This is a genomic window from Brevibacillus sp. HD3.3A (assembly GCF_013284375.2).
Taxonomy (GTDB): domain Bacteria; phylum Bacillota; class Bacilli; order Brevibacillales; family Brevibacillaceae; genus Brevibacillus; species Brevibacillus parabrevis.
In genome coordinates this window covers 715,344-773,014 of record NZ_CP085874.1, presented here as the reverse complement: position 1 = coordinate 773,014, position 57,671 = coordinate 715,344, and the positions used below count along the sequence as shown (strand labels likewise).

Genomic DNA, 57,671 nt, shown 5'->3' with positions numbered 1-57,671 from the left:
CACGCTGAATCGCCACATCCATCAGCAGATCAAAATGAGCATCGATCACATGTGTCATACGCCGTGTCTCTCTCCTTTTCCCAAAGGCTCTCTCGTGTCTCTACTATTTCAATGCCTCAGGATTGAGCGCTTCCAGCTCAGCCAAGACAAACCGTCCATCTTTGCGAATCAGCCGATCGTCGAACCAAATCTCGCCGCCACCGTACTCGGGACGCTGAATCGAGACCATATCCCAATGAATCGTCGAGTTGTTCCCGTTGGAGGCAGCGCCGTAGCATTGGCCCGGGGTAAAGTGAAAGCTTCCGTCTATTTTTTCATCAAACAAGATGTCGCGCATCGGCTCCCGGATGTAAGGATTGACCCCTAGCGCAAATTCTCCGATGTATCTCGCGCCTTCATCCGTATTCAAAATGTCTGTCAGCCGCTTCGTCTCATTGGCTGTCGCTTGCACGATCTTGCCTTGCGCAAACTCCAGGCGAACATGCTCAAACGTAAAGCCTTGATAAGGAGAAGGCGCATTGAAAGTAATGACGCCGTTCACCGAATCTCGAACCGGGGCTGTGAACACTTCCCCGTCCGGAACGTTTTTGTCGCCAGCACACAGGACAGCAGGTATGCCTTTGATAGAAAAGGCAAGCTCCGTGCCTGGTCCTATTATTTTGACACGGTCTGTTTGTTCCATCAATTCCTTTAGCGGCTGCATCGCCTTCGCCATCCGGGCGTAATCCATCGTGCAAACGTCGAAGTAAAACTGTTCAAAAGCTTCCGTGCTCGTATTCGCCAACTGCGCCATGGCAGGATGCGGATAGCGGAGATACACCCATTTTTTATGGAGCCGCACTTGCCGTACTTGGCTGGCAAAAGTCGCCGCCAGCTTCATCTGTTTCTCAGGCACATCCGCCAGCTCGTTGATGTTGTGACCGCCTTCGATGATGATCACCGCGTCCATCTTTTCCATCTGATACCGATCAATTTCCGCCTCGTCCCTGAACTGCTCGGCAGTCCCGCCTAGCAAAAGTTGGCGTTGCACCGTGCGATCCCGCAAGTTTACAAAAGGATGCCCGCCCGCTTGCTGTACCGCTTTCACCAGTTCCTTGACCATGGACATATCCACTTCAATCGCTTCAATCAGTACGCGGTCTTCCGGCTGTACGCGGGTAGAGTAGTTGACCAGCACATTCGCCAGTCTGGTCAGTCGTGAGTCCAGCATCGTTTCCTGACACCTCCGTCATCTGTAAAATTTTTTTCTTTTGCCTGCCTCATCACCCGTTCCTTTCATAAAGATGACAAGCAACCAGTCGCCCCTCTACCTCTTGTAAAGCAGGGGCGGTCGTCTTGCATATATCCATGCACGCCCAGCAACGCGGATGAAACTTGCAGCCGCTCGGCGGGTTGGACGGCGAAGGCAAATCTCCCTTTAGGAGAATCCGTTCCCTTTTTTCATCGGGATCAGATACCGGAACGGCCGACAGCAGCGATTGCGCATACGGATGCAACGGTTTGGCAAACAGGTCTTCCTTTTTCGCCAACTCGATCACTTCGCCCAAATACATGACGGCCACTCTGTCCGCGATATGCTCGACTACGCTCAAATCGTGCGAGATGAACAAATAAGTGAGCGAAAGCTGCTCCTGCAAGTCTTGCAGCAAATTGAGAATCTGGGATTGAATCGACACATCGAGGGCGGAAACCGGCTCGTCGGCGATGATCAGCTTCGGTCTGAGCATCAGTGCGCGGGCAATTCCGATCCGCTGGCGCTGTCCGCCGGAAAATTCATGCGCATACCGCGCCAGCTGCTTTTTGCTCAAACCGACGAGTTCCATCGTGTCTTCGATCAATGCTTGGCGTAGTTCTTTCGGAATGCCGTGGGCGATCAGCGGCTCGGTCAGGATGCTCTTGATCGTCAGCTTGGGATTGAGCGTATCAAACGGATTTTGAAACACCATCTGCATATTGCGTCTGACCTGGTGCATGTCCGCTTTTTTGAAGGGGCGAATGTCTCTGCCTTGAAACACGATTTCGCCTTCGGTTGGTTCAATCAAGCGCAAAATGCATCTGCCCAGCGTCGATTTGCCGCAGCCCGATTCCCCGACGATTCCCAGCGTCTCCCCTTCCGTCACCGTCAAGTTCACACCGTTTACGGCGTGTACGCAGGTCGGCTGTTGCAGCCACCCTTTTCCGGTGAGAAACCGCTTTTGCAAATTTCTCACTTCCAACAGCGGTGTTTTCATGCATTCACCGCCGTTCCCTTGGTGTGCTCCTGATACAGCCAGCAGCGACAATCGGATGCTTGGTCGACAGCCAAAAGTTGCGGATTTTGCTCCAGGCAAACTGGCATGGCTTTGTCGCACCTGGGAGCGAAGCGGCAGCCTTGCGGGTACTCCTCCGGGGTCGGCACGCTGCCCGCGATGCTGTACAGGCGCTTTTGCCCTTTGGACCGATGCGGGGTCGACTGGATCAGCCCGATCGTGTACGGATGCTTCGGGTTGCGCAGCAACGTACGGACGTCAGCTGATTCGATGACTTGTCCCGCGTACATGACCATCACCCGGTCACACGTCTCTGCCACCACTCCCAAGTCGTGCGTGATCATGATCAAGGACGTGCCCCGCTCCGTACGGACGTTTTGGATCAGCTGCAAAATTTGCGCCTGAATCGTCACATCCAACGCTGTCGTCGGCTCATCCGCGATCAGCAGCTTGGGGTTACAGGCAATCGCCATCGCGATCATGACGCGCTGCCGCATTCCGCCGGACAAGCGATGCGGGTATTCGTGGTAAATTTCATTGGCGCGCGCAATGCCTACCTGTGTCAGCAGCTCGATCACTTTTTCCTTGGACTGGGCACGCTTCATCCCCTCGTGCTTTTCCAGCCCCTCGCTCATTTGTCTGCCGATGGTCAGGACAGGGTTCAGCGATGTCATCGGCTCCTGAAAAATCATCGCCATTTCTTTGCCGCGAATGTTTTGCATCTCGTGTTCGCTGCACGACAATATTTTTTGCCCGTTCAGCAAAATGCTTCCTTCCGTCTTGCCGTTCTTGTCCAAAAGGCGCATCAGGGACAGGGACGCTACGCTTTTGCCGCACCCCGATTCTCCGACGATGCCCAAAGCCTCGCCTTTTCTGACGTACAGCGAAAGATCGTCTACCACTTTGAAAGCCTTTTCATTTTTCGCAAAAGTAGTTGTCAGGCCGGATACCTCCAGCACATGGGTCATTTTGTCTGCACTCCTTTCCAGCTACAGCACTCGCTGCCTTGATTGCTCCGACTCATGCTTTCGGGTCAAAAATGTCGCGCAAAGCATCTCCGAGCATGTAGACGGTAAAAACAACGACGGTAATCGCGATCCCCGGAAAAGTCGCCAGCCACCAGGCTTCCCGCAAGTAATCTTTGCCTTCGTTCAGCATCGTTCCCCACTCCGGGGTAGGCGGCTGTGCCCCAAGTCCGATAAACCCGAGCGCAGATGTGGACAGAATCGCTCCGCCGATGAACATGGTCGTATACACAATCAGCACGTTGGCGATATTCGGAATCAATTGGTTGATGATGATCCACCAGTTTGAGCTGCCGATGGATCTGCTCGCTTCCACGTACCCGGACTCTTTGATGGACAGCGCTGCTCCGCGGACCAAAATCGAAAACCCGGGAATGGAGGCGATTCCGATCGCAATCATGGCATTTTCCTGGCTTGGCCCCAAGGCTGCGACGATTGCCAGAGCGAGCACAATCCCCGGCAAAGCCAGCAGCACGTCCATGATTCGCATGATCAGATTGTCAAAAAATCCTCCGATGTAGGCGCTGGTCACTCCGAGGAGCGTCCCGACCACAAAGGTCATCGCCGACGCCATGACTGCTGCCGTCAGCGTCACCCGCGTGCCGTACAAAAGCCGCGATAAAATGTCTCTGCCGATCGCATCCGTCCCAAGCCAAAACTGTTTCGACGGGCCTTGCATGAAAGCTTCGTAATACGTTTTGGTCGGATCGTGCGGGGCAATCCACGGGCCGATAATCCCGATCACGATAATGCCGAGCATCATCAAAAAGCTGTATTTCGCCTTTTTTCTTTGCATGATTTTGCCGAGCAATTCGAAGCGGGGAAGCTGGCGTTCTTTGCGCCACATGGAGCGAACGGTTACGGCCTTGTTGATCTCGCTCATGTCATGCACCCTCCCTTTTGGCGGAAAAATTGATCCGGGGATCGAGCAGAGCGTACAAGACGTCAATTACAATCACGACAACGACGTAAATCGCTCCGATGAACAATGTCGTTCCCTGGATCATCGGAAAGTCCCGGGAGCTGATCGCCTGGATGGCCAGAGTGCCGATTCCCGGCCAATTGAAAACTTGCTCCACGATGACGGCTCCACCCAACAGGCCCGCAAACTCCAGGCCAATGACGGCGACAATCGGGATCATCACATTGCGAAAAGCGTGGCGGAGCAAAATGATTCGTTCCCCCATGCCTTTTGCCCGGGCGGTTCGGATGTAGTCGTTGGACAAAATTTCTACCATCCCCGCGCGAGTAAGCCTGCTGAGTGCTGTCGCCATCAAGGTGCCGAGCGTGAGGGCAGGCAGCACGATATCCAGCAATCCGGTTCCGCCCGCAATCGGAAACCAGCCTAAATGCACCGAGAAGACGAGGATGACGAGCAACCCCAGCCAAAAACCGGGCAACGCCATGCCCAAGGTGGAAAACATCATGATCATCCCGTCGATAAACGTGTCCTTGAATCTCGCGGCAATCACACCCAGCCCCACTCCGACGATCACGGCAACGCCCAGGCTTGCCACTGCCATTTTCGCCGTTGCCGGAAAGCGTTCGGCGATCTCGGTACTGACCGGCCTGCCCGTTTTGAGCGAAGTGCCCAAGTCTCCTTGAATCAAGCCGGATGCGTAGCTGACATACTGGGAGACGAGCGGCTTGTTCAGCCCAAGCTCTTCGCGCAAGGCTTCGATTTGCTCCACTGTCGCCCGCTGTCCAAGCATAATTCGCACCGGATCGCCCGGGATGAAATGGATGAGCATGAAGGTAAACACCGAAAGTCCAAAAAGAACGACGACGCCAGACATCAATCGTTTGAGAATAAATTGCGTCATGAGGCAGGCACCTGGTTGCAAAGATAGATGAGATAACTGCCGTTTTGCTTGCCGGCAAGCAGTGAGCCAAGCCCGACTTTTTTGCCATGCATTCTGGTGATCGACACGTTCCGCCCCTCCCTGTTTGTTTTTCAGCGACATTTGTCGTTATATAGTCGCTATTCATTTGAGTATCAGTCTATTCGAAATTGATAGAAAGTTCAATATGTGATTTTGATTTTTTCTGATAGTGGTGGGAACTAGGCGGGCAGCCTGTGGGCGGACAAGTATTGCCAATCAGCTTTTTCATCTTCAGGCAAAAAAGAGAAAACCCGCTTTCTCCTGCATGGCAGAAAGCGGGTTTTTATGCGTGATTAGTCCCAATTCGGCAAGTTCACGTCTTCGTCTTTTATCAAAATTTCTTGGTATTTCACGATCTTATTGTTCGCGTCGACCTCGAACAAAATGAACCACATGCCGGGCACTCCGCGGAACTCCCCTGACTCGTGCAGTTGTTTCGCATCATCTGGAACGGCATCGCCAGCTTTGTACTTATCAGTTGGCTGTCTGTCCGACATCGTGTTCAAGTAGCGCACGTTGTTAAAATCAATTGCGGAAGGCAGAACAACTTTGGAGAAGTACTCATCTGACGAAGCTTCCAAATGGGCACCAAGCTCTGGCAAAGGGGTTGGTGTGCCTGGGTCGGTCGGCGTGCCTGGATCAGTCGGCGTTCCCGGATCAGTCGGCGTTCCCGGATCAGTCGGCGTTCCCGGATCAGTCGGCGTTCCCGGATCAGTCGGCGTTCCCGGATCAGTCGGCGTGCCTGGATCGGTCGGCGTTCCCGGATCAGTCGGCGTGCCTGGATCGGTCGGCGTGCCCGGATCAGTCGGCGTGCCCGGATCAGTCGGTGTGCCTGGATCAGTCGGGGTTCCCGGATCGGTTGGCGTGCCTGGATCAGTCGGCGTGCCCGGGTTGGTCGGCGTTCCGGCGTTTTCCACCGTTACGGCCAGATGCTTCTCGCCCGCTTCTTTCGCTTCGAACATCAGCGAATTTGCGGAAATCGCGACATGATAGATGCTGTTCAATTCGAAATCGTCAGCGACTGCCTGTCTGATTTTTTCCGCCACCTGTTCGGCGCTGTCGTTTGCCTGTACGGCAACGGCAAGTTTTTTATCAACTTGGCCGTCCGCAACGTGCAGGATGACCTTCCCTGTAACGGCAGCTCCTGTGGTCACTCTAACCCGGAAGATCGCATTTTCGCCCTTATGCCCGTAATGCCCTTCTCTTACTGTGGTGAACGACCCCCACGTCAAGCCTTCTACAGCCGAGCCGGAGCCATTTTCCACCACGCTCATCAGCACAGTCGCTTCATCGCCAGCGCCTGGCATTTGCTTGATGATGATTCCCGCCGGATCAGAAGACATGATTACTTGGTAGTTGTTTCCTTCCGGGTGATGTTTAAGCGCTGCTGTCAACACGGATGCTACTTCCGAAAGCATTTGCTCTGTATCCCATCCGACATACAGCTTCATGTTCAAAGGTAGTTTGCGATTCAAGTAATCAATCGTGTTTACATCCGTTCCGTTGATCGACATGTTCAGTACGAGCAGTGCGGTTCCCGGGCCGTTGATCGGCTGTCCGTTTGCTCCTGTAACCGTACCGGAAAGCGGCAGGAAGTATTCTCCGAGAACTTCCGTTGTCGCCTCTCCTTCCTGTCTGGTCACCACATCTGACAGAACCACCCCTGTGCTGTCCGCAAGTGCAACCTCTGCGTCTACATGAACCGTTGCTTCAACATGCACAGACTGATTTGCCTTGACCCCTGTCGGCAAGTTCAAAAGACTGCCTGTTACCGTTACATTTTGTGCATTTTTATCTTGTTTTTGGTAATTGACCGATTGCAAATCCCACTTCACGTCAGCCTGAATCGTGCTGTTGTCCGTCAGGTTTACCGTTACATGTGTCGGCAGATTGAAGCCTTTTTCTGTTGCGTTCGTCCCGTTGGCAATGCTGCTGATGGAGACCGAATCGACACTCTCTACATAACGAACTGCTTGAACCGTAACATTTGCCGTCGCAGTCTGATTGTTCTCCGCTACTCCTGGCGGTAGGTTTACCAGCGTACCTGTCACGACTACCGATTGTTCTTGCTCATCTGAATCATTGTAGGTCGATCCCTCTACATCCCATGTTACGTCTACTTTCGCGTTTTTGCCGTCCTGCAAAGTTACATCCACCTGTTTCGGCAAGTAAGCGGCCAAATACGTTTTGCTGATTCCGCCCGGTACATTCGCAACAGTTACAGTCGCTACATTGGTAATCGGCACGGCATCTCCAGTCGCAACGGTAGCCTTCGCTTTCAGTGTGCTGCCTGGAACAATTCCATCCGGAATGTTCGTCAGGTTGCCTTCGACCTCGAATGTCTGCGCTGTTGCTTTGGCAGGATCATAGGTTGTGCTTGCTACGTCCCACTGAACAGGCACTGCTACTTTTTTGCCCCCGGACAACACGACTTCAACGGTTTCCGGCAAGCCCAATGCTTTTGCCGTTTTCGCCGTTCTGCTCAGTACACCTGTGAGTTGGACTGGCGTAATGCTTTCGATTTCCCGTGCGGCATTGACAGAAATTTGGATTTCCGCCTCGACATTTTGGTCGTTCTTGATCCCGCGCGGCAATCCGTAGCGATCTCCCAGACGGCCTTTGATCGTGACAACATGGGCTGCCAGATTTTGTGGATCATAATCGCCTTGCTGCCATGTAACACCCACGTTTTGGGTACTGTTATCACTGAGCGTAACCGTTACTTCATTCGGAAGACCAAGCTGATAGAAGTTAGTTCCGTTTTCAACGTTCGTCTTCATCGGCACGGAAGCTACGCTCATGACTTGCATCGCACCCTCAACCGTGATTTTCGCCTGTGCTTTGAGGTTTTGCGCGTTTTTCACACCTGTTGGCAGCTCTGCGCTCCAAGAACTTCCTCGCAGTGTACCTACGGCTGTAAAGGTCTGTTTGCTGGACAAATCAGGATCGTACGCGCTAAAGTCCCAACGCACATACAATTCTGCTTTTGTTCCATCGCTCAAGGTCACTTCTACCCAGCTCGGAAGCTCGAAGTTATAGGCAGGGGTGTGGTTTTCGTACGATTTTTCCGCAACCTCTGGTACGCTAACAATCGTTTTATCCGTGTTCGGTACTGGCTGTCCTTTGGAAGCTGCATCAATTTTCGCTGTTTGCGCATCAATGCGAGCTTGCCACTCGGCAATGGTTGTGGCTTGCGCCATTGTTTGCTTCGCTGCATCCAATGCTGCTTGCGCTGCCTGTCCGCCATCCTGAACCGCCTTCTGAATGTCTTCCGCGGTAGCGAGTGCGAGCGATTCGTATGCTTCGACTGCCGTTTTCACCAGAGCAAGCTTGTCCAAAGCTGTTTTCAGATCGTTCAGGGAGTGCGCTCCCATTTGGATGCTTCCCAGATCGACATTCGGCGTTGCCGTCAGTTTTTCGATGAGTGCCAGCAGTTCATTTGCGTCTTGGTTTGCAAATGTCAGGCTGCTTGTACCCAGACTCAGCTCTCCCAATGCGCCGCGAATGTCCAGCTTGGCATCTGTTACCGTGCTTCCAACTTCCAGCTTGCCGACTTTCGCCCCAGTATCGAGCTGGACAAACGAGTTGCCGTTGACCACAACATCCCCTGCGATCGTTCCTTGCAGCTTGATCGGTTGCTGCGTGGAACCGGACATGATTTCCAGTCGCTGAACGGAAGAGTTCGGGTCCACTTTCACGCTGCCGCCATCCGGGTCCGTAATCGTGATTTGCTGGATCGCGCTTCCGGCTCCTCGTACATCGAGCGTTCCCACCGCAACGTTTTGCACTTGCACGCCGTTTACTTTGACGTTTTGCAAAATGACCGTAGCATTCTTCGCATCAACAACCAGACTGCCGTTGCTTCCGCCCGTTCCGCGAATATCGAGATTTTGCAGAGTAATGGTGCCTGCTGCGTTCGTGCTGATGCCAATGTTTCCGTTCACTGTAGTCAAACCGCTGTTAGGCCCATATGAACCGAAGCTGGAAAGCTGGAACGATTTGTTGAATGTGCCTGCGGCTTTGTTCGGCGCAAGCTCGCTGTTCGGATCAACCGGGATGGTTGGCGTAGTCGGAGTCGTTGGCGAAATGACCGCATCCAAAAATTGAACTGCAAACGAATCGGTAGTCAAATCACGGGACGCGCCGCTCACTTTTTCTTTCGCTACCGTTACTTTGAGCTGGGAAACGCTATCGCCAGCTGTGTGTCGCTCTGCTTTTCCCGTGAAGCTGATGCGCAGCTTCTGGTCATCTACGCGGACAACATTCGCTTTCAAGCCAGCAGGGAGCTTCGCTACCGTCACATCTTCGTTTGCAATATCTTGTGCAAACGTTCCAGCTGTCAATGTTACTTCCAACTGTTCAGCAATTTGCCCGTCATTGGACGCGGACTCTGTCACGCGAGATTGGCCCAGCACCAGCTGCGGTCTTTTTCCTGCGCTCACTTCAATCGCGATCGTAGCAGAGACTCCCGCGATCGTCGCCGTGACTTCCGTTGTTCCGGCTGCCTTCGCTGTAACGACACCGTTTTCGCTAATCGTCGCTACCGCGTCGTCCGCGATTTTCCAGTTCACGTCGTTTCCGCTCACAACCCGACCCGAACGATCGGTTGCCACAGCCCACAACGCAAGGGAGCGATCCTCGGCATCACTGTCATGCAAAATCGCGTCGTGGCCAAAGTGCATGATTTCTACTTTTTGCGGCTTCGTGCCTGTTCTTGCCACCGTAAATGGCTTCGCGCTGGCCTCGTAATCTTTATAGGTTACAGCCATACCTACTTCCTGATCTCTTTTGGCAGGTTCAATCGGCTCGAATACTAGCGTAGCGGTCTGTGTTTCCTCGTTCCAGTCTACCCGGGAGACGGACACATTTTTCTGTTTCTTGTTAATGGTGGTCGCAAGCGTAAAATCATCAGCAGATGGCATGCCGTCAGCAGCATCATGCACTTTCATGGAGACAAATCCATTGGCCGCTTCCAGATTCGTCACCAATGCATTCCCCGGTGTTACCTCCAGCTTGAGCGAAGCGGTTTTCTTGCCGGATGTCGCTGTAATATTTACCGTTCCCACACCTACCGCGCGCACATTTCCTTTTCTGTCAACGACAGCGATCTTCTCGTTGCCCGATTTCCAGACAACAGACGGATCTTTCACTTGTCGGCCAGCTTTATCTCTGGCAACAGCCACCAAAGACATGCGGTCATCTTCGGTTCCAAGTGCCAGTTCGGCGTCTGCCCCGATGTACTCGACAGACAAACTCTCCATGCGCTCTTGCCTGCGGGCCAGCTCATAGCTGGTTGTCACGGATTCATTGCCTTTGTAGGAAATAGCGATATCTACTTTTTGTTCCTTCGTGGAAAAAGCAAGCGGACTGAAGGAGATCAGCGCAGTGGATGTCTGCTCATCCCAGGCAAATTTGGTTACCTTCACTGTTTTTTGCCGTTTGCCGTTCACGTCCAGCGCCAGACTGAAATCGCCTTGCACAGGTTTTTTCTCCTGTTTGCCCGTGAATGCAACCTTGATCAGACCGTTTACCGCTGACGCAGAAGCAATCGCGAACGGCTTCTCACTGGAACTGGGCGCAACGTGAGACTCTACAGCACTTGCATACGTCTGGGCACTCTTCGACATGCCAAACGCAGTTACTGGTGACAGTGGCGCAACTGCCGACAGGAGGAAGCCTGTCGAGATCGCCACGTGACAAATCGTTTTCTTTTTCATTTCTATTGCTCCTTTTTCATAAATAATGATCAAGAGTGAACATATAACGATAATCATTATCAATAATGCCGCAAAAAAACAGGGCTCGCAGCGCGTATCCCTGTCATTTACTGAAAATGATAATCCTTCTCAACTACAGGCATGAATCATTATGCTCCTGTCCTCAACATCCGTCAAGAAATATTTTACATGTAAATTTTTTGCTTTCGAAAAATCTTTCTTGACAAATATATTGACCTTGTATAAAAATTTGGATGTCCCGCGTGAATGATAATACTTTTCAACTACGGCAATTTTTTCAAATTCATGCCGGGGTGATTTTTTTGAAGCAGTCAGCAGCGCTGTTCAAGCTGTACGCGTTTCCGTATCTCGTTCTATTGATGCGTATTTTATTCGGAGTAGGCTGGTTTTTGGCCGGGTTGACCAAAATTACGGAAAAGTCCTGGTACTCCAAGCCAGGCATATTTCTTCACGACTATCTGGTTCAGGCCGCACAAAAACCGCAAACGCCCGATTTTTACAAAGTTTTTATCAATGAAATTGCCCTGAATCACGTCATGTTTCTCAACTACGTCATTCCGGTCGTTCAGATTGCCATCGGCATCTTGTTAATGGTCGGTTTGTTTATCAAACAAGATATTCTCTTTTGTCTGTTCATGCATATCAACTTTATTTTGTCAGGAAATATGAATCTGACCAGTCTCGTGCTCTACACCAGCGCCTTCGGTTTGTTGCTGTGCCGAAGCTACACGTATGCGTACAGCCTCGATCGGGCTTTTGGCCGGGCACCATCTGAACGCGAAAAAGACCCCGCGCTTTTCCTGTCTCATCATCCATAATCTCGAAGCTTAAGGCACAAAAAAGCCCCGCTCTGTCCTAGGCATCTGCTCTAGGCAAGAACGGGGCTATTCAGTCATGCTTGATATGCTATCTCGTCGTCGTGAACCAGCCAAAATGCACGTGCTCACTGGCGTAATAATCGGTCTGTCCCTGGAAATAGCGCTGCTGGATCACTGCTGGACTGGCATGCTCGTGGAGGGAAAAACCGAGGCGGGAAAGATCGCGTGCAAGCTCCTCCGGGTCGAAGCTCGTCTGGAACGGCTCGCCGATTTTTCGCAATTCAGCCTGCATAATCAGCTCTGTATTGGTGGGAGTGAAGTAATCAAAAATGACCGAGCTGCCCGCAGGTGTCGTCTCGGCTATAGAGCCCAGTGTCGCAAGCACTTCGTCTCGTGACAGGTACATCGTGACCCCAAGCCAGCTAACAACCGTCTTCTTTTGCGGATCATATGCTGTACGGCGAAGCGCTTCTGCCAGGCTTTCTTTGGCGAAATTCACCGGAACGAAATGCAGCTGAGGAGACATCTCCCACCCCAGTTCAGCCAGCCGTTCCTGTTTGAAAGCTTGCGTCGCCGGATGATCGACTTCGAACAAGTGAAGCTTCTCCAGCAGTTCTGGACGCCGGAAAGCAAACGTGTCCAGCCCTGCACCCAGGATCACGTACTGCTCTGCTCCTTGCTCTACAGCCTGCTCCAAAATCTCCTCTGTATACCGTGCCCGGCTGACCACCTGAGGCAAGCCCATCGCTTGCAGCAGGGCAGGCAGCGTAGTCATTTCCCCGGCGCCCGCTCCTGATGTGGGACCGCTCGCAAAGCCTTGCTCGATAAGTGTACGGCGTTCCTCCGGGATCAGAGCCAGAGCCAGAAAATCGTCAAAAATTTTAGGAGTCTCGTTCATGGCGTGGTAACCGCGAATGTAGGCAGAGATGATTGCAGTCAGGCTTATCTGGTTTTCTTTCATCAGACATCCTCCCTTTTGCCAATCAGGTTTGTATGCTTCAAGGAGGAGTATAGCAGGGATGGGGATATAATCAATATTTTAAACATTAAATTATATCATAAATTTATTTTTATGTCAAGATGACTTATTTGTCCGTTTGTTGACATTTTTTCGTTTTGTCGCTGTAAAAAGCAGGTGATCGTGCTGGGCGTTAGGGCTACGTTCATGAAACAGCTTTGCTGAATCATCCGTCCTCTCCCCAAAAATGGGGCTTCCCACTAAGGGCAGCCCCATTTCTCGTTTCTCGTTTCTCGTTACATTGTCCAAACGTCCCGTTTACTTCTCGCTTGTATCTGCGAGTTGCTCCGTGCCGTCTGCGGTCTGGTATGCGGCATGCGGCATGGTGGCCTCCGCAATCTCAGCAAAAGCCCAATGCGTCTGTGGAACGTCTTTCCAGATCATCTTCGTCATGCCTTCAAGCGGTCCCCTGCCCGTTACGCGATTGAACAGAGCCGTTGCTTCCGCACGAGTCAGTCCCTGATCTGGATGGAATAATCCATCGACATATCCTTTCATGATGCCTTGCTCGACAACAGCGGCAACCTGCCATACGGCCCAATGACCTTGTACATCTGCAAAAGGCAGATCCCTTTTGGCCGTATACAAGTTTTTCCACTTGGCGATAATACTTGCCATTTGCGCGCGTGTCACAATTGCCTCGGGATGGAACAAACCATTGGCGTCTCCACTCATCAATCCGGCATCGCGCACCTTTTGAATCGATGCTGCAGCCCAGTGGCCAGCTTTTACATCTGCAAATACGCCGTTCTCTTGTGGAACAGATTGACCTGTCTCTTGCAGGAAAGACGCTAACATCGCAGCCATTTCCGCACGAGTCAAGATTCGGTTTGGCTGGAATGTCCCGTTCGGGTAGCCGACCATATACGCCGGATGTTCTACATACAACTGTTTGCCTTTCAAGGAGAGAATCGTGAACGTGCTGAACTTGCTGATTTCAATCTCGATACCGACAGGCTTTCCGTTTTCGTCGTAACGAATGGTTCCTGTCTTCAGCTCCTTCTCATCGTCCGCATGCTCTACAAAAACGGCAAGCGTAGAGAGGAAAACCTGCAAATCATCCTGATTTTTCGGCAGCTCGACATCCTCCAACGGGAAAGTGACACGCGTTCGGTGGTTGCTGTAGTTGGTTTCAATAGTCATCGGCTTGCCCACGACTTGTACTTGCTGTCCACCCGTTGCTCGCTGGACGATCTCGTCGTCAATCGCTTGCTGTGCTATCTCTTTTTTGTCTTGTGAATTGGTAATCGGTACAATCCGGAAATACAGCTCGTCTGACAACATCGCCAAAGTTTCTCTTGGAATGGTAATGACGACATCTTTTGTGCGAATCTCAAGCGCAACCCGCTGCTGCTTGATCAGTTCAAGGGCATTTGTCGGCACTGTTACCAAGATTTCATCAGCCGGACTGCCCGGGAGATCATCAATCGCAATTCGAATGATGTCTTTTTTGTTTTGCTCTGCTCTTTGCAAAATGGCTTTGGCTGTTTCCTGATGCAGGACGACTTCGTCTGCTTTTTTGTTTTTGGAGGTGGTAGTGCGTACGATTTCAAGCGGCTCGAACACAATTCCTTCGTTACCTGCCTCGACTTTGACAGTTCGCGTCTGGTCCTGTGGAGTTGTTTCCGGTTGCTTGCGCCGCTCCTCTTTATCTTTTTTGTCATCGTCACGCTCTCTGTCCCGCGTCGCTGCCCTGACAGTCACTTTGACGCTGGCCCCCAAACGCTCCGGATTTTCTACATCATCCGGCAGGTTGACCAAAATCCCTTCCACGGTGAAACGCTGCTTTTCCTCGCTGTCAGGATCATAGTCGGCGCTGTCGACATCCCAGCGGACTTCGACTTCAAGTGTGCTATCGTCATCCAACGTTACCCTGACCTCTTCGGGGAGTCCCAAAGCAGAGGCTGTTTTTCTTGTGCCGTTTTTTACATCATCGATCGCTTCCGGGTTTCGGACTTTGACGATTTTGCGGACCTGCTCATTTTCAGCACGGACTCGCACCTGAATGCTGGCTGTGAGATCTTTGCTGTTGGTTACCCCTTTTGGCAGCTTCACCAATTCTCCTGTTACGGTAAAGCTTTGACTTTCCTTGCTTTCGGGATCGTAATCAGCTTCAGAGACAGCCCAATCGACGCTGACAGAAAGCTTGCTGTCGTCATCGAGCGTCACTTCGACCCGCTCAGGCAGTCCCAACGCTTCTGCCGTTTTCGGCGTCCCATTGGAAAGGCCCGTGATTGGCGCCAGTTCAGCCACGCGGACAATATCGGTTTCTTTTGCCGAGTCTGCTAAAACGGTCACCTGAATGCTGGCTGTCAAGTTTTGCGGGTTGGTAATGCCGCCTGGCAGATGAACCAGGTTGCCGTGAACGGTAAACGTCTGCTTTTCTTTGCTGTCAGGATCGTATGAGGCATCCGCTACCAGCCAGTCCGCATCTACTTCGATCGTTGCACCGCTATTCAACGTCACTTCTACCTGCGAAGGCAAGCCTAGCGCGGAGGCTGTTTTCGCCGTGCCGTTTGGCAAGCCAGTTATCGCCGGAGCCGGTTTGACATTGGTCACCACGATGCTTGGTACGTAGATGGAGTAAGATTCTGTCATGACCGAGCTGTCTGTCATGCCTGACTTTGTTGCCATGGCTTTGATCGTGAGTGCGCTGTTTACAGGAATTGCTGTGCTGTAAACGTCGCTGCTTGCTGTCGGTGTGCTGCCGTCTGTTGTGTAATAGATGGTCGCTCCCGGCGTGGTAGTTTTCAGAGTGACAGGGGTTCCCGGTGTGACCATTCCACTGCCTGGTGCTGCCGTTGGCGTCGCTACTTGCGGTTGCGGCAACGGGGTTATGGTATAGCTTTCGCTCATTACTGTGCTGTCCGTCATGCCTGCTTTCACGGCAATTGCTTTGATGGTCATCGCACTGTTGACCGGAATGGCTGAGTTGTTGTACACATTGCTGCTTGTTGTTGGCGTGTTGCCGTCTGTCGTGTAGTAGATCGTCGCTCCTGGTGTGGTTGTACTCAACGCGACCATCGTTCCTGATGGGACTGCCCCTCCGCTTGGCGCTGCTGTCGGGGTCGCTACTTGCGGTTGCGGCAGCGGTGTTATGGTGTAGCTTTCGCTCATTACCGTGCTGTCCGTCATGCCTGCCAAGACGGCAATGGCTTTGATTGTAACCGCTCCGGTAATCGGGATAGGCGTACTGTATACGTTGCTGCTTGTTGTTGGCGTGTTGCCGTCTGTCGTGTAGTAGATCGTCGCTCCTGGTGTGGTCGTTTGCAACGTGACAGTAGTTCCCACTAGGACAGCTCCACTGTCTGGTGCTGCCGTTGGCGTCGCTACTTGCGGTTGCGGCAACGGGGTTATGGTGTAGCTTTCGCTCATTACCGTGCTGTCCGTCATGCCTGCCAAGACGGCAATGGCTTTGATTGTAACCGCTCCGGTAATCGGGATAGGCGTACTGTATACGTTGCTGCTTGTTGTTGGCGTGTTGCCGTCTGTCGTGTAGTAGATCGTCGCTCCTGGTGTGGTCGTTTGCAGTGTGACAGGGGTTCCTGCTAGGACAGCTCCACTGCTTGGTGTTGCGGTCGGAGTCGCTACTTGCGGCAGTGGCAATATCGTGTAGCTCTCACTCATCACTGTACTGTCCGTCATGCCTCCGAGAACCGCTATTGCTTTGATCGTTACTGCACTGTTAATCGGAATAGGTGTGCTATATACGTTGCTGCTTGTTGTCGGCGTGTTGCCGTCTGTTGTGTAGTAGATTGTCGCTCCTGGTGTGGTTGTTTGCAACGTGACAGGAGTTCCCACTAGGACAGCTCCACTGCTTGGTGTTGCCGTTGGCGTCGCTACTTGCGGTTGCGGCAACGGGGTTATGGTATAGCTTTCGCTCATTACTGTGCTGTCCGTCATGCCTGCTTTCACGGCAATTGCTTTGATGGTCATCGCACTGTTGACCGGAATGGCTGAGTTGTTGTACACATTGCTGCTTGTTGTTGGCGTGTTGCCGTCTGTCGTGTAGTAGATCGTCGCTCCTGGTGTGGTTGTACTCAACGCGACCATCGTTCCTGATGGGACTGCCCCTCCGCTTGGCGCTGCTGTCGGGGTCGCTACTTGCGGTTGCGGCAGCGGTGTTATGGTGTAGCTTTCGCTCATTACCGTGCTGTCCGTCATGCCTGCCAAGACGGCAATGGCTTTGATTGTAACCGCTCCGGTAATCGGGATAGGCGTACTGTATACGTTGCTGCTTGTTGTTGGCGTGTTGCCGTCTGTCGTGTAGTAGATCGTCGCTCCTGGTGTGGTCGTTTGCAACGTGACAGTAGTTCCCACTAGGACAGCTCCACTGTCTGGTGCTGCCGTTGGCGTCGCTACTTGCGGTTGCGGCAACGGGGTTATGGTGTAGCTTTCGCTCATTACCGTGCTGTCCGTCATGCCTGCCAAGACGGCAATGGCTTTGATTGTAACCGCTCCGGTAATCGGGATAGGCGTACTGTATACGTTGCTGCTTGTTGTTGGCGTGTTGCCATCTGTCGTGTAGTAGATCGTCGCTCCTGGTGTGGTCGTTTGCAATGTGACAGGGGTTCCCACTAGGACGGCTCCACTGCTTGGTGTTGCGGTCGGAGTCGCTACTTGCGGCGGTGGCAATATCGTGTAGCTCTCACTCATCACTGTACTGTCCGTCATGCCTCCGAGAACCGCTATTGCTTTGATCGTGACTGCACTGTTAATCGGAATAGGTGTGCTATATACGTTACTGCTTGTTGTTGGTGTGTTGCCGTCTGTTGTGTAGTAGATCGTCGCTCCCGGTGTGGTCGTTTGCAATGTGACAGGAGTTCCCACTAGGACAGCTCCACTGCTTGGTGTTGCGGTCGGAGTCGCTACTTGCGGCAGTGGCAATATCGTGTAGCTCTCACTCATCACTGTACTGTCCGTCATGCCTCCGAGAACCGCTATTGCTTTGATCGTGACTGCACTGTTAATCGGAATAGGTGTGCTATATACGTTGCTGCTTGTTGTCGGCGTGTTGCCATCTGTCGTGTAGTAGATCGTCGCTCCTGGTGTGGTCGTTTGCAGTGTGACAGGGGTTCCCACTAGGACAGCTCCACTGCTTGGTGTTGCGGTCGGAGTCGCTACTTGCGGCGGTGGCAATATCGTGTAGCTCTCACTCATAACCGTACTGTCGGTCATGCCTGCCAAGACGGCAATCGCCTTTATCGTCATCGCACTGTTGATAGGAATCGGTGTGCTGTACACGGGGCTACTTCCTGTCGGGGCATTTCCATCTGTGGTGTAGTGAATCGTGGCTCCTGCTGTATTCGTACTCAACGCAACCGTCGTTCCTGCTGCTACAGCTCCACCTGTCGGGTTCGCCGTTGGCTGTTCTGCCTGCGGCATGATGGTATAACTCTCGCTCATTACTGTACTGTCCGTCATGCCTGCCTTCACGGCAATCGCCTTTATCGTCATCGCACTGTTGATAGGAATCGGTGTGCTGTACACGGGGCTACTTCCTGTTGGGGCATTTCCATCTGTAGTGTAGTGAATCGTGGCTCCTGCTGTATTCGTACTTAGCGCTACTGTCGTTCCTGCTGCTACTGCTCCACCTGTCGGATTCGCCGTTGGCTGTTCTGCCTGCGGCATGATGGTATAACTCTCGCTCATCACTAAGCTGTCCGTCATGCCCGCTTTCACCGCAATGGCCTTTATCGTCATTGCACTGTTGACCGGAATCGGTGTGCTGTACACGGGGCTACTTCCTGTCGGGGCATTTCCATCTGTGGTGTAGTGAATCGTGGCTCCTGCTGTATTCGTACTCAACGCAACCGTCGTTCCTGCTGCTACAGCTCCACCTGTCGGGTTCGCCGTTGGCTGTTCTGCCTGCGGCATGATGGTATAACTCTCGCTCATTACTGTACTGTCCGTCATGCCTGCCTTCACGGCAATCGCCTTTATCGTCATCGCACTGTTGATGGGAATCGGTGTGCTGTACGTGGGGCTACTTCCTGTTGGGGTATTTCCGTCTGTGGTGTAGTGAATCGTGGCTCCTGCTGTATTCGTACTTAACGCTACTGTTGTCCCTGCCGCTACTTCTCCGCCTGCCGGATTCGCTGTTGGCTTTTGCGCCTGGCTAATCGGAGCATTTCCTACCAAAAGTAATCCTGAACCTCCTGCTGCCAGTACCTTGCCATTTCCAACCTTCACGGCCGATACTGATTTGCTTCCACCTGTATTTTCTGCCGACCAAGTGGAGCCATCTGGCGAGCTGATTATGGTCTGACTCGTTCCGCCTGCAAAAAAATGGCCTTCACCAAAAGTCACGGTTGCATAGGAAATCGCTCCTAAGCCTGCTGGTGGTGTCTTAACTGTCCAGTTGACTCCATCATCAGAAACATACAAGTAGCCCGTTAAACCAACGGCTACAAACACTCCGTTTCCGTATGCGACACCATAGAGCTGCTTTGTCGGGCTTGCAGTGTTCACCTTCTGCCATGTCTCTCCGTCGCCAGAGGAATAAATAACAAAAGCACCACCCGTTGCTTTACCTACAGCAATGTATTGGCCCTCTCCATATGTAACCGAGTTGAATCCGGTGATCCCAGCTACTGTACGTTGCGTCCATGTTTGCCCGTCCGTTGAGACAAGAACCGTTGAGGAGTTACTTGAAACAACCACTACTTTACTTCCATCACTGGCTATTTCAGAAAAAGTGACACCAACTCCCACTCCCGTATTATTCGACACCCAATTTCCAGCTACTACCGGGTTCAAACCTTCATTAAGGGTGAAAATTTTTCCCTCCGAACATGCCGCTATCCATTTCGTTTTAAAATGATAGGTAGCATTGACAGCACAACCAAATGGATCTGCTGCCTTCGACCATGTCGTTCCGTTTGTTGATAAAGCGTAGTCCCTTTGTGTATCAAATGCTAACCAAGTACCATTGTGGTAACCAAGCTTCAAATTATAGTTACCCAACCCTGTATTAACCTCTGCCCATGATCCGGCAGACGCCGTGGAAACCATGGAACTGAATTGCATAGAGGTAAAAATTAATAGGATAGCCAGTATCATTTTTGATAAAGTTCGTATTTTACAATAGTTTCCTTTCATACTCCCTCCCCTTCCCTGTAAGTTTGAACTAGCACTCTTTTCTCTCCCCCAAAACCTCCCTCAATAAAATAAAGGCAACATCGTGGCCGATGAAAGGCAGGACTTTTTTCCTCGCCTTCATTCATGATGCTGTTTCTGGGCATTTCAAGCACACTTCCAGCAAATGCCTAAATAGATGTACAACAACCATTATATCTTTGTCCGGGCCACTTTTCGACAAAAAATCCCTTAAATTCAATCTAAAGTTGATACTCCATTCAAAAAGCTCAAAATCCTAATATTACAAGATTCATCATTTTTTTCAATTCTCTCTTCCCTCCCCCTTCAAATGTGTGCTACTTTTGAAAGGTAGATTATGGTTCCTTTAGACCTAAATATTCACATTTAGTTTCTTCACAAACTTTTTTTCATCTCATGTTCCCTACAACTTCATTGCTAACTGTTTCCCCTCATGCAAATGCCTCACAAAGAACGTATTCCTTAGCCAGACGAGAACTCTAAACATTTCGATCATTTCGAAAGGAACGAGCCATGATTCAAAAACGAGCGGTTGAGAAAACAGACGAAGCTTTTTTGTTTCAGTTGTACATAAGCACCCGTGCAGATGAACTTGCAGCATGGGGGTGGGACAAGCAGATGCAGGAACAGTTTTTGCAGCTACAGTTTCTTGCCCAGAAAAATTCCTACTCGACCCAGTACCCTGACGCGGAGCATCTGCTGATTTTCTCCGAGAACATTCCAACTGGCAGAATCATGATTGCGCGAACCGAAACAAAGATTACCCTCGTCGACATCTCTCTGCTTCCCCATCATCGCAATAAAGGAATTGGCTGCACGCTGATTCGTGAGCTGCAACAGGAAGCTGCCGACACTTCACGGCCCTTGCACCTGAGCGTATTACCCACAAATCGAGCGATACACCTGTATGAGCGTCTAGGTTTTCAGACGATTGACAGCTCAGGATTTCATATCGGCATGGAATGGACTCCGACATCATCTGATGAAGGGCCTTCTATAATAATTTAACAATCAAGAGGTGACCCGTATGAGTGAATCCTATCTTGGAGAAGTCCGCATGTTTGCAGGCAACTTTGCGCCACAAGGCTGGGCATTGTGCAACGGTCAATTACTGAGCATAGCCGAGAACGAAGCACTTTTTGCCCTGCTTGGCACGACTTACGGCGGAGATGGTCAGACAACCTTTGCCCTGCCCGATTTACAAGGAAGAGTTCCGGTCCACCCGAACTCCAATTACGTCCGAGGCAGCAAGAGCGGCACAGAGACCGTCACATTGGTCAGCAATCAACTGCCAGTTCACACGCATACGGTCAATGCAATTGCTGACTACCAGAACGATGATACTCCTGCCAATAATGTCTGGAGCAAAAATCCTATGTCCCCTTATTCCGTTGAGACTTCCAGCGCACTTAGCAACATGAACCCCCAGTCAGTCTCTCCCGTCGGAGGGGGACAACCTCATAACAACATGATGCCTACGACCGCAATCAGCTTCATCATTTCTTTATACGGAGTCTTCCCGCCGCAGCCATAGTATCCAGCAGCAGTGAAAGAGAATAAAAGGAGGTATTCTACCATGTCTGAGCCGTTTTTGGGTGAAATTCGCTTGTTTGCCAATAACTACGCCCCGCGCGGGTGGATGTTTTGCGAAGGTCAGATCTTGAATATCAATCAAAATCAGGCGCTCTATTCTTTGCTCGGCGCTGTATATGGCGGAGATGGAGTAACTACGTTTGCCCTCCCGGATTACCGGGGACGCACACCGATTCATGTAAGTTCTACTATTCCGCTCGGTACCGCGCAAGGTGAAGCCAATCATACCTTAACGATCAATGAAATGCCTCAACACACCCATCAAGTAGCCGGTTCATCTCTCGAACCAACAGCCTCTACTGCGGCTAACAACGTTTGGGCAGCAGTAGCCAATGCATACGGTCCGGCGGCAAATCTCCAGCAAATGAATGCCAATACAATGTCCACAGCCGGTGGAAGTCAACCCCATAACAACATGCAGCCTTATTTGGTAATGAACTACGCCATTGCCATCCAAGGAATATATCCAAGCAGAAACTAAGAGGAGGCGGTACATATGGCAGATGCTTATATTGGAGAAATTCGTATCTTTGCAGGAAACTTCGCCCCTAAAGGCTGGGCGCTGTGTAATGGCCAGCTTATGAGCGTTCAACAAAACACTGCCCTTTTTTCCATTCTTGGAGTTCAGTACGGTGGAGATGGAAAAACCACCTTTGCTCTCCCAAACTTGATGGGGAGCGCTGTAATGAATCAAGGTCAGGGATACGGTTTAACCAATCGTACAGTAGGACAAAAAGTTGGCAATGCAAACGAAACACTGTTGACAAGCGAAATCCCTGCCCACACTCACATCCCGCAGGCAACTGTAGATCCCGGCAATTCCACTGTTCCGACAAATGGCTATTGGGCTCCAACTCCTGAGCCAGATCCATTCTCCGGAGCACCGCTCTACTACGATCCAACTCCCAATGTCCCAATGTCTCCTATGGCTTTGAACGTAACAGGCGGTTCGCAACCTCACAACAACATGCAACCGTTTATCGCCCAAAACTTCATCATCTGCTTGAGCGGCGAATTTCCGTCCAGAGGCTAAGCACTTATCAAAAATTTTTACGCATACGCAAAAATCCCGTCCTACTCTTGCCAAGTGGGACGGGATATTTTTTTCCTAGACCAGCTTAACTATCCAAACCTGCCGACACCCCATCCATCTTCTGTACCCACAGAGAAGACATTTTTCCGTCGTCTTCCAAAAGTATTACCTGGGTGCCTTCTCTTCCGCTTGAGTGGTTCGCCCTCAACACTTTCTCAGGCTCCTTTTTGCAGATCAGCTTGCCGTCCTTCCATTCCCAGAGCTGATTGGGCGTCTTCCCGTCGTTGATCGTAAAAGCGTACACCGGATTGGGAGAGTTCGGATGATCCAATACGAGCCTCTCCCCGGAGCGATTCGCAGTGCGGCACTCGATATATCCATCCGCTGTCATGCGCCATAGTTGCTCATTGCCTGGAGCCAGTTTTTGCAAGTTAACCGTTCTCCGGTCGCTGTTCAACGTCAGGAAAAGCTTGTCCCCTACCTGACTCTGCAAGCGGAAATACCCCTCGGCGCTCGTTGCTTCCCGAGTCATCGTCTCGATGTAAAGCCTGTTGTCGACTCTGGCAAAAGCCAAGCCGATTGTCTCTGCTGCGGTGTCATTGACGAATGACTGATACGTAACCTTGGTATCTCCAACGTGGAAATAATGATCGTTGCTCGTGTTCGTATTTTCGAGCCATTCGCCATTGTCTGCCTGTACCCTGATCGCAAGCCGGTTGCCGCCTTTTTGGTAGAACGAAAACGCCTTTATGTTCTGATTAGCCGGAAGCAACAGCGGATTTTCATCGATATACTGGGAATATTCGAAATCAAAATACTGACCGCTGTTGCGCAACTCGTCATACGAACGCGTTTCTTCCACCCACGTCCTCCGACCGTCACGCTCGACAAACACTCGCGGAACCAGCATGTCCCATTGCGTACTTCCGCCTGTCCGGCAAACAAATCCGATCCCTCTTATTTTCCCGTTGATGGCGAGCGGAGCTGTGGACACGAGCAACCGTTTCAATCCAAGATCGAGTCCATCCTGGGAGGAAGTCGTCTTGCACACTTTCGCATAAGCATCTGCCGGATTTTGGGCGACGATCTGCTTCACCCAGCTCAATGTTCGCCAATCCCCTTTTTCTGCCAAAACGATCGGAGAACCTTGCGTATCCTTATCCTTTTCGACAATCGCGTATTGCCCTGATCTGGTGTGCTTCAGTCCATCGCTGGTAAACTCCCACATGTGATCCGTCTTCGTCTTCAGAGCAAATTTTTCTTTAAGCACCAGCTTGTTGTTGACATTTGCCAACACAAACGGATTCCCATTCGAGCTGGTAAGCGCACTGTAGATTTCATCGCTGTTTTCCTTCGTATACCACAGTTGATTGCGGCTGCTCACATGCGGAGCAAACACAATCTCAGCCTGCTCTTTCGCCGTTCCGCCTTCTCCGTCGCGCACTGTCATGACATAGCCTTTTTTATATCGGCTCGAAATGACAAAGTACACCTCTTCTTGTCCAGCCTCTTGGGCAAATTCCTGTTCAGCCGCCTGGATCATCGTCCACGTTTGGGCGTAAGTGCTGTTGTTCGCGTTCGCGCTCTTGGCAGCGACGCCTACTTTGTCGTCATCGCGCAAGGACACCGTGTACTCGCCTTTGACGGCAGGATTGTTCAGCAAAATGCGGCCGCCTTTCGCATCCCATACCTGATTTTGCGAGCGCCCTTTTACTGAGACAATCAAAGGCAAAAATGCCTCTTCCGAAACGACTTCCGGCATTGTCAGCACATATTCCGTCTCGTCCGTAGATGCTTTGCTGACGATATGTCCGAGCGGAGACATATGCCACAGCTGGTGATCGCCGTTTTTCCCGACAGCCAGCTCGACTTTTGTACCATCCACAGGATTGGCATCCTCCAAGGAAAGCACTTGCTTGTTTTTGCTGGCGATGTAGAAATACTCTTTTTTCGCGTACTTGCCGATCAAATCGTAATACTTTCCGTAGAACAGGAAATGGGCGTTTTTTTGCATGAGCTGCTGGGCTGTCAACGTCTCTACTTCCGATTTCAACAAGTTGACACAAGCTTCATACAAAGAAGCCGGGAGCAAATCGATGCTCGGCAGCAAGCCGTCAGAGCTGATCAGGCTCCACTCGGTATAAGGAGCTACAGAGTTGGCCCATTCATTGGCATTGCTAATAAACGTGCCTTCTCCGCCAATCGCGGTAAACGTCATCGACTGGCTCTCGTTCTTGGCTTTGTCCTGCTGCTGCTCGCGCTCTCCAGAAGAATAGTTCGTTTCCGCCTCCACTCCCACGCCCATCTTTTTCAAAGATATTTTTGCTTCTGCCGCATATTTGCTGACGACATCTTTGACATCGCTCGTTTGTTGCAGCTCTTTGGCGTCACTGGCAATCAGTTTGCCGCCGAGCGTGCTGGTAGTCGGCACAAAATGCCCAAACGATTTCAACACAAGCAACAAACGGTCAAGCGGGCTTTGGAAGCTTCTCGCCTTAGACGAATCTTTCTTAGCGGAAGCCAGCAGTTTTTTGATCTCGCTGACAAACTCTTCGCTGGCGCATGGCACCAAGTAGTTAAACGACAGCTCTACCTTTGGCAGCAAATAGCTGCTGGTAATGTACACCGTTTTCGCTTGCTTGGAAGAACTGGTGCTCTTTTCATCGGATTGCGAGTAGCCCACCCCGACGCCGGCACCGAAAGAAGGAACAGCCGCAGCGATCGTGAGCGATGCGCCGAAGTTGGAGACGCCATTTTTCTGAAGCTGGTGAACCAACTCCGAAAACGTGTACTGATTATCGAAATACCCCGAATATCTCGGTTTGCGGTAGTACACTTCCGTTGGGACAATCTCCTGCTGCTTGACTTGCTCCGTAGTGCTCGCCAATACGTTGCGAAAACTTTGCTGCATGATCTCCGGGTAGCTGTAGTCGATCACAATGCCGCGGAAAAACCCGGTGCGATCCAGCAAATCGTCGCGCAAATTTTTATGAAGCATGAAAAAGTCGCTCAATTGCGGGTCTTTCTTCTCTTTGATGACGCTCAGTTGAATGAGACTCGTGTCTTCTTTTTTCGCGAAGTCATCCGACTTGATGTCTTTCAATGTCGGCCCCAGCTCTTCCTTGCCCATCAGCTTAGGGATCGCTACCTTTACTTTATTGATCAAGTTTTGCCGCAGATCATTGCTGTCGTGCAGCTTGGCCGCTTCGTCGTCCAACGCTTTTTCTTTTTTCAACAGCTCTATTTCTTTTGCGCGAATGGCGAGCTGTTCTTCCTTTTCTTTCAACGCTTGCATCTTGATGTCTTTGCTTGTTGTTTTCTCTTGCGCTTCCTTCTCTTTGCTCTCTTCGGCTTTGCCGTCCTTTGCTGGCGCTTCTTTTCCTTCGCCCGAAAAACTCGACCAGGTTACTTTGTCCTGGACCTCTTTTACATGCGGCAGCCAATCATTTTTCCACTTCTCTTCAAGCAAAATGGTATAGCCCGATCCGTGACACTCGTTGATCCATTCCGCAAGCTGTTTGGTATCTGTGAGGCGATATACATGACCGTTGGGGGAAAACGCAATTAGGCTGTCTGTCGAATCGATGACAGGCCGCCCGACTGCCGGAGTCAGAGCGAAACGGGTCAGGGATGCCGGCACTTTGGCGCCCTGCCCTTCTTTTGGTGCGGGAAAAATGGCGGTGGTAAGCTCCTTGGTAATGGCCGTTACTTGCTCTTTGACTCGCTCTGCCTTTTTCGGCCAGATGGAAAACAAACCAATATCGTTGGTCACACAATTCCGATATTTCTCGTCCTCAGCATACGGCGCCACAGGATTTGTCAGGCCATACACAGGGCGGTAATGGGCATACGGGTTTTCCAAAGCTTTGTCCGCTTCGAGATACTTCTTGATCTCTTTGAAAAACGCGGCAACTTCCTGCTTGCCTTCTTCCTTAATCGCTTCGCCCAGCATTTTCGTGCAAGCATTTGCGAGGGTCGAAACCGCATCTTGCTCGAAGTCCGCCTCGTATTTCAAGCCATATGCCGCAAACACGTCATAGTAGAGCGCCCAGCGATCCTCTTTTTGTTTGACGAGAACAACCGAAAAAGCAGTCGCCTCCCCGGCTCCCCCTTCCTTGGCAGGCAATGTGACGGTTCCGCTGTAAAGCTTCTCGCTCTCTTTGTTCGCCTTCCATTTCTGCTCGTTTATCAGCCAGTCCAAACGCTTGTCCGATATGACCAACGGACTTGCCGAGCAAGCCTGTTCTCCCTCTTTTTTGCTTAGGGACTGCTTGTTGCGCTTTTGTGTCGCCAACCATCCTGGCAAGCCATCCGGATTCAGCAAAGGATCGAGGCACACAAAACCAGTCATCGGTCCCGATTTGCTCGGCATAGCTTGAATCTGTTTTCCTTTTGCATCGTACCCTTCTGCGAGCAACCCTTCGCTTGCCAGACCAGGCGCGCGTGTAATGACAATCGAGTCGTTTTTCTTCGCTGCCTGCAAAAACGCCTGAACGTAGGCGAGAGGAATCCCGTCCTTGCGCAGCTCCTCCGCTTGTACTTCAACGAGTTTCGACATGCTTTCCACCTCCATGAAAAAGACACTCGGCTTGCCGATCCGTAAAAATAGAAGTCCCGCTGCCACTTTTACTGAAAGAGAGCCTTGTGTCTTTGGGTTTTTAGATTGGGTTTGGTTTGGGTAAAAAGGTGTTTGAGTATTGGGTGTTTTGTGAAACATTGCGAGGCATTTTGTCGAAAGATGGGGAAATGGGACTTATTTCCTAATAATATAGCATGAGTGGGGTGGAAAAGGAATATATAGGGGGGATTTTTGGGGGAGGGAGGTGGGTGGCAAGGGGACTGAAACTAACCTCGCAGTCGAGGGGTAACCTTACCTGATTACTTTTGTATGACAGAGCTGGAAAGTTAGGGGATTGAAATTCGATTATTTTCAGCAATACAACGAGAGCTGGGAAGGGGGCTGTGTCAAGTTGGGGTGCCATTTGCAATTGTGCAGAAGCATTTTACAAGATTTTCTTGAGGGGCCTCATAGGGGGATTGGGGTTAGTTTACTTGTATTTGAGTTTTCGATGGGAATGTAAATTTTTTTGTGTAAATGGGTTTTTAACGGGTGGACAGTTACGTCAACGGCTTTACATGGAGTGGCGGGCATGATAGGCTCGCTTGCCATGCGATGCATATTTTACTGGCATCGCCCAATCGCAAGAAATCATGCCCGCAGAGGCTCCATGTCAAGCCGACTCAACAGTTGATTATGCGGACAGTTCCCCTTGCAATCGATCTCCAAAATGGATGGCAAGTTGCGATATACATTCTTTCCAACTCCGAAGCGGCATAGTCCATTTCTTCGATGCCTCAACGGTAGCCAGATAGATGATTTTCCGTAGAGCATCGTCGGATGGATAAGCCGTTTTTGTCTTTGTGACCTTACGGAGTTGCCGATGATAGCCCTCGATGATATTCGTCGTATAAATCATCTTGCGTATCTCTGGGGGATAGCTGAAATAGGCGGTCAGTTCGAGCCAGTTGTTTTCCCAGGAGCGAATAATGATGGGGTACTTCTTTCCCCACTTGTCTTTGAACGTAGAAAAAGCAGTCTCAGCTTCTTCTAACGTAAGGGCTTGATAGACTTTCTTTAAATCTGCCAAGACTAACTTTTCTTCTTTGAACGGAACATATTTCATAGAGTTACGAATCTGGTGGATGACGCACAGTTGAATTTGGGTTTTCGGAAAAGCAGCATGGATCGCCTCAGAAAACCCTGAAAGACCGTCCTTGCAGGCGATGAGAATGTCTTCTACACCACGGCTTTTCAGCTCTGTACACACATTGAGCCAGAAGCTTGCACTTTCGTGCTCGCCGATCCAAATGCCCAAAATGTCCTTATGACCAGACATAGTAATGCCAAGAACGCTGTATGCTGCTTTGTTAACGATACGATTCTCTTGCCGAACTTTGAAGTGAATGGCATCAAGAAACACGATCGGATAGACTCGATCAAGTGGTCTACATTGCCATTCTGCCACCATCGGCATAATCTTGTCGGTTACTTTACTGACCATCGTAGGAGACACGTCGATCCCATACAGATCCTTCATGTGTTCTTCAATATCGCGAGTAGACATACCTTTGGCGTAGAGTGCGATGATTTGCTCCTCCAAGCCATTTGTGGTTGTTTCATGCTTCTTCACAATGTGAGGTTCAAATTCGCCGTTGCGATCACGGGGGACACGAATTTCTGTATTGCCGAACTTTGTTTTCAGCGTCTTTTTGCTATACCCATTCCGACTATTTCCTGAATGATCACCATCGGCACTATGTTTGGCATAGCCCAAATGGTCATCCATTTCTGCTTCAAACAACTGCTGGATGGTGTCACGGAACAAATCTTTTAGCATGATGTGCACGTCCTCGATGGTTCGGCAATCCTTCGCTAACTCCTTGATGGTCATGTCTCTCTTGTCTTGCATAAATGATCATCTCCTTAATGGGAAGTTTAACCATTTACACAAAACTTTTTACGCTCTCTTCTCGATGTAACGCCGTCAAGGACAAGCATCATGACTGGCTTGCTGGAAGCTTCAGTCTCCTAGCTTTTCGGGTCTTCGATGTAACGTGACTGATAACCTGACAATCGCAGAAGTGTTTGCCAGTTTCAGTCCCCTAACTTTTCGGGTCTTCGATGTAACAGGCAAGACGGTGGTTATGTCCTTGTCGTATGTTGTGTGTTTCAGTCCCCTAACTTTTCGGGTCTTCGATGTAACTGCATGCTGACAAATTTGGGAGTTGTGATGATCACAGCAGGTTTCAGTCCCCTAACTTTTCGGGTCTTCGATGTAACTTTCGATGAAAACTCCCCTCCTACAAAGTGAAATCACGTTTCAGTCCCCTAACTTTTCGGGTCTTCGATGTAACGCAATCGCGTAACCATTCGGCAGCTCCACCGTTTTATGTTTCAGTCCCCTAACTTTTCGGGTCTTCGATGTAACGGCATGTCAGAATCGGATTTGTATGAATTTTGTCAAGTTTCAGTCCCCTAACTTTTCGGGTCTTCGATGTAACCGACTTCGACTGGCATGCTGAACCCCAGTCGTGACAAGGCTTTCCTCATACTCAACGCCAACAAGAAACCACTCTTTTTTCGAGGATTCATTTTCTGTCAAAAATCACGTCCGATCCTCGAAAATCACGTTGTGCTCATCTTGTTTATTTTTCCCCGCTAAAGAGTAACCATTCGCTCTCATGTTTATAATAAAACATTATCCTCCATCTCATCTATACATTTCTTTAAACGGTCTAGCATCCAAAAAGCCTTTTTCATCCACTACATAAAATAACTTCAACCGCCACTTGAACGCTCCAAATTTCTTCATGGGGAGCAATCCAACTTACTGTTTAAGCTTTCAGAACATAACATGAATCCCAAATCGATTTCATGCTGCTTTCGTTTTTTATTTTCACCCAGACGGCATTTACTTTTGCCTATTATACAGTGATCTTCACTTCAAATATTTCGTTTAGGCGGAAGAGGAAGTACCTCTGTGCCAAAGAATAAGCATAGGAGTTAGCATTGAGCGTTACTTTATTCATCAAATCGCATCTTTTGGAAAGCACGGGTGATCAATTCCGTGCCTTTTTTAGTGTCTATCTTCTCAACACCACTGTTGGAAATCAACTTGCCTTACTCTTAGAACTGCCTTCCATCAACGCTGGAAGCCCTGCCCTGCTTTAGCACATGTGAACATCAATCAGTGCCAGCCCGTTATCAAGCAGTGGCTTTTCCCCTGCATTCCTTTCCTCCGCCGTTCCATTCAGGACTTCTAATGAGCATAGCTCAACTTAACGGTGGCTTTCATGATCTACATGTCGGAACAGCACTATTCGGTCTTTAATGCAACCACACAAGAGTGCGGACGCGACGATAAGCGCCAGCCATTTCAGTCTGCTTACTTCTCGGGTCCTCAATGTAACAGGTAAAGAACGGTGAGTTGCAGCTATCCCTGCCGTACGTTTCAGTCCCCTCGTTCCTCGGGTCCTCAATGTAACACAATAAAAGACCTCCAAGTGGAATTGTTTGGAGTGTTTCAGTCCCCTCGTTCCTCGGGTCCTCAATGTAACCTGGGTTCAAGTTGCTAATCACCGCTGTCCAACCCGCGTTTCAGTCCCCTCGTTCCTCGGGTCCTCAATGTGGATCGGCTACACTAAATTAGACAGAAAAAATAAGGGCTAGTAGAATAGAGAGAAATGAAGGAGCGGATCTATTATGCCAAAACAAAGACGTACGTTTACAGCGGAGTTTAAGCAACAAATGGTGAAGCTATACGAGAATGGAAAATCAAGGACGAGCATCGTCCAAGAGTATGGTCTCACCGCATCAGCGCTAGATCGGTGGATTTCTCAAAGCCAAAACACAGGTTCCTTTACGGAGAAAGCGAATCGAACACCTGAAGAAAATGAGCTTATCGCGTTACGGAAAGAAAATCAGCGACTGAAGATGGAAAACGATATTTTAAAGCAAGCCGCGCTGATCATGGGACGAAAGTAAATGTGATTCGTAATAACGCTCACAAATACTCGGTATCAGCAATGTGCAACGTCCTACAACTCCCACGAAGCACCTATTACTACAAGCCCGATTCCATCGAGAACGAGGAAGAACAGCAATTGGAGGAGGCGGTCATCGACATTTTCGTGGCGAGTCGTAACAACTACGGAACGCGCAAGATCAAAGTCGAGCTACGAAAGAAATCACTCACCGCCTCCCGGCGTAAGATCGGTCGGATTATGAAAAAACATGGACTGGTGTCCGCCTACACAGTGGCGCAGTACAAGCCTCTCAAAAGGGATTCGAATGAATCACAGGTGAAGAATGAATTACAGCGCAAATTTGCTCAAGACGAAGCATACGCTGTAGTCGTCAGTGATCTGACGTACGTGCGGGCAGCCAACAAGTGGCACTACGTATGTCTATTTGTTGACCTCTTTAATCGAGAGATTATTGGTTATAGCAGCGGCCCTCGCAAGACAGCTGAGCTGGTCTACAAAGCTATTGCAAGCATCCAGGTACGGCTGGATCGTATTCAAATGTTCCACACTGACCGTGGGAAAGAGTTTGACAATAAACTCATTTCCGATGCATTGACGACATTCGGCATCACGCGATCACTCAGTCGAAAAGGCTGCCCATATGATAACGCCGTTGCCGAATCTACTTTCAAAATCTTCAAAACGGAATTCGCAAACCAATCTCATTTTCAAACAGAAGAGCAACTCGATCTTGAACTTCATGATTATGTCCACTGGTTCAATCAACACCGTATTCACGGAACACTTGGTTACCGTACTCCTGTAGAAGCTAGGAGTATGCCCTTAAAAAGACTGTCCAGTTAGGTGTTGACAATCCAGATCTTCGGTTAGCAGCTATTAAACATTTAATAAGTTCTATAGATTTAAAACATGATGCAGATGGAGATCACGAACTATTCGATAAATACATGTTATCTATACTGGATACCATCGGAAGCGTAATAGCTTTGGGGGCACCATTTGAGGAAAAAAGAAACGTCGAGGTTGTCCAAAAATTTATTCAGTATTCGCTGGATTCCAGAATAGTGGAAGAAGCCGAAAAGGAAGGTCTTATTGACCAGAGGGAAGATTAAAAGAACATAAAAGAAAGAAGTGTAGGAAAAAACTACACTTCTTTCTTTTATAAATTTAGTGTACCAATATAGTTCTTGTTATTGCTACTACTGAGGCTTTCGTTATCCAAAAAATCCACTTGATATTTGTCGCTTGATACAAAAATATGAACCTTCTTTGTTTCACATTCAAATATAATATCTCCCGCTGAATTTTGAGTAATTTTGTTATAGCCAGAATAATAATTTAAGTGTTTAGACGGAGCTTCACCAATAATGATTATCTTGGGGTTTAACTGTTCAAGTATATCAGTTGGAACTTTTCCACTTTCTCGTCCATGATGAGGGGCGAATAGAATGTCTACTTCGGGCCAATCAACCTCATCTTTAATTTTTTCCATAAAATCTGTTTCCAAATCTCCCATCCATAATGTCCTTACACCATCTTCTAAGTGATATTTTATGATTGCCGAAATATTATTAGGACTTTCACTGTTTTTTGCCTTGGCTAGTGCATCTTGGAAGTCGGTATTTTCCACATCTGGCCATAAAATGCTTATTCCTGAGCTTCCACGTTCATCATCCTTAAGATTCATCCATTTTCTACTACATCCTTTATAGATATAAAAGGCTTTATTAGAATCCCTAAGTTCGCAGTACTTTTTAAAATCTTGGCTTTCATCACATTTTGTGGCTTCATTTTTAATACAGTAAAAATTTGAAATCTGTAGCTTCTCATCTAAATATTCCAATCCGCATATGTGATCTTCATCTGGATGAGTGGAAATAAACCTTGTAATGCCCTTCTTTTTTGATTCTGTCGAAATTTCATTTACTATTTTTTCTTTATTTTCATCCGATAAGCAGCAATCAATGATTGTGAAGTTATCTGAATTATGATTAATATAAAAGGTATCTCCGTTACCAACAGAGAATGATTTAATAGTACTCATATAGAGATGCTCCGTTCTGTAGTATTATTTTCTTCCTGTTCATCACATACTTCTAGTAAAGTGCGTGCATATGCCTTTGCTTTTGAATGGACATTCACTTCTCGGAAAAATATAGTGAATATTAAAATAATGATAGTTACCGTAACCGACAACCACACTTCAACAGGCACTATTGTCAAGTCAAAACTATATCGATTATCTATTAAGAAAATGGTAGCTGTTAAAACGAGTAAGTTAATAGCAATCCCCCAAACTTTCATACTCCAAAAGTTTCTAGCAAAGCCGTAACTAATATTTTCACTAAATAACAAGCTATATTTTTGAGTATCTCTTGTTTTATTTAGAAGCCATTTTATAGCAGATTCATAAATGAGATCAGCTTTTTGAGGGTCAGCTAATTCTTCCTGTTGAGTAGGTAATTTAAGGTTTGGAACATGGCTTTCAAGATATTTGTGGTATCTTGCTTTTGTGTAATCATCGATAGTTTCGTCTCTATGTCGTAAAAACCTCAAAGTGGGCATGCCGTCCCATTTCATTTTTAGTTTTTCTTGTTTTTTCTTGCCAATTTCCCTTGACATTTTGCCTAAAAAATATGAAATTCCAACAAAGAAAACAGATCCAATTACTGTTGACAATAAATCTCTTAAATCAGAAAACAAACAATACGTTGCGATAAAGGCAGGGAATAGAATAATTAATGCCGGGTAAATTCTGGCCTTTCTTTCATAAGGATCAAAAAAATCTCTTAAGTCCATATTCCGCATCCCTTCATGATATAATTTTCGGGTGTTTAATTAAGGTAAATATCTCAAAAAAAGGAACTACTATTTATAATAGCATAATAATGTGGAAATAGTTCAATAGTATTGTTTTTACATGGAAACTAGTAAAAACGGATTATGTATTTTGTGAATATGTGGTCAAAATGTGGGCATTTCCGTTTTTATATCAATAAAAGCAAGGGTATGTATAAAAACAAAAAGACTAAAGCCTTGATCTATCAAGGAATTTAGCCTTTTCTTTATCTAGCACTTAAGTTTTAACAACGTCACACTCTCCACATGCGCCGTATGCGGAAACATATCCACCGGCTGCACTTCCCGCACCTCGTACTTCTCCGCCAACACCTTCAAATCCCGGGCCAGCGTGGACGGGTTGCACGACACGTACACCACGCGCTCTGGTTGCATCTCCAAAATCGTCGTCAACAGCGCCTCGTCGCAGCCCTTGCGTGGCGGGTCGACGACAATTACATCGGCCCGTATTCCTTGCTCTTTCCACGCGGGAATCACGACCTCCGCGGGGCCTGCCTCGAACGTTGCGTTTTCCACACCGTTCAGCTTGGCGTTGCGGTTGGCGTCCTCGATCGCTTCTGGGACGATTTCCACGCCGTAGACATGCTTGGACTTTTGCGCCAAAAAGAGCGAGATCGTTCCGATGCCGCAGTAGGCGTCGATGACCGTTTCGGTTCCTGTCGCTCCGGCGTATTCCAGCGTTTTATTGTACAGCACTTCCGTCTGGGCGGGGTTGACCTGGTAGAACGAGCGCGCCGAGATGGCGAATTTGATCGCTCCGATGTAATCGTAGATGACATCGCTGCCCCAGAGCGTTACCGTCTTTTTGCCGAAAATGACGTTGGTCTTGTCCGGGTTGATGTTTTGCACGATGCTCGTTACGCCCGCCACCTCGGTGCGGATCGCTTCCACGAGCTTGTCACGCTGCGGAATCGTCTCCTCGGTCGTCACGAGCACGACCATGACTTCTCCCGTCTTGACCCCGACTTTGACGACCACATGGCGGAGCAAGCCTGAGCCGCGCACTTCATCGTATGGCTTGATGCCAAGGGCAGTTGCGGCCTTCTTCACCGTTGCGACCGCCTCGTCGTTTTTTTGGTGCTGGATGAGGCATTCGTGCATGTCGATGATGGAATGGGACTTTTCGGCGTAAAATCCGCCGACCAAGGCGCCGTTTTCCTCACCGATTGGCACTTGGGCCTTGTTGCGGTAACGCCACGGCTCGCTCATGCCGAGTGTCGGGTGAACGGTGATTGCTCCGTCTCCCTCCACCTGGAAGCCGCCGATGCGCCGCAGGTTGTCCCGCACGATTTGCTGCTTGTGACGCAGTTGCTCCTCGTATGCCAAGTGCTGCAGCGAACAGCCGCCGCAACGGTCGTACAGCGGACAGGGCGGCTGTGAGCGGAATGTGCTCGCTACTGACACTTTGGTCAGTTTGGCGAAGCCGAAGTTCTTTTTGACATGGTCGACGCGCGCATGGACGCGCTCTCCTGCGAGTGCGCCGTCGACGAACAGCGTATATCCTTCAATCCGGCCGACGCCAGCGCCTTCGTGGTTCAGTCCGGTTATCTCCACTTCCACAGTTTGTCCGACACGAACCGGAACGTCCAGCTCTACCTTGGCAGTTTGCTGCGGTCTGCGCCGTCTTTTTGTTGTTTTCGCCACTTTTCTTTTGCTCCTTTTGTCTCGCGCTCTGTCTGCCTCGCCTGTTTTCCGTAGCAAACAGGCAGGGATGCACAGCGAAAGCGGCATCCCTACGGCTTGTTGCTATTCATTTTACTATCTTCCTACGGGACGAACAACTCGATATGACCTGGCAAAGCTTCCACGACACAAGGCAACTGCCCGCCCAGCTCGCCATCCAGGTTGAGCTGGACCACTTCGCCGGATGGCGAGGTCGCTTTGATGTAGTCTGCCTGGAAATACAAAATGTTTGGGTCCCGCAAATGCTCGCCGCGAACCGCCTGTGTAGCGAGGCGAATAAACTCGGCGATGTTCATCTTTTTGACGACGATGACATCCAGCTTGCCGTCTGACAAGTCCGCTTCCGGGGCAAGCTTGTCGAAGCCGCCTACCGAGTGGCTGTTGGCAATGAGGAACACCATGATCTCTTCATCCAAAAGCACTTCCTTGCGGCTCTCCAAGCGGACGCGGATCGGGTGCAGGGACGGCAGCTTCTCCAAGCCTTTGACGTAGTACGCCATCTGTCCCATGAGCGTCTTCAGCTTGCTCGGGACTTCGTACGTCAGGTTGGTGAGCGAGCCGCCGCCTGCGATGTTCATGAAGTAGCGATTGTTGATTCGCCCCAGGTCGATGCGCTTTTTCTTGCCCTTGGCGATGATTTCCGTAGCGCGTGTGATCGACTTGGGGATGCCTACCGCTCGGGCAAAATCGTTGCTGGTGCCGCAGGGGATAATTCCAAGGGTTGGGCGAGCTTTTTGCTCTGCCATCCCGTTCACGACTTCGTATATGGTTCCGTCTCCACCAGCAGCCAGGATGACGTCAAAGCCGCGGGCTACCGCTCGGGCAGCCTCTTCGGTCGCGTCATCTTCCCCTCTGGTTGCATGACAGGATGTCTCGTATCCGGCCGACTCCATCAAATCGAGAATATCCGGCAATCGCCGACGCACGATCTCCCGGCCGGAGCTTGGATTATAGATTAATCTGGCTCGTTTCAAGGCAGATCCCTTCTTCCTTCCCTCGCTCGCGGGTGTACTTCCTTCCATCATATCCTGTATAGCCATTTTTGGGAATCGCTATGCGGAATGTAGCGTGATAAGATAGAAAAAGATGGGAAAAAGGAGAGTGGGGGGACGGTTGTGAAACAAATCATCGTTGGTGTTGATGTGGGCGGAACAGCCATCAAAATGGCGTTGATTACACCGAACGGCGAGCTTGTAGCCAAAATCCAGGAACCGACACCTGTTGCAGAAGGCGAAGACGGCGTTTTGCAAAAAATCGCAGGGATGACCCGCGCCCTTTTGCACGAGCACGGCTATAGTCTGGAACAGGCGAGTGGAATCGGGGTCGGCATCCCCGGACCGATCGACGCGAAAAACGGCATCGTGATGCAGGCGGTCAACTTGCACTGGACCAAGCCGGTTTTGCTGAAACAAAAGCTGGAAGCACTTACAGGGCGTCCCGTCGAAGTTGACAACGATGCCAATGCGGCAGCACTGGGCGAGATGTGGCAAGGGGCCGGGCAAGGCGCACAAGACCTCGTGCTGATTACGATTGGAACGGGCGTCGGCGGCGGTGTGATTTTGAACGGAAATGTAATTCACGGCATGAACGGGGTCGGCGGCGAGATTGGACACATTACGATGGCCCCTACTGGCGGAGCACCTTGCAATTGCGGGAAAACAGGCTGCCTGGAAACGTTCACCTCTGCCACGGCCATTATTCGCGAAGGGCATCTGGCCGCAACGAACGGAACAAGCCCGCACCTCGCCCGCGTACTTGCCGAGACAGGCAAGATCGGGGCAAAAGACGTATTCGACGCAGCTATAGCAGGCGACGCAGCCTCACTCGCCATCGCCGATCATGTGGCGCTCTATCTGGGGCTTGCGCTCTCCCACCTGGCTATCGTGCTGAACCCGGTCAAGTTTGTGATTGGGGGCGGCGTAGCGGCAGCAGGAGACTTCCTCTTTTCGCGCATCCGCGATTCGTTTACCCGATTTGTTCCCTTCACTTACGTCGTAGAATCCACACAAATTTTGCCTGCCACTCTTGGCAACGACGCTGGCGTGTACGGCGCTGGCTGGCTGATCCGCTCCCGGATGGAAGCCTAGTTTGTTTGTTACCTTTCCCTAAAAAAGAACAGCGCTCCTGTCCGCAGCGTATGTGCCGCGCAGGAGCGCTGTTTTATTTTTGGAAGCAGGCAGGCGGCTTTACGTATTCACGCCTTCCTGAACCTGCTGAACCTGACTGGACTTCGCATCATTCCCCGCCACGATCAGGGCCGCTCCCGCCAGCACAGCACCTCCACCGAGCAGTTGCAGCATGCTGAACGCCTCGCCGAACAACAGAGCCGAAAAGAAAAACGTCACGACCGGCTCAAACGTGCTGAGCACGGAAGCTTTTGTCGAACTGATCAGTTGAAGGCCGCGGAAGAAAAAGCTGATCGCCATCACCGTAGAAAAAACGACGATGCCGCCCAAAGCCCACCAGCCAGTTGGCGCAAAAGCCAGATCGACGCCGCCATCCTTTTGCGCAATCAAAAAGGTCGACACGGCTGCAAACAACGAGATGTACCCCGAGGTCACGTACGGCGACAATCCTTTGACGATCCGATTGCCCACGATGATGTACACCGAGTAGAACAGCGCTGCCGCAAGCGCAAGCAAGACGCCGAAAATTTTAACCCCGCCAAACGATAGCCCAAGCACCAGTCCAAGTCCCACCAGAGACAGCAGCATGGCAAAAACGGTCTTGCGCGTCAGCGGCTCTTTATCCACAAAATAACTCAATACAGCTACAAACACGGGGAACGTATAAAGCAACAGCGCTGCCATCGAGGTCGGGATGTGCTGAACCGCCGAGAAAAAACTGAGCGATTGCAGCGTATACAACACCCCGCCCAAACAAAACAGGGCAAGCACCTGGCGCCGATTCAGCCGCAGCGACTCTTTACGCAAGGCAAGCAAGCCAAAAAACAGCCCTGCGGCGAACAAAAAGCGCAAAAACAAAAGCGTGGAAACCGAAACCCCGGCTCCGTAGGCGTAGACGGCAAAAATGGACATCACGCCAAACCCCGCAGCCGAGGCCAAAATATACAGCACTCCCAGATACAGCGGCTTCACAACCATTTCACCAGCTTTCTTCAAATGGCGGCGGCACATGAAAAAAACAGACAGTCAGTATCCTCCGATCAGTTTTTTAATCCCGCTCCCTCTCTGCGAAACAGCCGTGATGCGAAAGCAATCGTAATCGCTACGTACACAAGCGAAGAACCGATGCCAAGCAGGGCATGCAGCGGATCGACCTTGCCGTAAAACACTTCCTTGCAAAGCGCCACGCCGTTGAAGACGGGCAACACGTAATAATGCTCGGCGATGTCCACCGGACTTTGCGGCATCAGCATGTACGACGGCACCATCGCCAGAAAGATCACGGCGCTCATATACGTCTGTCCCTCTTTGAACGACTTGGCAATCGTGCTGAGCATCAGCTCCAGTCCAGCAAAAGTCGCCGCCATAAGCAAAATCACCACGATCAGCACCAAAAGGGTGGCTGGCGATAAAAACGCGAAGGAAAAGGCAGCATTGTCTCCTCCGCCGAGCGGCCCCATGCTGAACACGAGCGATACGGAAATGAGTGAAGCGATCGCGCTCAGCATGCTCATCATCATTACAGCCACAAGCTTTGCCGTGAGAATATGGTTGGCCGCGATTGGCGCAGTCAGGAGCGATTCCATTGTCCCGCGCTCTTTTTCGCCCGCAACGAGGTCGTTAGCCGCAGCGATCCCTCCCGAAGCGAGAGAAACCACGAGCATTAACGGGATAAAGCCTGCCAGCATCCCGCCCGACTTTCTTTCTTCTGTCGCGACGTTCTGGAAATCAGCGGCGATCGGCTGAATCGCTGCTTCGGACATGCCTGCTTGCTGCAAACGCTTCGCTACGATTTCTTTGCTGTATGCCTCCACCGTTTGCTTGATCAGATCGCGTGCGTAGACCGACTTCGTATTGGTCGAGTCAAAAGCGACGAGCAGCTTGGCGGTGTTCCCTGCCTTGATTTCCTCGTCGAACCGTTCCGGGATCGTGATGATCGCACGGAGCTGTCCCGCTTGCAGCGCTTGCTCGGGATCAGCAGACTCGATCAGGCGCACGCCCGGATTTTTTGCCAGCATGTCAATCAGCGGGGAGGAGCCGTGAATCGCCAGCGGCACGTACTCGCGCGCTTCTTTTTCTACATTGCTGTAGGAATTGCCCAGCAGAAAAAACACAAACGGGATGATGACCAGCGGCACAAGAAAAGTCCCGATCCACGCTTTTCTGTCCCGAAACAAATCCAGCAGCTCTTTTTTCAAGACAGTCCAGATGATTTGCCAGCCCATCACAGCTCGCCCCCTTCCACGACTGCCATGAAGATATCGTCCAAATCGTCCGTTCCGTACTGCTTGCGCAATGCGGCCAAATCCCCGGAGAAGCGCAGCTTGCCTTTGTGCATCAACGCGATCCGTTTGCACAGCTTGCTGATCTCGCCCATGTTGTGGCTGGAAAAGAGGATCGTTTTTCCTTCCTCTTGCAGCCTGGTCACCATCCGGCGAAAAATCGTGGCGGCTGTCACGTCAAGCCCGGTTGTCGGTTCATCCAGCAAAATGACGTCCGGATCGTGGACAAGCGTGCGGGCAATCGCCACTTTTTGCTTCATTCCCCGGGAAAAGGCCCCGACACGCCTGTCGATGAACGCTTCCATGTCCAGCATGCGGCTTAAATTGTCGATCCTCTCTTGCACCCGTGAGGAAGTCAGTCCGTATAAATTGCCGAAGTAAGCGATATTTTCCCGCGCCGTCAAGCGACTGTACAGCCCGACTTCTCCGCCAAACAAAATGCCGATCCTGCGGCGCACCTCCAGCGGTTGTTCCCGCACCGAGAAGCCGCTGATCTCGATATCTCCGGCGGTCGGCGTGAGAATGGTCGCCATCATGCGCATCGTCGTCGTCTTGCCGGCTCCGTTCTCGCCCAACAGCCCGTACACTTCGCCCTCTTCCACGCGAAACGTCAGATCGCGGACCGCTGTGACCGTCCCAAACTGTTTGCTTGCGCCTTTTACCTCTATCAAGGGCAGTCCTCCTCTCCCTCGCTTTTCTTTGTTGTCAAAATTGTACCTTGAGCAAATAGGCAGCTCTTTTTTCCCCGGCAAATGTCACCTGTACGACTCCCGTACGACCTTGGAGCACCCGCGGTATTTTCGCGGCGATATGGAATTTGCGTTGCTTCGCATCAACGCGGGCTGTAGACACTGTGCCCGGCGGCAAGTATATGCGGTCACCGTCCAGCGAATAAAACATGAGCGTGACTTCCCCCGAGTCGCCGTGCGCCTCTCCGGAAAATACAATCGTCTGGACGTCTCCCGCGCCTCCCGATACGCGCGTCAGATCAAACAGCGGATGACGCAACGAAGCCAGCTCTTGACCGCCGCGCCAGTTCTGCAAAAAGGCGTCGAACTCCTGGACGGCAGTAGCTGCAGACCATGCTCCTGCTTGCGGCATTTGCGCTACTGGCAAATCGGGCAAACCGGGCAGACCAGAGAAATCGGACAAACCGGACGAATGGGCAGAAACCATAAGAACAAGCGTCATCCAAAAAGAAAACATGCTAATCAGCTCCAATAAATGGTTGTCCTTAGCATGCCCTCTCAAAAGTTTGGCATATGTGCCGATTATCCGATCTGAATGTTTCGACTTTTAGGCGTTTGGCCCTCAATCCGCCAGAGACTGCCGACACTCAGTTCAAAGCACTCGCGTAGCGATCTTTCCAAGCCGCCAAGGAAAAGCCTGCAAACAAGGAAACAAAGCTCTCGGTATCGTTGATGTAGTGGCGGGTTTCTCTTTGCTCAGGGTTCTTTTCCACAAAAAGCGGCGCTACCAGATGCATGACTGGCACGCCTTCCGTCTCCTCGTCGTAAATCCCCCGCTCGGCCAGCACTTTGCCGAAATAGCGACAGTATGTAACGGTTACGGTTTTTTGCTGGTTATTGGCTTCCCATGTCGCAATCGAACGGTCAAATGTATCGGATGGCGAACCGCCTTTGCCGGGCGCCACGCTTTCTCCCGTGACAGAAATCAGCTTCATGTCCTTTTCTTCCCCCTTTTGCTTCGTGTATGTTCATTATAGGATAGAGAGGAATTTCTTACAAATCCGCCACCTTTGTCAGAAAACCCGGCGCTCGGGAGTCTATACGGTAAGTCAACTAACAACGAGGAGAAATTGGGATGGATCATTTGGTTATCAAGCCTGCCAGTCAAGCGGAAGAGCAACAGGAACAGGACGAGATTTTGGTGGAAAGGGCAAAAGCCGGGGATCAGGAAGCGTTTGGCGAGCTGGTGAGGCGGCATCGGGCAAAAGTATACGGCTATGCCCGCTCGTATACCCAGGAAGCTTTTCTTGCCGAAGACATCGTCCAGGACGCGCTGATTCGCGCCTTTCTTCATCTGGGTACGCTGGTCGACAGCCGCCGTTTTCTGCCCTGGCTGCACCGGATTGTGCGCAATCAAGCGTACACGCGCCTGAAAAAAGGGCCGCAGACAAAAGAGCAGGTCTTTTCCGGCCTGACGAGACAGCCGAGCGAGCTTGAAGCTACTGATTGGGAAGATCTCGACAGTATTTTGCACAGGCTTGGCCGCAACTGGTCAGCCTCGGTCGAAAACAACGGCAACCCCGAAGAGCTATTGGTGCGCCGTGAACTGTTTGAGACGATCAAAAGCTTGCTGCACTGCCTCAATCCGCGGGAGCGCCGAATTGTCGAATCGCACTTTTTTGACCATCTCGCGCCCCACGAGATCGCGCATCTGTTCGAAATGACGCAGGCCAATGTCTACCAAGTGCTGTCCCGTTCTCGCAAAAAGCTCATGCAGGAAAGGATTCGTGTCGTGGTTGACCAATACGTGAAGACGCGAAAGGATGCGGGAATCATGAAACAAGCTGTATTGAGAAAACCGGAGGCAATGAAGCAGCCGACCTGGATTACATGTGGAGCGGCGTTGTACGGATTAGTGGAGTTTACGGAGCGCAAGCTGTCTTTGCCAGCCGTTATCGGATTAAGCGGCCACGCTTTTCGCCTGACTGTCGTTCCAAAAAACATTCATATTGCGGGACCGACCATGTTTGATTTTCAATCCGTACTGGAAGAAGGGCTGCGCAACATGGGCTTTGTGCCACGCTCCGTCTGCCAGGGACAACTGGACGGTACGCCGGGGCCGAACGCCACTTTCGTGAATCCGACATTGCTCAGCTCAGCGGCACGAGAAAAGCGGCAACTTCCCGCTCTTTTGCCGCAAGCAATCGAGTTGATTCACAGCTCGCTTGACAAAGGCTGCCCCGTGCTCGCCTGGGACTTGTTCATGCCGGAGTTTGCGCTGATTTACGGCTACGAGGATGCAAGCAAACTGCTGCATGCTGGCGACAACTGCAACAATGACGCCAAGATCCCATATGAGCATCTGGGACGCGGACTGATTGAGGAGCTGTTTGTGCTCGCAATCGAGAGCACGCTTCCGATCGACCAGCGCACCATGCTGGCAAACGCCATCGCAACGGCGCTCAAGCATTACCGCACTCAGGAAGGGCCAAGTGATCGCTACGTGAACGGCTTGGCTGCCTATCCGGTTTGGAAGGAAGCTTTTGAAAAAGGAAGCGTGGAACCAAACGGAAACGCCTACACCTTGGCTGTCGTACACGATGCACGAAACAACGCCTCCCGCTTCTTTGCGGAAGTTGCCGATGCATGGACAGACGAATTGCTGGATGGGGTGCGCCCGCAGCTTAAAGAAGCGGCAGCGCTCTATCGGACAATTGCCGAAGACTTTAACAAGCTTGTCCAGCTGTTCCCTTTCCCGAGTGGCGGTGAACCAAATGAGCCAGCAACGGCACAGCAAGCGATTCAGCTTTTGTCGGTCATTGAAAGCAATGAGGGTCTGGCCGTCAGCTTGCTGGAAAAAATCCACGCGGCGCTCACTGCGAATTAAGAGAGCTGCGAGTATCTGTGCAGTTTGCTTGCTCCATAGTTGAGTTGCATTGCGCAAAATAAAAAACGCGGGCATGTAAAATGTCCGCGTCTTTCTTTTGAACAAAATCGGCTGTTATTCCTCGTCTTCGATCCACTCGATCGAGCCTTTGGCCGCATCTACATATGGCCAGCCTTTGCTGTTGTCAACCGTGTAGACGAGAGACAGGGATGGAGCCGGGATGCCGTAGAAGTTGGTCCACAAATAAGATTGCTTTAGCGGCAGTTGTTTCGCGATGATTTCAGCCGCCTGCTGTTCGCTCACCGCTGGCTTTTCATCCGGAAAATCGACCTTTTTCATCGGCAGCGTAGTGGAGTATTGGGCAACCTTGCCATCCTCGCTGTTCACCAAAATCCAATGGTAGCGATCCAGGATCGGCAAGCCTTTGTGCATTTCACTGAACAAGAAGGCGTAATACAGACCTGGCTCCGGCTCCGGTTCTTCTCCATCCAGCAGTTCCAGCATCCAGTCCGCCAAAGGTGCCTCTTTGTATGGTTCGAGTATCTCAACCTGCAAGGAAGCTGAGCTTTCCGGCGCTACCTGCTCCAGGAAGCCAACCGCTTTTGTCAGCGCCTCTTCCTTTTTCAAAGGAGCCGGCTTTTGCTCCGACCATGCAAAAAACTGGCTGGCAATCAAAATGCCCGTCTCATTTTCAAACGTTACGGACGCGTAATCTTGATCTTCATTAAACCACGTATACGTATGATCGTAATCCCCCGCGACTTCCTCTGGGTAGATGTACTCTTTTTTCGTATCGATTCCGAACAGGCTGATTACTGCCTTTTCTGCTTCGGCCTTGCTTTTGGCCGTGAGCGATTTGGCCGGAAGCGCAAGTGTGATGTTTTTGATCGTTGCCTTGCTGCGCTTGCCTTGGTCGATTGTAGTTCCACGCGTCGGATCAATCTGTGTTCCCGTTGTCGCGTCAATCATCGGCGAAACTCGCAATGTGTATTGCAGGCCGGGCTTGCCGTCTTTCCCTTCCTGCATGTATCCGAGATCCAATCGGTCAGGGATGAAATATTGCTTTTTGACCGCCTCTGGCGTCAGCGCGGATTTCGGATCGGGAACTTTAATCCCCGTCAAATCCAGACGGTACACATTCAGTGCTACAAGATGGCCCGCTTCATCCGTATTGACTTCGATTCCGTATTTGCCTTCGTTTACTTGCAACCCGTTCACCAGAAACGGATAGAAGACTCTGTTCCGCGTGCCTCCCGCTTCCACTTGCTCCGCTTCCTCACTATCAGGCACTAACACGGACAACACCGGAGAGCCAAGCCCTTTCAACTTTTCTTCTCCCAGCAGGGTGACTAGCGACGTCATCGCTTTTTGCAAAATTTCCTTGTCAGACGGCACGGCGCTGTCTTTTTCCGTTTTCGCTGTCACCGAAGATTCAAAGCTGATCAATTCACCTGTCTTGCTGTCAAAAGTCAGGCTGGCACTGACGTTCGTATTTTTCGGATCGTACATGTCCAAATACACATAGCCTTGATCGGCATCAAGCACATCGATTTCGCGCTCGGTCATGGCCTTCACCCACGGCTCCAGCTGCTCCAAAGCCGTTACTATTTTTTGCGCTTGCGCAGGCAGCTTTGCTTCGACTTTCGCAGCAGTCGCGCTTGCTGAGCTAGACCCGGGACTTGCCGCCAATGCCGTTCCTCCCATTCCTGCAAACACCATCGTTGCAGACAAAGCAACAGCTGCTCCTTGCCATTTCCGTTTCATCGATGCTCCCCCATCCTATCATCTACTTACCATCTATATTACCTTGTATGGGACATTTTGGAATGCGACTTTTTACATAGAAAAAGCAGCACGCTCCCTTTTTCGGGTTCGTGCTGCTGCTTTTATCCTTAGAGGCTGCTCAATACTTCCTGGATCAGCTTGTTGACCATCGGCGGGTTCGCTTTGCCTTTGGTTTGCTTCATCACTTGACCCACGAAGAACGCTGCCGCTTTTTCGTTTCCGGCCTTGTAGTCGGCCACGGCTTGCGGATTGGAGTTGACGGCATCGACGACGATTTGACGCAGGGCGCCCTCGTCACTGATTTGCACCAGTCCTTTTTCCTCGACGATCTTCTTGGGCTCTTTGCCTGTCTCCACCATCTCTTTGAAGACGGTTTTGGCGATTTTCGAAGAGATGGTTCCGTCTGCAATCAGCTTGATCATGTCGCCCAAGCCTTGCGCTGTCATTTTCACGTCGGCAAACGCCAGGTTGTTCGCATTGAGATGTGCCAGCAAATCAACCATCAGCCAGTTGGCTACAGCTTTGGCGTCCGCTCCTGTTTTCACAGTTTCGTCGAAGAAATCCGCTGTCTCCTTGGAGATCGTGATGACTTCCGCGTCCGCTTGCGACAGGCCGTATTCGTTCACATAGCGAGCCTTGCGGGCATCCGGCAATTCCGGAATGGTCGCGCGCACGGCCTCGATCCACTCTTCGGAAATTTGCATGCGCACCAAATCAGGGTCCGGGAAGTAACGGTAGTCGTGCGCTTCCTCTTTGGAACGCATCGTGATTGTCTTTTTGTTTGCCTCATCCCAACGGCGTGTTTCCTGCACGATCGTGCCACCGGAAGAAACAACCTCCGTCTGACGCAGCACCTCGTACTCCAGACCCATCTGCACGTTGCGGAAAGAGTTCATGTTTTTCAGTTCTGTCTTCGTTCCGAACGCTTCTTGCCCGTACGGACGAATCGAGACGTTGGCATCGCAACGCAGCGAGCCTTGCTCCATGCGCACATCGGACACTTCTGTGTACTGGATGATCGCTTTCAGCTTCTCCAGGTAGGCGCGAGCTTCTTCCGGCGTGCGAATGTCCGGCTCGGAGACGATCTCCACGAGCGGAACACCTACGCGGTTGAAGTCGACCAGCGATTCTCCCCCGAAGTCACTGTGCGTCAGCTTGCCTGCGTCTTCCTCCAGGTGGAGGCGCGTGATGCCGATGCGCTTCGTTTCTCCGTTGACCTCGATGTCGATCCAGCCATTGTAGCCGATCGGCTGGTCGTACTGGGAGATTTGGTACGCTTTTGGAGAATCCGGGTAAAAGTAGTTTTTCCGGTCGAACTTCGTCTCGCGGGAAATCTCGCAGTTGAGCGCAAGCGCCGCTTTCATCGCGAACTCCACCGCTTGCTTGTTCGTTACGGGAAGAACGCCCGGATGTCCCAAACAAATCGGGCATGTATGTGTATTCGGCGGCGCGCCGAACTCAGTCGGGCAGCCGCAAAAAATTTTACTGTTGGTCGACAGCTCGGCGTGGACTTCCAGGCCGATGACGGTTTCGTACTTGCTCATGCCTTTTACCCCCTCACCCATTCCGGCTTGCGCTGGCTGTAGCCTGCTGCCTGTTCATAAGCATGTGCTACCCGCAAGACAGTGGATTCGTCAAACGCACGACCCACGATCTGCAAGCCGATCGGCAGACCGTTTTGGGAAAAGCCGCACGGTACGCTGATCGCTGGCAGTCCAGCCAGGTTGACAGGTACGGTGCAAATGTCTTCCAGGTACATTTTGACCGGATCGTTGGCGTTTTCGCCGATTTTGAAAGCCGTGGACGGCGTCGTCGGATGCAAAATCACATCGAAATCGGCAAAAATGTTGGTAAAGTCCTGGATGATCAGCGTGCGAACTTGCTGCGCTTTTTTGTAGTACGCGTCATAGTAGCCGGACGAAAGCGCATAAGTACCGAGCATGATGCGGCGTTTTACTTCCGGACCGAAGCCTTGGCTGCGGGATTCTTTGTACAGCTCAATCAGGTTGGACGCATTGTCTGCGCGCACACCGTAGCGTACGCCGTCAAAACGGGCCAGGTTGGACGATGCCTCCGAAGAGGACAGCAAGTAATAGGCTGGAACCGCGTATTCGGTATGCGGCATGGAAACTTCGCTCCATGTTGCGCCCGAGCTTTCCAACTGTTTCAGAGCAGCAAGCACAGCCTCGCGCACCTCTGTGTCGATGCCTTCCCCGATCAGCTCTTTTGGCACCCCGATGCGCAAACCTTTTACATCGCCAGTGAGCGCGGAGAGATAGTTCGGCACTTCTACATTTGCAGAAGTGGAGTCGAACTCATCGTGTCCGGCAATCGCTTGCAGCACGTATGCCGCATCCTCCACGTTTTTCGTAACCGGGCCGATCTGGTCGAGCGAAGACGCAAATGCGACCAAACCGAAGCGGGATACGCGCCCGTAAGTAGGCTTCAAGCCGACAACGCCGCAAAAAGCAGCCGGCTGGCGAATCGAGCCGCCCGTATCCGATCCGAGCGTAAAGTAGAAGTGACGGGCAGCCATCGCCGCAGCAGAACCGCCGGACGAGCCGCCTGGCACGTAATCGGTGTTCCACGGGTTTTTCGCCGGGAAGAAGCCGGAGTTTTCATTGGAGCCGCCCATGGCGAACTCGTCCATGTTCAGCTTCGCCACGATCACAGCATCTGCTTCCTTCACTTTTTTGGAAGCCGTTCCGTCATGCACAGGATCGTAGTTCGCCAAAAATTTGCTGGCGCAAGTGGTGCGGATGTCTTTGGTGATCAGGTTGTCTTTCAGACCCGCCGGCATCCCGAAAAGCAGGCCCAGCTCCTCATTTTCCTTCACCAGACGCTCGTCCAGCTGGCGAGCATGGGCAAGCGCTCCCTCCTCATCCACGTGCAGGACGGATTTGATCTTGTCATCGTGCTCCTTGATGCTTGCGATGGAAGCCTGCACCAGATCCGTTACCGAAAGCTCTTTTGCGCGCAGAGCGCTATGTATTTCCGACAATCGCTTGTCAAACAGCGACACAGTGGGTTCCTCCCTTCTCGTTCTCCTGACCCGTTATTCGAATACAGCAGGCACCTTGAACTGCCCGTCTTCGTGGTCCGGTGCGTTTTTCAGCACTTCTTCGCGCGGCAGGGACGGTCTGTTGACGTCCTCGCGCATCACGTTTTTCACGTCTGTAGCGTGGCTGGTCGGCTCGACATTGGATGTATCCAGTTCGTTGAGCTTCGCCGCAAACTCCAAAATCGCGTTCAGGTCTTTTGTGTATTGCAGAGCCTCGTCTTCCGTCAGCTGCAAACGGGCCAGATTGGCAACATGCTCTACTTCTTTGCGAGTGATGGCACTCATCTCTTCCACCTCCGAATCGTATCACATAACTTTGATCTTACTTGAAAACAGCGGGTTCAGTCAATTTTCGCGGGGATTGGGCTTTGGAGAAATATTTTTTTTCGAAAAATTAAAATATAGAAGACTGACCTTTAAAACCTTATTATTTGGTCGGAATCAATCAATAAATTTGCGTTCATCAAATTTAACTTCAATTGACAAAATCCTATATATTAATATATTTTACAAATATAACCATCAACTCAGGAGGATTAATAAATCAATGGTAAGAAAATCCAAACTGTTAGGAATGTTTATAGGCAGCTTACTAATTGGTTACTCATCAGTATCGTTCGCGTACAATCTTGACTCTTATGGAGGTCATTGGGAAAAAGGAGTAGATTATACCTACTCGATTGCAAGTTCAATTTCAGATGAAGGTGTTGACTCAATCGTTTTGGCTTCTGATCAGTGGGATACGATTCGGAAAAAGAAGTTTTCCTTAGAATATAGTGGCGATAGAAATAAACAAAATAATCCGATGGAAAACATTAATGGAGAAAATGAAGTTTTTAAAATTGATATGGGAACTTCTCAAGCACCTGCAAATGCAAGGTGGAAATATTCAGGGGATATAATCACTGAAGGAGACATTATTTTAAACAGTTCACGCAATCTAAGTAATTCTTCCAAACCTTCTAAAACTGCATATCATGTACCGTCTATTATGGTACATGAATTTGGACATATCATCGGCTTAGATCATTCAGATAATAAAGATGCTGTCATGTATGTTTCTCCCGCGGGAACAGTCAAGTACCAGCTAGGAAAAGATGATATTAACGGGTTTAACTACAGGTTCTGCTATGGCGCTTAACCTACAGAACAACTCACCTACTGAAAGGATACACATCGCTTCTTATTTGGATACTTTCACCAATCAGGAATTAGCTTCTGGCGCCTCTCTAATTTTGGAAGGAACCGTTTTAGAAATTCACCCTGCAACGTGGAATACCCCGAGTGGAAGAATGCCAAAAGATATAAAATTAAACGATATTGTATACACTGATGTGAGTATTAAAATAGATACGATTTTAAAAGGAACTCCTAAATCAAATGACATTGTTACAGTACGAGTATACAAAGGCGAAATACCCGGAGAATTTGCATTTAGTTCTGACACAGAAGCTGACTTCTCTAATAATGAAAAAGTACTTCTTTTCTTAATGGAAGATGACAGTATCTATAATAAAGACAAATCACAAAATCATTACGTTATTATGGGGCAATATCAAGGAAAGTACACTGTCGAACAAAAGAAAGTATCCAATTTTAAAAGTACATTGGACACAAAGTCCATTTATGAAGTCATTGAAAAACATAAAGACGACCCCACCCCTGAAATTTTAGTCAAGCAAGAAGGGGCCGAACTCGAAAAGTAATTTTATTCATAACTTGAATCAAAAGGAGGACGCATTTGAAAACAACACTTGTACTGCTACTGGCTATCATGATTTCTCTGCCACAAACTATTCCTTTGCCCAATCTTTTGTTCCCGAATCAGCATGAACAAATGCTGACACCAGAACAAGCCAAGCAAATTTTAACAACCCAGTTGACGAAAAACCCGGCGCTCGGACCAATTAAAATCACTGCTGTAACCTACTCCAATGGACAATACCATATTAGCTATACCCGTGAGTCCAACTGCGAAAGTGGTACACACATTATTAATGCCTATACGGGAGAAACCGTGGGTGGTACTCGGAACCAGTGCTAATTCAATATGGCGAGCTAGAAACAGTCTTTGATTAAAAAAGGAGCCCCTTATAAAAAGGGACTCCTTTTTCTCTTTTGTAAAACCAGCTTGATGTTTCCATGAGAGTAGGACTGACTGCTATGCTCAACAAAACGGCCATGCTCCCAGTTGAATAGTCACAACTATTCCTTCTCCGTCTCTATCGTCGCCAACACTTGCCCCATCAAGAGCGACCGGCCTTTTTCCACACGGTCTGCCCATTCCAGCTGGCTGGACTCCACGAGCAAAATGACCGTTGAACCAAACTCGAACCAGCCTAGCTCGCTGCCTTTTTCGTAATGCGGGGTGCCGATGATTGGTTCGTCCGTTTGTCGGCCGTGCTTGATGTTCGTCGTGGCTGTATTGTACGAGACTTTGACGCTTCCGACGAACAGCGCTCCGACCTTGACCAAAGCCATGCTGCCCAAACCATCTGTTTCGATGTAGGTCACGAGCCGCTCGTTGCGGGCAAACAGTCGCTCCACGTTTTCAATTCCGAGCTGATTGACCGGGTAGAGACGTCCAGGCAAGTAGCTGTACTTCACCAGATTCCCCGCCACTGGCATATGTATGCGGTGATAGTCGCGCGGGCTTAAATAGATCGTAATGAACTTTCCGCCGTAATAACGTTTCGCCTCTTGCTCCGAACCGCCGAGCAGTTCAGTCACTGTGAAATCTTTTCCTTTTGCCTGAATCAGCGTGCCTTCGCAGATGTCGCCGAGCTGGGAAACAGTCCCATCCACCGGGCTTACGACAACATCGTGTCCAGGGGCGATCGGTCTTGCTTCCGGTTTCAGGCGGCGCGTAAAAAATTCCTTGAGAGTCCGGTATTCCGATACGGGCTTTTCTATGATGGAAAAATCGATTTTATAGTGACGGATGTATCGCTGAATGGCTAATCGACTGAAGCGAGAAGCAGTAATTTTTCCCATGGTCCTCGACATCGCGTTTTGCGGCAGGCGATGGATCAGACCGGGCAGCAGCTTTTTGCGCATAAGTGGAACTCCTTAATCATTTTCGATTAGACAGCTAGTGAGAGAATACCCTTACTTTACCACTTCCACTTGCAGCCAGTAAACCCCGCACTATTACCAACGTCTCATCATTTTCTTGGCCTGCCTTGCTATACTATAATATAGGGACAAGCCTACAATCAGGAGACCACAGATATGGCGAAGCTTGATATTACAACACTCATCAGTCAGCACAGCGACATCTTGACCAGTTTGTTTCATCACATGTCGGATATGTTTTTCCTTATGGCTGTGGAAAAAAACGCCAGCGGGGCTTACCAGTTCCGGTATGTCTTGATGAATCCTGCCGCCATGAAAGGATCAGGTCTTACCGAGGATTGCTACGGGAAGCTGATTGAAGAAGTTTACCCGCAGGAAAAGGCTGACTTGCTCAACAGCATGTACAGCCAAACCGTTGAAGGCGCCAGTCCCACTCATTTCACAACGAACGGCCACATGGTCGGTGAATCCATCCTCTCGCCTGTCTTCAACAACGAAGGGCTATGCACACACGTCTTTTCTGTTACCCGCGACATTACCGAACGCAAAAAACTGGAGTGGCAGCTTGAGCACATGGCTTACCACGATATGCTCACAGGCTTGCCTAACAGGCGCCTTCTTTACAACAACCTCCAGAAAGCGCTGGAACGCGCCGAGGCGTCTGGAGAGATGGTAGCAGCGCTGTACATCGACTGTGACCATTTTAAACAGATCAACGATACATGGGGTCACGATATTGGCGACGTTTTTTTGCAAATGCTGGCCAAGCGTCTCAAATCGTGCGTTCGCGATCAGGATACCGTCGCCCGCTTGGGGGGAGACGAGTTTGTCGTCATTCTCACAGCCATCGACAGCGAACGTCAGGCCGAAAAAGTGGCGACGCGCATCCTGCGTTCGCTCCAGCAGCCGTGGAGCTACGAGGACAAGACGTTTCACTTTACCTCCAGTATCGGAATTGCTCTTTTCCCTGCCTCTGCGAAAGAAGCGGACCAGTTGCTGAGCAACGCCGACAAGGCTTTGTATAAAGCAAAAGCAACAGGCCGCAACCAGTTCTTTTTCTTCGATCCTGCCGAAGACTAGAGATCGAATGTCCATTCCTTTTGTCTTGGCTGCGCCATCCTTTTGGCGGGCACTCTCTTGCTCAATTGCTTTATCCAAATAAAGCAATGCTGCACTGCTCTATCCGTACAAAAACAGGAACACCGCAAGTCCCGAGAACAGCAGGCTGACCAAATACAGGACGACAACCGTTTGCTTGGCTGTCAGGCCAAACGACATCAAGCGATGGTGAACATGTCTCCGATCAGCCTGATACATAGGCGACCCCGCCAACAACCGACTGATCATTACCTGCATCGTATCCATCACAGGCAAGCCGAGTGCCAGAACCGTCACGACCAGCGAAATGAGCGTGGCCCCTTTCATCGTTCCTTCCAGCGATATTACCGCCAGCGCAAAGCCCAGAAACATCGACCCGGCGTCTCCCATGAATATTTTGGCCGGATAAAAATTGAAGCGCAAAAAAGCGAGCGCTGCCCCTGCCAACGCAACGGCCAGCAATGCCGTGACTTCCTGCCCCTTGAACATCGACAAAAAAAACAAGGTGATGGCTGAAAAGGCTGTCGCTCCCGCCGCAAGCCCGTCTACTCCGTCCAAAAAATTTACCATATTGATCAGTCCAACAATCCACAGCACCGTTGCCAACAAAGACAAAAACACAGGGAACGAGACATAAGAACCATCTTCAGCCCCAAGCCAGGTCAGGCTGATCCCGCGAAACCGGATATCGAGCAAAAAGGCGAGGACGGCTACCGCTACTTGAACGAGCAACTTCGGCAGCGCAGGAAAATCTTTTTGCTGCGCTTTGTACATATCGTCCACCCAGCCAATCGCCACCAGCAGAACGCCGCCGACTGCCAAAACTGCCACCGTTTTTTGCGCCCCTGCAAAAAAACTTGTCACCAGCAGCAGTCCGACAAACATCGCCAGCCCGCCAGATAGCGGCATTGGCTTGCTGTGCCCTTTTCTTCCCCTGGGCATGTCCAGCAGCTTTGTTTTCCACGCCAGCCGATACGCAAGCGGCATCAGCAAGTACACGAGAAAAAACGTCGAGAGCCCTGACACAATGTAAGTAAACAGCTACCCTCACCTGCCCGCACATCATTTCTTACCTCTTAGTGTGGACAAAATGAGCGTGAGAAAACTTGGTTTCCTCAATCTTTTTGCGACAAAAAAAGCCGCCCCCGTGTGGAGGCAGCTTTGGTATTGCGTTTTCTTACATTTTTTCGGAAACCATTTTCGCTTGGGTGAAGAGCAACAGGTAGTCTGGTCCGCCCGCTTTAGAGTCAGTACCGGACATGTTGAATCCGCCGAACGGATGCACGCCAACCAAAGCGCCTGTGCACTTACGGTTGAAGTACAGGTTGCCCACGTGGAACTCTTCGCGAGCGCGCTCCAGGTGTGCACGGTTGCGGCTGATTACAGCGCCAGTCAAGCCGTACTCGGTGTTGTTCGCGATTTCCAGAGCATGGTCGAAATCGTTGGCTTTGCAGAATGCTACTACTGGACCAAAGATTTCTTCTTGCATCACGCGAGCTTGCGGATCTACGTCAGCAAATACGGTTGGCTTGATGAAGTAGCCTGTTTCCGGGCCTTTTTCGCCACCCGCAACCAGTTTGCCTTCTGTTTTTCCGATCTCGATGTATTCGAGAATTTTGTTGTAAGCTTTCTCGTCGACAACTGGACCTGTGTAGAACTCGTTTGTTCTTACGTCGCCTACAGTCAGTTGGTTAGTCAGCTCAACTACGCGACCCAGCACTTGATCGTACACGTCTTGGTGAACGATTGCGCGGGAGCAAGCAGAACATTTTTGACCGGAGAAGCCGAATGCGGAAGCTACGATGGATTGTGCAGCCAACTCGATATCGCAGTCGTTGTCTACCACGATGGAGTCTTTACCGCCCATTTCCGCTACCAGACGCTTCATCCATTTTTGACCTGGACGATGTTTCGCAGCCAGTTCGTTGATGCGCAGACCTACGTCGCGGGAACCAGTGAAGCTGATGAAGCGAGTCAGCGTGTGTTCTACGAGGAAGTCGCCGATTTCGCTGCCGGAACCTGGCACGAAGTTCACTACGCCTGCTGGTACGCCAGCGTCTTCGAGGATTTCCATGAATTTCGCTGCGATTACTGGTGTAGTGGAAGCAGGTTTCAGTACAACTGTGTTACCAGCTACGAGAGCTGCAGTTGTCATACCAGCCATGATCGCCAGAGGGAAGTTCCATGGCGGGATTACTACGCCAACACCGAGTGGAATGTAGTACAGTTCGTTGTCTTCATCCGGGATGCGTGGCAGGTCATGGCGTTGGGACAGCTTATCCATTTGACGGCCATAGTATTCCATGAAGTCGATTGCTTCTGCTGTATCAGCGTCAGCTTCTGCCCAGCTTTTACCTGCTTCTTTTACCAGCCAAGCGGAGAACTCATGCTTGCGGCGACGCAGGATTGCTGCTGCTTTATAGAGGTAACGGGAACGCGCACCGGCAGGAACCTTTTTCCATGTTTCGAAAGTGCTGGCTGCTGTTTGGATCGCTTTTTCAGCCAGCGCCTGGTCTGCCTGGGACACAACGCCCACGACTTGTTCTTTATTGGAAGGGTTGAAGGAGCTGGATTTTTTCTCGGTTGTGATGCGCTCTCCACCAATGATGAGAGGGTACTCGCGGCCAAGCTCGCTTTCTACTTTGGCGAGTGCTTCTTCAAATGCCTTTTTATTTTCTGGCAGGCCAAAATTAGTAAACGCCTCGTTTTTGAATTCAACTTGCATTTGGTGACGCCTCCTTATCGTTTTCTTCCTAAGATCACTTATAAAACATATGCAAGGATCATACCAACTACTACTGAGAAGCCCGACCCCGATAGTGTTTGCATTTTTCCGCGAAAAACAACAGCCAACTTCAGAAAACGGGACCTTACACTTTTGTTCACACTTTGTTCAACCGTATACACTTGTGTGCAATCCCCTCTGGCTTCTGCACAAAAACCCCGATCCACACCTGGAGAGGTGCACATCGGGGCCGCTTCCTGCTATTGGCTACTGTCTACTGGCGATACAGATGCATGTACGGTTCGCCAGATGTCGGTCGAATATAAATGGCCAGCGGCTTGTTCATCGATTGGACGTACAAGTTGACGTGGACGCTTTTGTCGAACAACTGATTGATGCTTCCGGCTGCGTACTGCGTGAACTGCAAAACTTCTGTCCGCGAGTCATACTCCGCCGTCGCCGTAATCGTCAGCTCCGTCAGTCTGCCGTCCATGAATCGGCCAACGCCTGTCATGCCGACATACTCTCCGAAATACGCCTGTGCTTGCCTCATCAGCTTATCGTACTGCAACGACTGCTGCGGATATTTTTTCTCTACATCCGCGCTCGGGAACAGGAAAAACTCCTCTTCAATCGGCTGCCACTTCGATACGGCCGATTCGCTCGCTCCCACTGTACCCGACATGATGAAATGCCCTGGCACAAGCGAAGAGTTCGCTTCGGGAACCTGATACAGCAAAATCAGCATCGGCACATTCGGAGTGCTCACCCGCAGCGTCGCGACGATACTGGCGGCAAGCTGCTGCCCTTTTGCTTGCAGCTCCTGCTGTGTGTACACCATTTCCTTGCCAGTTGCATCCTGGTAGTTCGGCGATACAGACAAGCCGAGCACCATTCCTGCCAGCTGCTTGTCTTTTTTGTTCAAGTAATCATGCTCCAGGACGTGAACCAAAATGCCGTTTTTCTGCTGGCCTTTCGTTCCACTCGCCTTTTCCTGGGCAATCCACTGCGTCACCTGTTCTTTTTTGACGACTTGACCTTCCTGAAAATAATACTGGGAGGTCGGAAACGTATCGCGGGCAAACTCCATCAAGCCAAGCTCCAGATGGCTGAAATCGATGCGGTATCGCGCACTGCTCAGCATGCCGCGCGTCTGGTTGGGCTTGTATGGAGTGATGCTGCCGTAGTAATCCTCAGATACTTCCACTACTTCAGACAAGGACGGCGCGGTAGGCTCAGGCGACTTGTCCTTGCCCCCTGGCAGCAACGAACAACCAGAGACGGCAATCGCAAGCAAAAACGCGGCTGCGTACCTGCATCCTGTCAAAAACTTCGCTTTCATACGCTACTCCTTTTGTCCTGAAAAAAATGGGATCAGTTCCATTTGGTCCAGCGATTGCCGTTGAGCTTGTAAATCAACGCCGATTCGCCAATCCCTACCCATTTTGTATCGCCACCACCCGAGGCAATGACGATCAATTTTTCCGGCGAGCGAGCTTCGAGCAGATGCCACTCACCATCGTTTTTTTCATAGACACCTTTTTCGGTTGCGACAGCGAGAACGCCAGTATTTCTGTTGAGGGATAGCGAGTAAATCTGTTCTGCATCCGGAATCGCCTCTGTCTTCCACTGCCCTTCTTCATTATAGAGCAAGCTGAACTGTGCCGCTACATAGAGACGGTTCTCATTCGAGTCAAAATCCATGGCATATACTTCCTGATCCATCGGCTGCCAGAGCGTCCATGTATCGCCTTTGTCTGTGGATTGGTAGATGCCCTCGCCTGTTACAAACGCGAACAGACGAACTTTTCCCCCTTGGCGAACCCCAGTAAAGCTGCGGATATTTGCAGGCTCAGGCAAGCCTTTGCTGGAAGAAGTCCAGCTTTTCCCGCCATCTGCGGTGCGCAGGACTCCTTCACTGCCACCGACGTACATGTGGTGGGCGTCGCTCGGATCGACAAACCAGCCTACGACATCAATCTGCGCCAGCTCTGGCGACAGCAATCCCCACAAGGAACCCCCTGCGGAGCTGTACAGTCCGGCATGTGTGCCTACCCATACTTGTGCAGCGTCTGACGTCATCGCCAGATTATGAATGGTTTCTCCCTTTTCCAAAACATCCTGATAGGTCAAGTCACCCTTCAGAGCAGATGCAATAACCGAAGAGGTGGCGGGCTTCTCCTGAACGACGCCGCCATCGCTACAGCCGCTCAAGATCAGCATCGTCATTGCTCCAATTCCCCATCGCCTAAAGCCATTCATGCTCTTCACGTCCCTTCCCTTGCTCATCTGTCTGTCGCCACCGTTTTCTTTACGGTGTTGCTGTTTGAAGAACTTCCAGGAATCCGGCTTCATCCATAACAGCCACACCCAATTTT

Annotated in this window: 42 protein-coding genes and 1 CRISPR repeat array (2 of these 43 cut by a window edge); of the genes, 12 read left to right on the top strand and 30 right to left on the bottom strand. The window is 50.6% G+C overall.

Going from position 1 to position 57,671, the window contains the following annotated elements; translation table 11 throughout:
• The 7 genes from HP435_RS04005 to HP435_RS03975 form a co-directional block, all read right to left on the bottom strand.
• Positions 1 to 58 carry the start of a dipeptidase gene (locus tag HP435_RS04005; RefSeq protein ID WP_173598714.1) on the bottom strand. The gene continues 944 nt to the left of window position 1, outside the view, so 58 of the gene's 1,002 nt are visible here — the first part of the coding sequence; it begins with the start codon at positions 56 to 58; the stop codon falls past the left edge of the window.
• A 45-nt stretch (positions 59 to 103) separates the two neighbouring features.
• Positions 104 to 1,210 carry an aminopeptidase gene (locus tag HP435_RS04000; RefSeq protein WP_173598715.1) on the bottom strand — a complete coding sequence of 369 codons (1,107 nt, stop codon included), beginning with the start codon at positions 1,208 to 1,210 and terminating at the stop codon, positions 104 to 106.
• A gap of 52 nt (positions 1,211 to 1,262) precedes the next feature.
• The gene (locus HP435_RS03995; RefSeq protein WP_173598716.1) at positions 1,263 to 2,231 is read right to left on the bottom strand and encodes an ABC transporter ATP-binding protein; all 969 of its coding nucleotides are present in this window, start codon (positions 2,229 to 2,231) and stop codon (positions 1,263 to 1,265) included.
• On the bottom strand, positions 2,228 to 3,217 hold the full coding sequence (locus HP435_RS03990) for an ABC transporter ATP-binding protein (RefSeq protein WP_173598717.1): 990 nt from the start codon (positions 3,215 to 3,217) through the stop codon (positions 2,228 to 2,230). The genes HP435_RS03995 and HP435_RS03990 overlap by 4 nt, the downstream gene beginning before the upstream one ends.
• Positions 3,218 to 3,269: 52 nt before the next feature.
• The gene (locus HP435_RS03985) at positions 3,270 to 4,157 is read right to left on the bottom strand and encodes an ABC transporter permease (RefSeq protein WP_173598718.1); all 888 of its coding nucleotides are present in this window, start codon (positions 4,155 to 4,157) and stop codon (positions 3,270 to 3,272) included.
• 1 nt (position 4,158) lies between these two features.
• A complete protein-coding gene (nikB, locus tag HP435_RS03980) occupies positions 4,159 to 5,097 on the bottom strand; it encodes a nickel ABC transporter permease (RefSeq protein ID WP_122966356.1) in 939 nt (312 codons plus the stop codon).
• A gap of 353 nt (positions 5,098 to 5,450) precedes the next feature.
• A complete protein-coding gene (locus HP435_RS03975) occupies positions 5,451 to 10,874 on the bottom strand; it encodes an Ig-like domain-containing protein (protein ID WP_229049818.1) in 5,424 nt (1,807 codons plus the stop codon).
• Positions 10,875 to 11,197: 323 nt separating this feature from the next.
• Between HP435_RS03975 and HP435_RS03970 the strand changes: the two genes are divergently transcribed.
• The gene (locus tag HP435_RS03970; protein ID WP_229049817.1) at positions 11,198 to 11,713 is read left to right on the top strand and encodes a DoxX family membrane protein; all 516 of its coding nucleotides are present in this window, start codon (positions 11,198 to 11,200) and stop codon (positions 11,711 to 11,713) included.
• Between the two features lie 88 nt (positions 11,714 to 11,801).
• Here the strand turns inward: HP435_RS03970 and HP435_RS03965 are convergent, their stop codons facing one another.
• Entirely contained in the window at positions 11,802 to 12,674 is an 873-nt protein-coding gene (locus tag HP435_RS03965; RefSeq protein ID WP_173600199.1) for a class I SAM-dependent methyltransferase, read from the bottom strand.
• Between the two features lie 315 nt (positions 12,675 to 12,989).
• Positions 12,990 to 19,202, bottom strand: a complete 6,213-nt coding sequence (locus HP435_RS03960; protein ID WP_229049816.1) for a chitobiase/beta-hexosaminidase C-terminal domain-containing protein — start codon at positions 19,200 to 19,202, stop codon at positions 12,990 to 12,992.
• Between the two features lie 1,161 nt (positions 19,203 to 20,363).
• Here HP435_RS03960 and HP435_RS03955 point away from each other — a divergent pair.
• From HP435_RS03955 to HP435_RS03940, 4 genes are read left to right on the top strand one after another with little or no spacing between them, the layout of a single operon-like run.
• A complete protein-coding gene (locus tag HP435_RS03955) occupies positions 20,364 to 20,858 on the top strand; it encodes a GNAT family N-acetyltransferase (RefSeq protein ID WP_063231211.1) in 495 nt (164 codons plus the stop codon).
• A gap of 19 nt (positions 20,859 to 20,877) precedes the next feature.
• Positions 20,878 to 21,384 (top strand): phage tail protein, encoded by a 507-nt coding sequence (locus tag HP435_RS03950; protein WP_063231212.1) that lies wholly within the window; start codon positions 20,878 to 20,880, stop codon positions 21,382 to 21,384.
• Between the two features lie 42 nt (positions 21,385 to 21,426).
• A complete protein-coding gene (locus HP435_RS03945; RefSeq protein ID WP_063231213.1) occupies positions 21,427 to 21,924 on the top strand; it encodes a phage tail protein in 498 nt (165 codons plus the stop codon).
• 15 nt (positions 21,925 to 21,939) lie between these two features.
• Entirely contained in the window at positions 21,940 to 22,476 is a 537-nt protein-coding gene (locus HP435_RS03940) for a phage tail protein (RefSeq protein ID WP_122965903.1), read from the top strand.
• Between the two features lie 85 nt (positions 22,477 to 22,561).
• Here the strand turns inward: HP435_RS03940 and HP435_RS03935 are convergent, their stop codons facing one another.
• Complete coding sequence (locus HP435_RS03935) at positions 22,562 to 27,034, bottom strand: anthrax toxin-like adenylyl cyclase domain-containing protein (RefSeq protein WP_173600203.1); 4,473 nt, start codon at positions 27,032 to 27,034, stop codon at positions 22,562 to 22,564.
• Positions 27,035 to 27,728: 694 nt separating this feature from the next.
• Complete coding sequence (locus tag HP435_RS03930; RefSeq protein ID WP_173600261.1) at positions 27,729 to 28,946, bottom strand: IS256 family transposase; 1,218 nt, start codon at positions 28,944 to 28,946, stop codon at positions 27,729 to 27,731.
• 34 nt (positions 28,947 to 28,980) lie between these two features.
• Positions 28,981 to 29,538: direct repeats of the CRISPR family, unit length 37 nt; unit sequence GTTTCAGTCCCCTAACTTTTCGGGTCTTCGATGTAAC.
• Between the two features lie 1,201 nt (positions 29,539 to 30,739).
• On the opposite strand from HP435_RS03930, the gene HP435_RS03925 reads away from it, so the two are divergent.
• Positions 30,740 to 31,866, top strand: a protein-coding gene (locus tag HP435_RS03925) for an IS3 family transposase (RefSeq protein WP_370641091.1) whose coding sequence is annotated in 2 segments (ribosomal slippage) — positions 30,740 to 30,986 and positions 30,986 to 31,866 — 1,128 coding nt in all. Because the reading frame shifts where the segments join, the coding sequence is not laid out codon by codon here.
• A gap of 316 nt (positions 31,867 to 32,182) precedes the next feature.
• Here HP435_RS03925 and HP435_RS03920 read toward each other — a convergent pair.
• The 4 genes from HP435_RS03920 to HP435_RS03905 form a co-directional block, all read right to left on the bottom strand.
• Positions 32,183 to 33,067: a ComEC/Rec2 family competence protein gene (locus tag HP435_RS03920; RefSeq protein WP_173599475.1), complete on the bottom strand. Its 885-nt coding sequence runs from the start codon at positions 33,065 to 33,067 to the stop codon at positions 32,183 to 32,185.
• Positions 33,064 to 33,822 (bottom strand): hypothetical protein, encoded by a 759-nt coding sequence (locus HP435_RS03915; protein WP_173599474.1) that lies wholly within the window; start codon positions 33,820 to 33,822, stop codon positions 33,064 to 33,066. Before HP435_RS03915 ends, HP435_RS03920 begins: the two co-directional genes overlap by 4 nt.
• A 270-nt stretch (positions 33,823 to 34,092) precedes the next feature.
• Positions 34,093 to 35,526 (bottom strand): 23S rRNA (uracil(1939)-C(5))-methyltransferase RlmD, encoded by a 1,434-nt coding sequence (gene rlmD, locus HP435_RS03910; protein ID WP_173599473.1) that lies wholly within the window; start codon positions 35,524 to 35,526, stop codon positions 34,093 to 34,095.
• 122 nt (positions 35,527 to 35,648) lie between these two features.
• Positions 35,649 to 36,539 carry a diacylglycerol kinase gene (locus tag HP435_RS03905; RefSeq protein ID WP_122965519.1) on the bottom strand — a complete coding sequence of 297 codons (891 nt, stop codon included), beginning with the start codon at positions 36,537 to 36,539 and terminating at the stop codon, positions 35,649 to 35,651.
• Between the two features lie 141 nt (positions 36,540 to 36,680).
• On the opposite strand from HP435_RS03905, the gene HP435_RS03900 reads away from it, so the two are divergent.
• Complete coding sequence (locus HP435_RS03900) at positions 36,681 to 37,652, top strand: ROK family glucokinase (protein ID WP_173599472.1); 972 nt, start codon at positions 36,681 to 36,683, stop codon at positions 37,650 to 37,652.
• Between the two features lie 99 nt (positions 37,653 to 37,751).
• On the opposite strand, the gene HP435_RS03895 is transcribed toward HP435_RS03900, so the two are convergent.
• The 5 genes from HP435_RS03895 to HP435_RS03875 all read right to left on the bottom strand — a co-directional run bounded on the left by HP435_RS03895 (position 37,752) and on the right by HP435_RS03875 (position 41,657).
• Positions 37,752 to 38,687 (bottom strand): DMT family transporter, encoded by a 936-nt coding sequence (locus HP435_RS03895; protein WP_229049815.1) that lies wholly within the window; start codon positions 38,685 to 38,687, stop codon positions 37,752 to 37,754.
• A 44-nt stretch (positions 38,688 to 38,731) separates the two neighbouring features.
• A complete protein-coding gene (locus tag HP435_RS03890) occupies positions 38,732 to 39,916 on the bottom strand; it encodes an ABC transporter permease (RefSeq protein WP_122965521.1) in 1,185 nt (394 codons plus the stop codon).
• Positions 39,916 to 40,644, bottom strand: a complete 729-nt coding sequence (locus HP435_RS03885) for an ABC transporter ATP-binding protein (RefSeq protein ID WP_173599470.1) — start codon at positions 40,642 to 40,644, stop codon at positions 39,916 to 39,918. Before HP435_RS03885 ends, HP435_RS03890 begins: the two co-directional genes overlap by 1 nt.
• A 34-nt stretch (positions 40,645 to 40,678) precedes the next feature.
• Complete coding sequence (locus HP435_RS03880) at positions 40,679 to 41,179, bottom strand: hypothetical protein (RefSeq protein ID WP_122965523.1); 501 nt, start codon at positions 41,177 to 41,179, stop codon at positions 40,679 to 40,681.
• A gap of 130 nt (positions 41,180 to 41,309) precedes the next feature.
• Positions 41,310 to 41,657 carry a hypothetical protein gene (locus tag HP435_RS03875; RefSeq protein ID WP_122965524.1) on the bottom strand — a complete coding sequence of 116 codons (348 nt, stop codon included), beginning with the start codon at positions 41,655 to 41,657 and terminating at the stop codon, positions 41,310 to 41,312.
• Between the two features lie 140 nt (positions 41,658 to 41,797).
• On the opposite strand from HP435_RS03875, the gene HP435_RS03870 reads away from it, so the two are divergent.
• Positions 41,798 to 43,549, top strand: coding sequence for an RNA polymerase sigma factor (locus tag HP435_RS03870; protein ID WP_173599469.1), 1,752 nt, complete (start codon positions 41,798 to 41,800; stop codon positions 43,547 to 43,549).
• A 114-nt stretch (positions 43,550 to 43,663) separates the two neighbouring features.
• Here HP435_RS03870 and HP435_RS03865 read toward each other — a convergent pair whose 3' ends face one another.
• The 4 genes from HP435_RS03865 to gatC form a co-directional block, all read right to left on the bottom strand.
• Positions 43,664 to 45,313: a YcdB/YcdC domain-containing protein gene (locus tag HP435_RS03865; RefSeq protein WP_122965526.1), complete on the bottom strand. Its 1,650-nt coding sequence runs from the start codon at positions 45,311 to 45,313 to the stop codon at positions 43,664 to 43,666.
• 128 nt (positions 45,314 to 45,441) lie between these two features.
• The gene (gene gatB / locus HP435_RS03860) at positions 45,442 to 46,878 is read right to left on the bottom strand and encodes an Asp-tRNA(Asn)/Glu-tRNA(Gln) amidotransferase subunit GatB (protein WP_122965527.1); all 1,437 of its coding nucleotides are present in this window, start codon (positions 46,876 to 46,878) and stop codon (positions 45,442 to 45,444) included.
• 5 nt (positions 46,879 to 46,883) lie between these two features.
• Entirely contained in the window at positions 46,884 to 48,356 is a 1,473-nt protein-coding gene (gene gatA / locus HP435_RS03855) for an Asp-tRNA(Asn)/Glu-tRNA(Gln) amidotransferase subunit GatA (RefSeq protein WP_173599468.1), read from the bottom strand.
• 33 nt (positions 48,357 to 48,389) lie between these two features.
• Complete coding sequence (gatC, locus tag HP435_RS03850) at positions 48,390 to 48,680, bottom strand: Asp-tRNA(Asn)/Glu-tRNA(Gln) amidotransferase subunit GatC (RefSeq protein ID WP_122965529.1); 291 nt, start codon at positions 48,678 to 48,680, stop codon at positions 48,390 to 48,392.
• 262 nt (positions 48,681 to 48,942) lie between these two features.
• Between gatC and HP435_RS03845 the strand changes: the two genes are divergently transcribed.
• The 3 genes from HP435_RS03845 to HP435_RS03835 are packed head-to-tail and all read left to right on the top strand — an operon-like array spanning position 48,943 to position 50,439.
• Positions 48,943 to 49,536, top strand: coding sequence for a matrixin family metalloprotease (locus HP435_RS03845; protein WP_173599467.1), 594 nt, complete (start codon positions 48,943 to 48,945; stop codon positions 49,534 to 49,536).
• Positions 49,526 to 50,101, top strand: a complete 576-nt coding sequence (locus tag HP435_RS03840; RefSeq protein ID WP_173599466.1) for a hypothetical protein — start codon at positions 49,526 to 49,528, stop codon at positions 50,099 to 50,101. Before HP435_RS03845 ends, HP435_RS03840 begins: the two co-directional genes overlap by 11 nt.
• A 35-nt stretch (positions 50,102 to 50,136) precedes the next feature.
• Positions 50,137 to 50,439 carry a hypothetical protein gene (locus HP435_RS03835; RefSeq protein ID WP_122965532.1) on the top strand — a complete coding sequence of 101 codons (303 nt, stop codon included), beginning with the start codon at positions 50,137 to 50,139 and terminating at the stop codon, positions 50,437 to 50,439.
• A gap of 161 nt (positions 50,440 to 50,600) precedes the next feature.
• Here the strand turns inward: HP435_RS03835 and asd are convergent, their stop codons facing one another.
• A complete protein-coding gene (asd, locus tag HP435_RS03830; RefSeq protein WP_173599465.1) occupies positions 50,601 to 51,452 on the bottom strand; it encodes an archaetidylserine decarboxylase in 852 nt (283 codons plus the stop codon).
• 174 nt (positions 51,453 to 51,626) lie between these two features.
• On the opposite strand from asd, the gene HP435_RS03825 reads away from it, so the two are divergent.
• Complete coding sequence (locus HP435_RS03825) at positions 51,627 to 52,550, top strand: sensor domain-containing diguanylate cyclase (RefSeq protein ID WP_173599464.1); 924 nt, start codon at positions 51,627 to 51,629, stop codon at positions 52,548 to 52,550.
• 99 nt (positions 52,551 to 52,649) lie between these two features.
• On the opposite strand, the gene HP435_RS03820 is transcribed toward HP435_RS03825, so the two are convergent.
• The 5 genes from HP435_RS03820 to ligA form a co-directional block, all read right to left on the bottom strand.
• On the bottom strand, positions 52,650 to 53,594 hold the full coding sequence (locus HP435_RS03820) for an MraY family glycosyltransferase (protein ID WP_229049814.1): 945 nt from the start codon (positions 53,592 to 53,594) through the stop codon (positions 52,650 to 52,652).
• 151 nt (positions 53,595 to 53,745) lie between these two features.
• Positions 53,746 to 55,293 carry an L-glutamate gamma-semialdehyde dehydrogenase gene (pruA, locus tag HP435_RS03815; protein WP_122965535.1) on the bottom strand — a complete coding sequence of 516 codons (1,548 nt, stop codon included), beginning with the start codon at positions 55,291 to 55,293 and terminating at the stop codon, positions 53,746 to 53,748.
• 274 nt (positions 55,294 to 55,567) lie between these two features.
• Entirely contained in the window at positions 55,568 to 56,635 is a 1,068-nt protein-coding gene (locus HP435_RS03810) for a CamS family sex pheromone protein (RefSeq protein WP_122965536.1), read from the bottom strand.
• Between the two features lie 32 nt (positions 56,636 to 56,667).
• Positions 56,668 to 57,522, bottom strand: a complete 855-nt coding sequence (locus tag HP435_RS03805; protein WP_229049813.1) for a WD40/YVTN/BNR-like repeat-containing protein — start codon at positions 57,520 to 57,522, stop codon at positions 56,668 to 56,670.
• 82 nt (positions 57,523 to 57,604) lie between these two features.
• A protein-coding gene (ligA, locus tag HP435_RS03800; protein WP_122965537.1) for an NAD-dependent DNA ligase LigA crosses the window boundary here: on the bottom strand, positions 57,605 to 57,671 show its end. The gene runs 1,952 nt beyond the window's last position; only the last 67 of its 2,019 coding nucleotides appear in the window; its start codon lies off the right edge, out of view; its stop codon occupies positions 57,605 to 57,607.

Coding starts and splice junctions, on each gene's coding strand:
- HP435_RS04000 (WP_173598715.1), bottom strand. CDS start 1,210: ATGCTGGACTCACGACTGACCAGACTGGCGAATGTGCTGGTCAACTAC.
- HP435_RS03995 (WP_173598716.1), bottom strand. CDS start 2,231: ATGAAAACACCGCTGTTGGAAGTGAGAAATTTGCAAAAGCGGTTTCTC.
- HP435_RS03990 (WP_173598717.1), bottom strand. CDS start 3,217: ATGACCCATGTGCTGGAGGTATCCGGCCTGACAACTACTTTTGCGAAA.
- HP435_RS03985 (WP_173598718.1), bottom strand. CDS start 4,157: ATGAGCGAGATCAACAAGGCCGTAACCGTTCGCTCCATGTGGCGCAAA.
- nikB (WP_122966356.1), bottom strand. CDS start 5,097: ATGACGCAATTTATTCTCAAACGATTGATGTCTGGCGTCGTCGTTCTT.
- HP435_RS03975 (WP_229049818.1), bottom strand. CDS start 10,874: ATGAAAAAGAAAACGATTTGTCACGTGGCGATCTCGACAGGCTTCCTC.
- HP435_RS03965 (WP_173600199.1), bottom strand. CDS start 12,674: ATGAAAGAAAACCAGATAAGCCTGACTGCAATCATCTCTGCCTACATT.
- HP435_RS03955 (WP_063231211.1), top strand. CDS start 20,364: ATGATTCAAAAACGAGCGGTTGAGAAAACAGACGAAGCTTTTTTGTTT.
- HP435_RS03950 (WP_063231212.1), top strand. CDS start 20,878: ATGAGTGAATCCTATCTTGGAGAAGTCCGCATGTTTGCAGGCAACTTT.
- HP435_RS03945 (WP_063231213.1), top strand. CDS start 21,427: ATGTCTGAGCCGTTTTTGGGTGAAATTCGCTTGTTTGCCAATAACTAC.
- HP435_RS03940 (WP_122965903.1), top strand. CDS start 21,940: ATGGCAGATGCTTATATTGGAGAAATTCGTATCTTTGCAGGAAACTTC.
- HP435_RS03935 (WP_173600203.1), bottom strand. CDS start 27,034: ATGTCGAAACTCGTTGAAGTACAAGCGGAGGAGCTGCGCAAGGACGGG.
- HP435_RS03930 (WP_173600261.1), bottom strand. CDS start 28,946: ATGCAAGACAAGAGAGACATGACCATCAAGGAGTTAGCGAAGGATTGC.
- HP435_RS03920 (WP_173599475.1), bottom strand. CDS start 33,067: ATGAGTACTATTAAATCATTCTCTGTTGGTAACGGAGATACCTTTTAT.
- HP435_RS03915 (WP_173599474.1), bottom strand. CDS start 33,822: ATGGACTTAAGAGATTTTTTTGATCCTTATGAAAGAAAGGCCAGAATT.
- HP435_RS03890 (WP_122965521.1), bottom strand. CDS start 39,916: ATGGGCTGGCAAATCATCTGGACTGTCTTGAAAAAAGAGCTGCTGGAT.
- HP435_RS03880 (WP_122965523.1), bottom strand. CDS start 41,179: ATGTTTTCTTTTTGGATGACGCTTGTTCTTATGGTTTCTGCCCATTCG.
- HP435_RS03875 (WP_122965524.1), bottom strand. CDS start 41,657: ATGAAGCTGATTTCTGTCACGGGAGAAAGCGTGGCGCCCGGCAAAGGC.
- HP435_RS03870 (WP_173599469.1), top strand. CDS start 41,798: ATGGATCATTTGGTTATCAAGCCTGCCAGTCAAGCGGAAGAGCAACAG.
- HP435_RS03865 (WP_122965526.1), bottom strand. CDS start 45,313: ATGAAACGGAAATGGCAAGGAGCAGCTGTTGCTTTGTCTGCAACGATG.
- gatB (WP_122965527.1), bottom strand. CDS start 46,878: ATGAGCAAGTACGAAACCGTCATCGGCCTGGAAGTCCACGCCGAGCTG.
- gatC (WP_122965529.1), bottom strand. CDS start 48,680: ATGAGTGCCATCACTCGCAAAGAAGTAGAGCATGTTGCCAATCTGGCC.
- HP435_RS03845 (WP_173599467.1), top strand. CDS start 48,943: ATGGTAAGAAAATCCAAACTGTTAGGAATGTTTATAGGCAGCTTACTA.
- HP435_RS03840 (WP_173599466.1), top strand. CDS start 49,526: ATGGCGCTTAACCTACAGAACAACTCACCTACTGAAAGGATACACATC.
- asd (WP_173599465.1), bottom strand. CDS start 51,452: ATGCGCAAAAAGCTGCTGCCCGGTCTGATCCATCGCCTGCCGCAAAAC.
- HP435_RS03825 (WP_173599464.1), top strand. CDS start 51,627: ATGGCGAAGCTTGATATTACAACACTCATCAGTCAGCACAGCGACATC.
- pruA (WP_122965535.1), bottom strand. CDS start 55,293: ATGCAAGTTGAATTCAAAAACGAGGCGTTTACTAATTTTGGCCTGCCA.
- HP435_RS03810 (WP_122965536.1), bottom strand. CDS start 56,635: ATGAAAGCGAAGTTTTTGACAGGATGCAGGTACGCAGCCGCGTTTTTG.
- HP435_RS03805 (WP_229049813.1), bottom strand. CDS start 57,522: ATGACGATGCTGATCTTGAGCGGCTGTAGCGATGGCGGCGTCGTTCAG.